At 45.9% G+C, this 57,671-nt stretch carries 51 protein-coding genes (1 of these 51 only partly in view); 24 read left to right on the top strand and 27 right to left on the bottom strand.

Annotated elements, in window-relative coordinates:
• The 4 genes from QUA62_RS14955 to groES all read right to left on the bottom strand — a co-directional run.
• Positions 1-214: the 5' portion of a hypothetical protein gene (locus QUA62_RS14955; protein WP_333405030.1), read on the bottom strand. The gene continues 113 nt to the left of window position 1, outside the view; 214 of the gene's 327 nt are visible here — the first part of the coding sequence; it begins with the start codon at positions 212-214; its stop codon lies off the left edge, out of view.
• A 138-nt stretch (positions 215-352) separates the two neighbouring features.
• Positions 353-1,333, bottom strand: coding sequence for a hypothetical protein (locus QUA62_RS14950; RefSeq protein WP_333405028.1), 981 nt, complete (start codon positions 1,331-1,333; stop codon positions 353-355).
• A gap of 140 nt (positions 1,334-1,473) precedes the next feature.
• Positions 1,474-3,117 (bottom strand): chaperonin GroEL, encoded by a 1,644-nt coding sequence (groL, locus tag QUA62_RS14945; RefSeq protein ID WP_190663847.1) that lies wholly within the window; start codon positions 3,115-3,117, stop codon positions 1,474-1,476.
• A gap of 138 nt (positions 3,118-3,255) precedes the next feature.
• Entirely contained in the window at positions 3,256-3,567 is a 312-nt protein-coding gene (groES, locus tag QUA62_RS14940; protein WP_333100012.1) for a co-chaperone GroES, read from the bottom strand.
• A gap of 264 nt (positions 3,568-3,831) precedes the next feature.
• On the opposite strand from groES, the gene QUA62_RS14935 reads away from it, so the two are divergent.
• The 7 genes from QUA62_RS14935 to QUA62_RS14905 all read left to right on the top strand — a co-directional run bounded on the left by QUA62_RS14935 (position 3,832) and on the right by QUA62_RS14905 (position 10,003).
• Positions 3,832-4,257 (top strand): ferredoxin, encoded by a 426-nt coding sequence (locus QUA62_RS14935; RefSeq protein WP_333405026.1) that lies wholly within the window; start codon positions 3,832-3,834, stop codon positions 4,255-4,257.
• A gap of 646 nt (positions 4,258-4,903) precedes the next feature.
• Positions 4,904-5,554 carry a response regulator transcription factor gene (locus QUA62_RS14930; RefSeq protein WP_333038438.1) on the top strand — a complete coding sequence of 217 codons (651 nt, stop codon included), beginning with the start codon at positions 4,904-4,906 and terminating at the stop codon, positions 5,552-5,554.
• 336 nt (positions 5,555-5,890) lie between these two features.
• Positions 5,891-6,412 carry a LabA-like NYN domain-containing protein gene (locus QUA62_RS14925; RefSeq protein WP_006633075.1) on the top strand — a complete coding sequence of 174 codons (522 nt, stop codon included), beginning with the start codon at positions 5,891-5,893 and terminating at the stop codon, positions 6,410-6,412.
• Positions 6,413-6,605: 193 nt separating this feature from the next.
• Entirely contained in the window at positions 6,606-8,246 is a 1,641-nt protein-coding gene (locus tag QUA62_RS14920; RefSeq protein WP_333405024.1) for a 2-isopropylmalate synthase, read from the top strand.
• A gap of 143 nt (positions 8,247-8,389) precedes the next feature.
• The gene (locus tag QUA62_RS14915; protein WP_333405022.1) at positions 8,390-9,190 is read left to right on the top strand and encodes a class I SAM-dependent methyltransferase; all 801 of its coding nucleotides are present in this window, start codon (positions 8,390-8,392) and stop codon (positions 9,188-9,190) included.
• Between the two features lie 46 nt (positions 9,191-9,236).
• Positions 9,237-9,542, top strand: coding sequence for an antitoxin family protein (locus QUA62_RS14910; protein WP_333405020.1), 306 nt, complete (start codon positions 9,237-9,239; stop codon positions 9,540-9,542).
• Positions 9,536-10,003 carry a type II toxin-antitoxin system VapC family toxin gene (locus QUA62_RS14905; protein WP_333405018.1) on the top strand — a complete coding sequence of 156 codons (468 nt, stop codon included), beginning with the start codon at positions 9,536-9,538 and terminating at the stop codon, positions 10,001-10,003. The genes QUA62_RS14910 and QUA62_RS14905 overlap by 7 nt, the downstream gene beginning before the upstream one ends.
• An 89-nt stretch (positions 10,004-10,092) precedes the next feature.
• Here QUA62_RS14905 and hisC read toward each other — a convergent pair whose 3' ends face one another.
• The 4 genes from hisC to QUA62_RS14885 form a co-directional block, all read right to left on the bottom strand.
• On the bottom strand, positions 10,093-11,139 hold the full coding sequence (gene hisC / locus QUA62_RS14900) for a histidinol-phosphate transaminase (RefSeq protein ID WP_333405016.1): 1,047 nt from the start codon (positions 11,137-11,139) through the stop codon (positions 10,093-10,095).
• Positions 11,140-11,212: 73 nt separating this feature from the next.
• Positions 11,213-11,926 (bottom strand): glycerophosphodiester phosphodiesterase family protein, encoded by a 714-nt coding sequence (locus tag QUA62_RS14895; RefSeq protein ID WP_333405014.1) that lies wholly within the window; start codon positions 11,924-11,926, stop codon positions 11,213-11,215.
• Positions 11,923-12,777: an alpha/beta hydrolase gene (locus QUA62_RS14890; RefSeq protein WP_333405012.1), complete on the bottom strand. Its 855-nt coding sequence runs from the start codon at positions 12,775-12,777 to the stop codon at positions 11,923-11,925. Before QUA62_RS14890 ends, QUA62_RS14895 begins: the two co-directional genes overlap by 4 nt.
• A 178-nt stretch (positions 12,778-12,955) precedes the next feature.
• Positions 12,956-14,239, bottom strand: coding sequence for an esterase-like activity of phytase family protein (locus QUA62_RS14885; protein ID WP_333405010.1), 1,284 nt, complete (start codon positions 14,237-14,239; stop codon positions 12,956-12,958).
• A 33-nt stretch (positions 14,240-14,272) separates the two neighbouring features.
• On the opposite strand from QUA62_RS14885, the gene QUA62_RS14880 reads away from it, so the two are divergent.
• On the top strand, positions 14,273-15,595 hold the full coding sequence (locus QUA62_RS14880; protein WP_333405008.1) for a tetratricopeptide repeat protein: 1,323 nt from the start codon (positions 14,273-14,275) through the stop codon (positions 15,593-15,595).
• Between the two features lie 70 nt (positions 15,596-15,665).
• Here QUA62_RS14880 and QUA62_RS14875 read toward each other — a convergent pair whose 3' ends face one another.
• Both QUA62_RS14875 and QUA62_RS14870 read right to left on the bottom strand, forming a co-directional pair.
• Positions 15,666-16,187 carry a GNAT family N-acetyltransferase gene (locus QUA62_RS14875; protein WP_333405006.1) on the bottom strand — a complete coding sequence of 174 codons (522 nt, stop codon included), beginning with the start codon at positions 16,185-16,187 and terminating at the stop codon, positions 15,666-15,668.
• A gap of 52 nt (positions 16,188-16,239) precedes the next feature.
• Positions 16,240-16,779 (bottom strand): GNAT family N-acetyltransferase, encoded by a 540-nt coding sequence (locus QUA62_RS14870; RefSeq protein ID WP_333405004.1) that lies wholly within the window; start codon positions 16,777-16,779, stop codon positions 16,240-16,242.
• Positions 16,780-17,224: 445 nt separating this feature from the next.
• Here QUA62_RS14870 and QUA62_RS14865 point away from each other — a divergent pair, with 445 nt between their 5' ends.
• The gene (locus QUA62_RS14865) at positions 17,225-19,276 is read left to right on the top strand and encodes an ABC transporter ATP-binding protein (protein ID WP_333405002.1); all 2,052 of its coding nucleotides are present in this window, start codon (positions 17,225-17,227) and stop codon (positions 19,274-19,276) included.
• 126 nt (positions 19,277-19,402) lie between these two features.
• Here QUA62_RS14865 and QUA62_RS14860 read toward each other — a convergent pair whose 3' ends face one another.
• The 5 genes from QUA62_RS14860 to QUA62_RS14840 all read right to left on the bottom strand — a co-directional run bounded on the left by QUA62_RS14860 (position 19,403) and on the right by QUA62_RS14840 (position 24,023).
• The gene (locus QUA62_RS14860; RefSeq protein WP_006633087.1) at positions 19,403-19,621 is read right to left on the bottom strand and encodes a hypothetical protein; all 219 of its coding nucleotides are present in this window, start codon (positions 19,619-19,621) and stop codon (positions 19,403-19,405) included.
• Between the two features lie 144 nt (positions 19,622-19,765).
• Positions 19,766-20,983: a DNA double-strand break repair nuclease NurA gene (locus tag QUA62_RS14855; RefSeq protein ID WP_333405000.1), complete on the bottom strand. Its 1,218-nt coding sequence runs from the start codon at positions 20,981-20,983 to the stop codon at positions 19,766-19,768.
• A 410-nt stretch (positions 20,984-21,393) separates the two neighbouring features.
• On the bottom strand, positions 21,394-22,188 hold the full coding sequence (locus tag QUA62_RS14850; RefSeq protein ID WP_333285999.1) for an HAD hydrolase-like protein: 795 nt from the start codon (positions 22,186-22,188) through the stop codon (positions 21,394-21,396).
• A 218-nt stretch (positions 22,189-22,406) separates the two neighbouring features.
• Positions 22,407-23,141, bottom strand: a complete 735-nt coding sequence (locus tag QUA62_RS14845) for a DUF928 domain-containing protein (protein ID WP_333404998.1) — start codon at positions 23,139-23,141, stop codon at positions 22,407-22,409.
• 141 nt (positions 23,142-23,282) lie between these two features.
• Positions 23,283-24,023 carry a DUF928 domain-containing protein gene (locus QUA62_RS14840; RefSeq protein ID WP_333404996.1) on the bottom strand — a complete coding sequence of 247 codons (741 nt, stop codon included), beginning with the start codon at positions 24,021-24,023 and terminating at the stop codon, positions 23,283-23,285.
• 575 nt (positions 24,024-24,598) lie between these two features.
• Between QUA62_RS14840 and iscB the strand changes: the two genes are divergently transcribed.
• The 5 genes from iscB (at position 24,599) to malQ (ending at position 30,899) form a co-directional block, all read left to right on the top strand.
• The gene (iscB, locus tag QUA62_RS14835; RefSeq protein ID WP_333404994.1) at positions 24,599-25,885 is read left to right on the top strand and encodes an RNA-guided endonuclease IscB; all 1,287 of its coding nucleotides are present in this window, start codon (positions 24,599-24,601) and stop codon (positions 25,883-25,885) included.
• Positions 25,886-25,972: 87 nt separating this feature from the next.
• The gene (locus QUA62_RS14830; protein ID WP_333404992.1) at positions 25,973-27,760 is read left to right on the top strand and encodes a CHASE2 domain-containing protein; all 1,788 of its coding nucleotides are present in this window, start codon (positions 25,973-25,975) and stop codon (positions 27,758-27,760) included.
• Between the two features lie 74 nt (positions 27,761-27,834).
• Entirely contained in the window at positions 27,835-28,593 is a 759-nt protein-coding gene (locus QUA62_RS14825) for a MinD/ParA family ATP-binding protein (RefSeq protein WP_190659384.1), read from the top strand.
• Positions 28,594-28,800: 207 nt separating this feature from the next.
• Complete coding sequence (locus tag QUA62_RS14820) at positions 28,801-28,926, top strand: photosystem II protein Y (RefSeq protein WP_006633094.1); 126 nt, start codon at positions 28,801-28,803, stop codon at positions 28,924-28,926.
• Positions 28,927-29,390: 464 nt separating this feature from the next.
• Positions 29,391-30,899, top strand: coding sequence for a 4-alpha-glucanotransferase (gene malQ, locus QUA62_RS14815; protein ID WP_333404990.1), 1,509 nt, complete (start codon positions 29,391-29,393; stop codon positions 30,897-30,899).
• A gap of 137 nt (positions 30,900-31,036) precedes the next feature.
• On the opposite strand, the gene QUA62_RS14810 is transcribed toward malQ, so the two are convergent.
• Positions 31,037-31,921, bottom strand: coding sequence for a RodZ domain-containing protein (locus QUA62_RS14810; RefSeq protein WP_333404988.1), 885 nt, complete (start codon positions 31,919-31,921; stop codon positions 31,037-31,039).
• A complete protein-coding gene (locus QUA62_RS14805) occupies positions 31,918-32,712 on the bottom strand; it encodes a pseudouridine synthase (protein ID WP_333286035.1) in 795 nt (264 codons plus the stop codon). The genes QUA62_RS14810 and QUA62_RS14805 overlap by 4 nt, the downstream gene beginning before the upstream one ends.
• 618 nt (positions 32,713-33,330) lie before the next feature.
• Between QUA62_RS14805 and QUA62_RS14800 the strand changes: the two genes are divergently transcribed.
• The gene (locus QUA62_RS14800; protein ID WP_333404986.1) at positions 33,331-34,122 is read left to right on the top strand and encodes a DUF2993 domain-containing protein; all 792 of its coding nucleotides are present in this window, start codon (positions 33,331-33,333) and stop codon (positions 34,120-34,122) included.
• 131 nt (positions 34,123-34,253) lie between these two features.
• Here QUA62_RS14800 and QUA62_RS14795 read toward each other — a convergent pair whose 3' ends face one another.
• The 3 genes from QUA62_RS14795 to QUA62_RS14785 form a co-directional block, all read right to left on the bottom strand.
• On the bottom strand, positions 34,254-35,171 hold the full coding sequence (locus tag QUA62_RS14795; RefSeq protein ID WP_333404985.1) for a phosphatidate cytidylyltransferase: 918 nt from the start codon (positions 35,169-35,171) through the stop codon (positions 34,254-34,256).
• 478 nt (positions 35,172-35,649) lie between these two features.
• Positions 35,650-36,243: a precorrin-6Y C5,15-methyltransferase subunit CbiT gene (gene cbiT / locus QUA62_RS14790; protein ID WP_190659397.1), complete on the bottom strand. Its 594-nt coding sequence runs from the start codon at positions 36,241-36,243 to the stop codon at positions 35,650-35,652.
• Between the two features lie 95 nt (positions 36,244-36,338).
• Positions 36,339-37,901 carry an aminotransferase class I/II-fold pyridoxal phosphate-dependent enzyme gene (locus QUA62_RS14785; RefSeq protein WP_333404983.1) on the bottom strand — a complete coding sequence of 521 codons (1,563 nt, stop codon included), beginning with the start codon at positions 37,899-37,901 and terminating at the stop codon, positions 36,339-36,341.
• Between the two features lie 358 nt (positions 37,902-38,259).
• On the opposite strand from QUA62_RS14785, the gene QUA62_RS14780 reads away from it, so the two are divergent.
• Positions 38,260-38,508 (top strand): gamma-aminobutyric acid A receptor, epsilon-like protein, encoded by a 249-nt coding sequence (locus tag QUA62_RS14780; protein WP_333404981.1) that lies wholly within the window; start codon positions 38,260-38,262, stop codon positions 38,506-38,508.
• 144 nt (positions 38,509-38,652) lie between these two features.
• On the opposite strand, the gene QUA62_RS14775 is transcribed toward QUA62_RS14780, so the two are convergent.
• Complete coding sequence (locus QUA62_RS14775) at positions 38,653-39,012, bottom strand: hypothetical protein (RefSeq protein ID WP_333404979.1); 360 nt, start codon at positions 39,010-39,012, stop codon at positions 38,653-38,655.
• Between the two features lie 121 nt (positions 39,013-39,133).
• Here QUA62_RS14775 and ychF point away from each other — a divergent pair, with 121 nt between their 5' ends.
• Together ychF and QUA62_RS14765 are read left to right on the top strand one after the other, a co-directional pair.
• On the top strand, positions 39,134-40,225 hold the full coding sequence (gene ychF, locus QUA62_RS14770) for a redox-regulated ATPase YchF (protein WP_333404977.1): 1,092 nt from the start codon (positions 39,134-39,136) through the stop codon (positions 40,223-40,225).
• 21 nt (positions 40,226-40,246) lie between these two features.
• A complete protein-coding gene (locus tag QUA62_RS14765) occupies positions 40,247-40,612 on the top strand; it encodes a phage holin family protein (protein ID WP_333404975.1) in 366 nt (121 codons plus the stop codon).
• 150 nt (positions 40,613-40,762) lie between these two features.
• Here the strand turns inward: QUA62_RS14765 and QUA62_RS14760 are convergent, their stop codons facing one another.
• The 3 genes from QUA62_RS14760 to QUA62_RS14750 form a co-directional block, all read right to left on the bottom strand.
• A complete protein-coding gene (locus QUA62_RS14760) occupies positions 40,763-41,194 on the bottom strand; it encodes an NUDIX domain-containing protein (protein WP_333404973.1) in 432 nt (143 codons plus the stop codon).
• Positions 41,195-41,413: 219 nt separating this feature from the next.
• The gene (locus QUA62_RS14755; RefSeq protein ID WP_333404971.1) at positions 41,414-41,869 is read right to left on the bottom strand and encodes a DUF3531 family protein; all 456 of its coding nucleotides are present in this window, start codon (positions 41,867-41,869) and stop codon (positions 41,414-41,416) included.
• 126 nt (positions 41,870-41,995) lie between these two features.
• Positions 41,996-43,012 carry a Sll0314/Alr1548 family TPR repeat-containing protein gene (locus QUA62_RS14750; protein WP_333404969.1) on the bottom strand — a complete coding sequence of 339 codons (1,017 nt, stop codon included), beginning with the start codon at positions 43,010-43,012 and terminating at the stop codon, positions 41,996-41,998.
• Between the two features lie 374 nt (positions 43,013-43,386).
• On the opposite strand from QUA62_RS14750, the gene QUA62_RS14745 reads away from it, so the two are divergent.
• The 3 genes from QUA62_RS14745 (at position 43,387) to QUA62_RS14735 (ending at position 45,712) form a co-directional block, all read left to right on the top strand.
• Entirely contained in the window at positions 43,387-44,052 is a 666-nt protein-coding gene (locus tag QUA62_RS14745) for an ABC transporter ATP-binding protein (protein WP_006633111.1), read from the top strand.
• A 102-nt stretch (positions 44,053-44,154) separates the two neighbouring features.
• On the top strand, positions 44,155-44,901 hold the full coding sequence (gene rsmG, locus QUA62_RS14740; RefSeq protein ID WP_333404967.1) for a 16S rRNA (guanine(527)-N(7))-methyltransferase RsmG: 747 nt from the start codon (positions 44,155-44,157) through the stop codon (positions 44,899-44,901).
• Positions 44,902-44,926: 25 nt separating this feature from the next.
• Positions 44,927-45,712 carry an SDR family oxidoreductase gene (locus QUA62_RS14735; RefSeq protein WP_333404965.1) on the top strand — a complete coding sequence of 262 codons (786 nt, stop codon included), beginning with the start codon at positions 44,927-44,929 and terminating at the stop codon, positions 45,710-45,712.
• A 181-nt stretch (positions 45,713-45,893) separates the two neighbouring features.
• Here the strand turns inward: QUA62_RS14735 and QUA62_RS14730 are convergent, their stop codons facing one another.
• Positions 45,894-46,649, bottom strand: a complete 756-nt coding sequence (locus QUA62_RS14730; protein ID WP_333404963.1) for a Fe-Mn family superoxide dismutase — start codon at positions 46,647-46,649, stop codon at positions 45,894-45,896.
• A gap of 214 nt (positions 46,650-46,863) precedes the next feature.
• The gene (locus tag QUA62_RS14725) at positions 46,864-48,048 is read right to left on the bottom strand and encodes an aldo/keto reductase (protein WP_445301667.1); all 1,185 of its coding nucleotides are present in this window, start codon (positions 48,046-48,048) and stop codon (positions 46,864-46,866) included.
• On the opposite strand from QUA62_RS14725, the gene QUA62_RS14720 reads away from it, so the two are divergent.
• Positions 48,008-48,160, top strand: coding sequence for a hypothetical protein (locus QUA62_RS14720; RefSeq protein WP_333405080.1), 153 nt, complete (start codon positions 48,008-48,010; stop codon positions 48,158-48,160). The two genes, QUA62_RS14725 and QUA62_RS14720, sit on opposite strands and share 41 nt — an antisense overlap.
• Before the next feature lie 274 nt (positions 48,161-48,434).
• On the opposite strand, the gene rpiA is transcribed toward QUA62_RS14720, so the two are convergent.
• Positions 48,435-49,151 (bottom strand): ribose-5-phosphate isomerase RpiA, encoded by a 717-nt coding sequence (rpiA, locus tag QUA62_RS14715; protein WP_333404961.1) that lies wholly within the window; start codon positions 49,149-49,151, stop codon positions 48,435-48,437.
• Between the two features lie 39 nt (positions 49,152-49,190).
• Here rpiA and QUA62_RS14710 point away from each other — a divergent pair, with 39 nt between their 5' ends.
• Positions 49,191-53,642, top strand: coding sequence for a tetratricopeptide repeat protein (locus QUA62_RS14710; protein WP_333404959.1), 4,452 nt, complete (start codon positions 49,191-49,193; stop codon positions 53,640-53,642).
• 457 nt (positions 53,643-54,099) lie between these two features.
• Positions 54,100-57,671 (top strand): choice-of-anchor Y domain-containing protein (locus QUA62_RS14705; protein WP_333404957.1); only part of this gene is annotated, 3,572 nt, incomplete at its 3' end.

Below are 57,671 nucleotides of genomic sequence, written 5' to 3'. Positions count from 1 at the left end.
CTTCTTCATAAGCGATCTTTTCCCGTCCAGTATTCTGAGCTAAACTTGTCGTCATGTCTGCAAGGAGAAGCTCTAAAAATTTAATATCATTCCCTATATCGGCAGCCTCATCCTCATCTACATCTTCAATTACCTGCAAACGTTCTTGATAGGCATTAATTTGATGTTCAATGGCTTCTATAATAAACCTTAAATCTTTAAATGATAGATTCATGTTAGCTTACTATCCTATAAATCACCTCTACAGGTAGTATGAGGGAGCGATTTCAGAGTCATCGTCAGAGGTACGTTCGGCACGAATCTCGTCCATAATTTCCTGAAAATCTGGATCGTCTTTAAACACACCCGCAAATTATTGCATCCAGGCGGGTTCTGAAGCTTGAATCGGGACTTCCCAGGAAAGAGTTTCAATATGCTTAAGTCTTTCTAAAAATGTGGTTTGAATTTTGGTAATTGCTTCTTCTCGACTTGCTGCTTCAACTCGACATTGCGGAAACTCAAAAATAGAAGCAGAAACCTTTCCTGAAGAGAGGGTTTCTAACAGGAGTGTTACTTTCAATTGGCTAGATGGTTGGGATTGCAATACATTTAAGCTTGTTAACCTATTGACATTCGCTTTAGGGATTTTATTAATTTCGCAGTACATATTACATTGCTGCACCAACTCTGATTTAACAGCGCAAAACTCCTTGCACACTATGAAAATTCTGCAAGCATCTCCAAATGCTGAATGAGGTTTCATCTCATTTTTATACTTTAATGGCAATTTATAGTTAAAATTCTTTGATCCAAAGCATTTATTTTTAGCATAAAATCCGATAATTAACGATATTTTCTCAAGAGAGAAGAGATAGCCTATCTCCTTTTCAATAACAAGTTGTATGTCAATAACTTGAATATTCGATATATTGACTTTTGCCATTTTCAAAATCTTGATATCCTCCCTCCCACCAAAAAATACAATCTGGTCAACTTGATGTATCTTAAACAGGTTGTGAATGTATTCGCGTAATTCATCTAGGCATTGCGAGCGTAGCTTTCTTGCTATAACTTGATCAGACTTTTCTAACCGATAGCTCGGATCGAATACTTTCTGATACTCTCCTCTTTTAAGGTTTGCCACTCTTTCCGAAAATCCAACAGTTTTACCAATGTCATTGATAATATTTTTCCTGATAACAAGGAATACATCATAGGATAATTTTTTACTCTCAAATAAAAGCTGATGGCGCTCTACATCATATATCACGGCACCAATTTCTGTAGGAAAATAGTTTCCTCTAAAAGAACCATAAATTGGCCCAAACTCCAAATCTAAAAATAGAGTATTCATCTACCTGCTACTTGCTAACTAGCTCAATTTTTTAATCCTACTATAATTGTGCAACGCCAAAGCACTTCCCAAATATAACAAACAGGGCGGGCCCTAAAGCCCGCCCCATCAAACTAGCTATTAGTAATCAAACGATCGACTTAGTAATCGAAGTCGCCGCCGCCCATGCCGCCGCCAGCGCCAGCAGCAGCAGCGCCATCCTTCGGTTCAGGCTTGTCAACGACGATACACTCGGTTGTCAGCACCATGCCAGCAATAGATGCTGCATTTTGCAGAGCAGAACGAGTCACCTTCGCAGGGTCAACGATACCAGCTTCAAACATATCGACAAACTCATTTGTCGCTGCGTTGAAACCGACGTTAAACGGCTTTTCTTTGACGCGCTCAGCAATCACAGCGCCATTCAAACCAGCATTTTCAGCAATCCGCTTCAGAGGAGCAGCCAAAGCCCGTGCCACAATCAAAGCACCGGTCAATTCTTCGCCAGTCAGACTGCCATTAGCCCACTCTTCCAATTGAGGAGTCAGGTGAGCCAAAGTTGTACCGCCACCAGGAACAATTCCTTCTTCGACAGCAGCTTTAGTTGCGTTGATCGCATCTTCAAGACGCAGTTTGCGATCCTTCATTTCTGTTTCGGTAGCCGCGCCAACTTTGATGACTGCGACGCCGCCAGCCAATTTGGCCAAACGTTCTTGCAGCTTCTCTTTGTCGTAGGAAGATTCGGTTTCGTCCATTTGACGGCGAATTTGTTCGCAGCGGGACTTGACGGCAGCTTCGTTACCTTCGGCAACAATTGTGGTGCTGTCTTTGGTGATGGTGATGCGGCGGGCTTTGCCGATCATGTCGAGCTTGGTGTTTTCCAGTTTCAAACCGGCATCTTCGGTGATTAGTTGACCGCCGGTCAATACGGCGATATCTTCTAACATGGCTTTGCGTCGATCGCCAAAACCAGGTGCTTTAACAGCAGTGACGTTCAACACACCGCGCAGTTTGTTGACAACGAGGGTAGCTAGAGCTTCTTTCTCAATGTCTTCTGCAATGATCAACAGCGGGCGGCCGGAACGAGCTACTTGTTCGAGCACGGGTACTAAATCTTGTACCAGAGCAATTTTCTTGTCTGTCAGCAAGATGAAAGGTTCTTCTAGAATCGCTTCCATCCGTTCGGTGTCGGTGACGAAGTAGGGAGAAATGTAGCCTTTGTCGAAGCGCATCCCTTCGGTGATTTCCAATTCGGTGGTCATAGACTTCCCTTCTTCCAGGGAAATCACGCCTTCTTTGCCCACCTTGTCCATTGCGTTAGCAATCATTTGGCCGACTTCATCGTCGTTACCAGCAGAAATGGAGCCGACTTGAGCGATGGCTTTGGAATCTTCTACTTGTTTGGCGTGTTCGGCAATTTTTTCTACCAAAAACGTGGTTGCTTTGTCAACACCGCGCTTGAGGGCGATCGCATTTGCGCCGGCTGCTACGTTACGCAGACCTTCTTTGACCATTGCGTGAGCCAAAACGGTAGCAGTTGTGGTACCGTCGCCTGCTGCGTCGTTGGTTTTGGAAGCTGCTTGACGGATCAGGGCAACGCCTGTATTTTCTACGTGGTCTTCTAGTTCGATTTCTTTGGCGATGGTAACACCGTCATTGACGATCTGAGGAGCTCCGAATTTCTTTTCGAGAACCACGTTACGACCTTTGGGGCCGAGGGTTACGGCCACTGCTTCGGCCAGAATGTCCATACCGCGTTCGAGGGCGCGACGTGCATTTTCGTTGTAGATGATACGCTTAGCCATAGTTTTTGGGGATGAGAGGGTTTTAGATTTTGGATTGGGGATGATGGATTTTAGTCATTTGTCCCGTGTCATTAGTTGTTTGGCGGCGTTCGCTTTAAACTAATGACTGATGACTAAGGACTGATGACTAATGATTAATTAGTTAACGATCGCCAGAATGTCTTTTTCTGCAAGCAAGACGTATTCGTCTGTGCCGAGTTTGATGTCGGTGCCGGCGTACTTCGAGTAGAGAACTTTGTCGCCGACTTTGACTTCCATTTCAGTGCGAGTGCCGTCGTCATTGCGCTTGCCAGGGCCCACTGCCGCGACTTCGCCTACTTGGGGCTTTTCTTTCGCTGTGTCGGGCAGAAGGATGCCGCCGGCGGTTTTTTCTTCGCTAGCGCTTACTTTTACGAACACGCGCTCGCCTAACGGTTTAACGGTAGAAACACTCAGTGATACTGCTGCCATAAATAAATCTCCAGATTACAGATTGTCGTGAGTCAGTCGTCAGGGGTCACGATGAAAGCAACAGCGGACTACTTACAACTGACATATTAGCACTCTCGACTCCTGAGTGCTAATTTAGCTTTAGTCAGGGTCGATCGCAACTTAGTTGTCAGTACGGGTTCCCGAACCGACCATGAGTGGGCGCTCCGGAGAGGGGGAAGCGGGAGTGGGGGCTGTGGTGATGACTTTCGATCGCTAACCAATTACTGTTGACGAATGAATAAAATGCTTGAAAATAACGATGAATCTTGCAGCCAAGGCTTGAGCGCTTGCGTCCAAAGCCTGGGAATCGCTCAAATCGAGCGACATATTTTTATCTGTGCTGACCAAACCGTGCCCAAGTGCTGCGATCGGCAAACGAGTCTGGAGGCGTGGAATTACTTAAAAAAACGCTTGCAAGAATTGGGGTTGGACAAGCCAAGTGCCGATCGGCCAACCTGCGTCTTTCGCACGAAAGCCAATTGCCTGCGAGTATGCGCGTCTGGCCCGATTATGGTAGTCTATCCAGACGGAGTGTGGTATCGCGACGTTACTCCACCCGTCATTGAGAGAATTATTCAGGAACATCTCCTAAACTCAAAGGTAGTTCAAGAATACGCTTTCTTGACTCATCCTTTGCCTGCGCCTCGTGAGGCGGAGCCAAACATTTAAGTGTAGCGCTGTTTAAAGTACAGGGTTATAGGTAAAGTGTTAAATTTAAGGTTAAGGGTGAGAATTTGAGACAGTTTGGCGTCCGGGCGATCGCACCTGCTACAGTTCAATAAAACTGTAGGTAGGTGATTGTCTTCGTGCAGCTTCCCGTGTTCCTTGTGTTTCTCAAAAGGTACAGTAAAAAAAATCGATCGGAGGAACTGTGAAATTTTGTGCAAAAATTTCTCAGTGGCAGACACTAAGCAGGTTGCCAAACTACACTAGAAGCAGTTAAATACGTAAGTAGGGAGTCTGCTTAAATTTCTCTATATCAGAAGTATCATTTAAAACCGGGGCATTAACCTGAAATTGAACCGATCGAGATTAAATATTTAACTTGGGCTCTGTTAGGGAGTCTGCAATCAATCAAGGCTGATCTTGATAGGGCGATCGTGAATTACAGGTTTGGGCTGCATTCCAGGTCGTAAGACACTCACGAACAGCCCTCAATTATAGGTTGGAAAGCGGTAATACCCGCCCCGCTTTCCCTCACCGCCATCGCTTCAGCCGACCGTCGTCCTCCACTCCCAGCCTGGTGGCGGGGGACTGACGGAAAAAACAGAAGTGAAAACAAGGAAGCGTGCGGGATACTTTAGCGGGAATAAACATGACAAAGGACAATAATTCAGGAGAGCAAAAACGGCTGATGCTGGTTGACGACGACCCCAACTTGATCTTGCTGGTCAAGGACTACTTGGAGTTTCGGGGTTACAACGTCATTACAGCAGAAAACGGCAGAGACGCTCTGGAAAAACTAGAACAAGAAGTTCCCGACTTGATTATCTGCGACGTGATGATGCCGGAAATGGACGGCTACACTTTAGTCAAACACATCAGAGAAGACCCTCGCACTAGCTGGATTCCGGTTCTTTTCTTGTCCGCAAAAGGTCAAAGTTCAGACCGAGTAAAAGGCTTGAGCACTGGGGCTGACGTTTATATAGTCAAGCCTTTTGAACCAGAAGAACTGGTAGCCCAAGTAGAATCTTCTCTGAAAGCAGCATCGCGCTTGATTCGCCACTCAAATCCCGGTATGGAGAGTGGCCCAAAAATTAAGGCGCGCCGCAATGTCGAATTGACTCCCACGGAGTTAAAGGTGGTACAGTTGCTAGCCCAGGGTATGGCAAACCGCCAGATCGCAGACGTGATGAATGTCAGCCAGCGGACTATCGAAAGCCACGTCAGCAATATGCTGGGCAAAACAGGTCTGCACAACCGGACAGAGTTAGCTCGCTGGGCTCTTGAAAGCAAAAAGGCTTGAGCGGAGGTACTCTGCGCTATGAAATCAGGGGAGCAAAATCTACTGCTATGCGCTTCGGTATGCCTGCTTGGCGGTAGGGCGGTACGGCGGTAGTTTAAAGGCGCCATTAACCTTGACACGGCAGCCGGTATTGAGTTACTAGGCGTATATTTTTTGAGGGCACCTCGCTCAAATGCAAGCAGGCTTAAAAGAACCCTCTGGCGGTAGAGCCGAAAATATGAAATACTGGGGAGATGGAGTTTTCTGAAGTTTAATCTATTGCCTCAGTTAGCTCCATGTTGCTAAAATGTGATATTTAGATTAACTTCTTTCTACAATTATTAGGTCTAAGTTTCTATGACAAACTTAATGAACCGCCTTTCTATTTTTGTGGACGGGAACAATATGTTCTACGCTCAACAAAAGAACGGCTGGTTTTTTGATCCTCGCAGGGTGCTCGAATATTTCAAAACTTCGCAGCCGAATGTCATCTTGATCAATGCTTTCTGGTATACGGGCCTGAAAGACCCCCAAGATCAAAGGGGATTTCGAGATGCTTTGATCAGTCTAGGTTACACGGTTCGCACTAAAATTCTTAAGGAATATTACGACGATGCTTCGGGCAGATATTCTCAAAAGGCTAATTTAGACATAGAAATTGTGGTGGATATGTTTAATACCGTGGATCAATACGACCAAGTTGTGCTGTTTAGCGGGGATGGGGATTTTGAGCGGGCGATCGAGCTGCTCCGCTCGAAAAATACTCATATTACTGTGGTATCAACCGAAGGAATGATTGCAAGAGAGTTAAGAAATGCTACAGATAGGTATATAGACCTAAATGAAATTAGGGAACATATCGAGAAAATGGATTATTAGTCAGTAGTTATTAGTCATTAGTCATTAGTTATTAGTCATTAGTCATTAGTCATTAGTCAGCAGTCATTAGTCAGTAGTTATGGGTTAGGGGTTATTAATTATTCGTTATTGGCGCGAGACAGGGGACTGGTGACTGGAGGCTAAAATCCAGAAAAACGGACAAGTAAAAATCAGGAAAACACTTTTTAGAGCTATGAAAACTCAACCAAGTCAAGACCGGATTATTATTTTCGATACGACTTTGCGGGACGGAGAACAATCTCCGGGTGCATCTCTGAATGTTGATGAAAAGCTGACGATCGCTCGCCAGTTAGCGAGATTGGGCGTGGATGTGATTGAAGCGGGTTTCCCTTTCACCAGCACGGGAGATTTTGAGGCAGTCCAAAAAATAGCCCGATCGGTTGGCACGGAAGATGGGCCGACAATTTGCGGTTTAGCACGGGCGAGAAAGCAGGATATTAAAACAGCAGCAGAGGCTCTGAAACCAGCAGTAAATTCGCGAATTCATACGTTTCTGGCTACGTCTGATATTCACTTGGAGTATAAGCTGAAAAAGACGCGGGCTGAGGTTCTGGAAATTGTGCCGGAAATGGTGGCTTACGCTAAGTCTTTTGTGGATGATGTGGAGTTTTCGCCGGAAGATGCTTGTCGATCGGAACCGGAGTTTTTGTATCAGGTTCTAGAACGGGCGATCGCAGCCGGTGCGACTACTGTTAATATTCCCGATACTGTAGGCTACACGACTCCGAGCGAATTTGGGGCTTTGATTCGGGGAATTAAGGAAAATGTGCCGAATATCGATCGCGCAATTATTTCGGTGCACGGTCACAATGACTTAGGATTGGCTGTTGCTAACTTTTTGGAAGCTGTGAAAAATGGCGCCAGACAGTTAGAATGCACGATTAACGGGATTGGGGAACGGGCGGGAAATGCGGCTCTGGAAGAGTTGGTAATGGCGCTTTACGTGCGGCGTCAATATTATAATCCGTTCTTGGGCCGGCCTGCGGATTCTGAGGAACCGCTGACAAATATTGACTCGCGCCAAATTTACAAAACGTCGCGGTTGGTTTCCAACTTGACGGGGATGTTGGTGCAGCCAAATAAGGCGATTGTCGGGGCAAATGCTTTCGCTCACGAGTCGGGAATTCACCAAGACGGGGTGCTGAAAAATAAGCTGACATACGAGATTATGGATGCTGAGTCGATCGGCTTAACCGAAAATCAAATTGTTTTGGGGAAATTGTCGGGCCGCCACGCATTTCACACTCGCTTGAAAGAGTTGGGTTTTGAAATGGCCGACGATGAGCTAAATAAGGCTTTTGTCAAGTTCAAAGATTTAGCCGACAAGAAAAAAGAGATTACTGATTGGGATTTAGAGGCGATCGCCAACAACGAAGTGCACCAAGCACCGGAACTGTTCCGGTTAGAATTGGTGCAAGTTTCCTGCGGTGACAAATCGCGGCCGACCGCAACCGTCACAGTGCGGAATCCGGCGGGGGAAGAATTGACCGATGCTGCGATCGGCACTGGGCCTGTGGATGCGATTTACAGGGCAATTAACCGAGTGGTAAACGTACCGAACGAGTTGATCGAGTTTTCTGTACAGTCGGTGACAGCAGGAATTGATGCGATCGGCGAAGTAACAATTCGCTTGCGCCACGAAGGCAAAGTATTTTCCGGTCACTCGGCAAATACCGACATTATCGTAGCCTCTGCAGAAGCTTACATCAGCGCTTTAAATCGGCTGTATCAGGCATTGCAGCATAGTGCTGAAAAATCCTCCGAAAAACCAACTCCGATCGGAAATCAAGTGGTTGTAGAAGCACAGCGCTAATAAATTTCTTGTCAGCCTTTTTTGTTGAAACAAACCGCAGACGAACCCTGATCGAAGCAGATAAATATCAATTGATCTGCGTTGTTCCGGGTTTATCTGCGGTTTAAAATTACTTTTTTTTACTAATAATCAACTCTTGAAAAATGCAAGACGAAACTTTAAAAAAAGAGCGGCAATTCCACGATGCTTGGGCATCGACGATCGATATTGACGGCATTCGAGTCAATGATTACTTTGAAGCTTGCACCGCCCCAGAAAATAGATTTATCGTCGAGCAAATGGGCGATATTACAGGCAAACGCCTGTTAGATTTAGGCTGCGGCGCGGGAGAAAATAGCGTTTATTTTGCTAAAAAAGGTGCGAATTGTGTGGCTGCGGACTATTCTCAGGGCATGGTAGAAGTTGCTCTAAAATTGGCTGAGAAAAACGGCGTCAAAATAGAGGGCTGCACAGTAAATGCAATGGCTATGGATTTCCCCGACAACAGTTTTGATATTGTTTACGCTTCTAATTTGTTGCACCATTTGCCGGAACCAGAAAAGGCAATTCGCGAAATGCACCGCGTGCTGAAGCCTGGGGGTAAAGCTTGTTTTTGGGACCCGATGAAGCACAATCCGGTGATTAATGTTTACCGCAGGATGGCTACTGAGGTGCGGACTGAGGATGAAACTCCTTTGGATATTAATATTGTGAATTTTGTCAAGTCTTTGTTTTCCGAGACGGCTTACGATACGTTTTGGCTGACATCGCTGTGGATTTTTTTGCGTTTTTATTTGATTGAAAAAGTGCATCCCAATGAGGAGCGTTATTGGAAAAAGATTATCATTGAACAAGAGAGACTGAAACCGGAATACTCTCGGTTAGAAGGGTTGGATGGGTTTTTGAAAAAGTGGCCTTTGATGAAGCGCTTGGCTTGGAATTTGGCTGTGGTGGCAACGAAGTAATTAAAAGAAGTACAATAAGTCAAAGCATTTAATTAAGAGGCTAATTATGCCAGAAACTATTACTGCTATCTACGAAAACGGGGTTTTTCGTCCCATGAGTCCTTTGTCATTGAATGATGGGGAAACTGTGCAAATCACAATTGTAGCGGAAGTTTCGCCGGAAGAAGTCAATGGCGATCGCGAAAAGGCGATTAAGTTGATGGATGTACGAAAATTGATGGGTTTGCCAACAAAACAGTTTAAGCTAGATGCAGCGGCAGAACAAAAGCGGCGCGAACTGTTTGAAAAACTCAAGGGAAGAGTGGGGAAACCTCTTTCTGAAATCGTTATTGACGATCGCGGCCCGTGGTAAATGCCTATTTCTTAGACACCAGCGCTTTGGTTAAACGGTATGTGCCTGAATTGGGAAGTAATTGGATTCAATCCATTACTGTTCCTGCAGCAGGTAACTTTCTCGCGATTTCTCAGATTACTTGGGTGGAGGTATGCAGCGCTTTTTCACGCCGTCAACGAGAGGGTACTCTATCTGTCGATGAGGTTGACCAACTTATGGGAGATTTTCGCACGGATTTTGAAAACCAGTATGAAGTTGTTGAAGTTGATCGCACTTTGATAGAAACAGCGGGCGCACTGGTGATGCAAAACCCACTGCGGGCTTATGATGCTGTGCAATTAGCGGCTGCTTTGCGCGTTCAATCTACTCTCGTTTCCGTGCCAGATACTCAACTGGTTTTTGTTTCGGCGGACAATCGATTGCTGAATATGGCTCATTCAGAAGGGTTGGCTATTGATAATCCTAATAATTATTCGTAATCAAGTTGTGTGTAGTCAGGAATGCAAGTCTTCATACAAATCAGAGGACTAAAGTCATCACTAGAAACTAATTTTAGTGCGATCGTTATTTAGAGGATTTCTTTCAAAGTTTTAACTAATATGTGATTTTGTTCCTCCGTACCTATACTAATCCGCAATTTGTCTTCTAATCGTGGCTGATTGAAGTATCGAATCAATATTCCCTGTACTTTCAGTGTTTGATAAATTCTTTCTGCATCGCCGTTTGGTGGCCTAACTAACAAAAAGTTGGTTTGCGAGGGCCAAACGTCAAAGCCTAATTCCTTGAAGCTAACGGCTAGTTTTGCTCTGGAAGCCTTAATCTTTTCGGCGTTGGCTATTTTGTGGTCTTGATCTGCGATCGCAGCCGCCCCCACTGCATAGGCTAAAGCATCCACATTATAACTGTCTTTGATTTTATTTAATTCTGCCAGCAGCACCGGATTTGCTATGCCAAAACCCAGCCTCAATCCTGCCAGGGAATAACCTTTTGAAAGCGTCCTCAAAACTATAACATTACTGTACTTTTTTGTCAAGTTTAAAGCATTTTCTTCGGCGAAATCTACATAAGCTTCGTCGATCACAAGAATGCCCGATAACTCTTTAGCCAGTTTCTCCAAATCTGCAACAGATATGGCTGTTCCCGATGGACTGTTTGGCGAAGCTATAAATGTCACTGCACCCTGGGCTGCTATTAGCAAATCGACGGGTAACTTGTAGTCGTCGGGATAAGGAACTTCAACAAATTCTGCATCTTGAATTTCTGCCAAAGTGCGGTACAATACATAGGTTGGCGCGGGACAAACAATCTGTTTCCCTGATTCGCCCACAGCGCGAACTATCAAGTTTAATAAATCGTCGCTGCCGTTACCTACAACAATCCAATCGTCAGCAACTCCCAAAACTTGACTAGCAGCAATGCGGAAACTTTTGCCAGTTGGATCGGGATAGCGCCGCAGCATTTCTCCGTCTATTTCCTGAAGCACTTTTAAGGCTTTGGGAGAAGGCGGATAGGGATTTTCATTAGAATTTAGTTTAATAATTTTTGTGCCTAGCGGTGGCTGTTCCCCCGGCACATAGCCAGACATTTCGTGGATGCTTGTGCGAAAGTAATTCATCTATTAATTGAGTTTTGTGGAACGGGCATCTTGCCCGTTCTTGATAATGGTGCAAGATATCAAGTTAAACAAATTATATCAAACAATTAGTGACTACCCGCGTTATACCCAAATCAATTAACTTTTGCATATCTGCTCGATCGTCCACCGTCCAGGCCACAATGTCAACTCCCTGACTCCGGCTTTCTTGAATTAGTGCGGGGTTTTCCAGCAACACGCGATACTGGCTGCTAATCAAATTATCCTGATGCGCCACCGCTTGAGCAAATTGAGTTTTGTACGCTTCTAGATTAGCAACAATGTGTCCGATCGCCAAATCGCCAGATAGTCGCCGCACTTGTTCGAGAAATCCAGCGTTAAAGGAGGTAATAACGCATTTGTGTTGGATTTCTTCGCCCTTCAAAGTATTGACAAAATCCGCTACATCTGGGTCAGACCACTGGCAGTGAGGTTTGACATCAAAGTAAAGAAATTTGTCAACCTTTTGGAGTATGGTTAATGCGGCTTTTAAAGTAGGAATTTTTTCTTGTGAAAATTCCTCGCTAAACCATTTTCCCGCACTAAGTGTTTGCAATTCAGCCAGAGTTTTTTCCCTAACTTGGCCAGAAACTCCAGTGATTCTATCTAATGTTGCGTCGTGAAAAATCACTGGTACGTTGTCGGCGGATAGCTGGATGTCAAATTCGATCGAATGAGCTCCACGGGCGATCGCCAGTTCAAAAGCTGCTAAAGTATTCTCGGGGGCGATCGCCGAAAATCCCCGATGTGCGATAATTTCTACATTCACTGTCTTGCACCCTCTAAAAAATCTGCCACAGTTTGATTAAAAGTTTCTGGTTGAGTCAAAAAAGACCAGTGATTCCCGGGTACTTTTGCAACGGTAAGATTTTTTAAGTATCTCTTGTATGGCTGCATTTGCCAAGCCATGCGATTTACGCCTTTTTCCGGCTGTACAAACAAAGTCGGTATCTCAATATTTTCAATTAAACCGGCAACTTTCATCACTTCGGCAAATATCTGATTTCTGGCTGCAATCGCAAATTTACTGCCCCAAGTTCCGTCTGATTTTTGTTCGATTTGGTGTTGGAATACCATTTGCTGCACCTCACTCCAATCTGCGTATTCTCCCGATTGTTTTGCTGCTGCTTCTGCTTGGGCTAAAGTCGCAAACGGGCCCACACATTTGAGACAGTCTAATTTTCGGTAAACAATTGGCAGGGTGAGTTTCATCGCGGCGGGCAGTTTGGTGATGAAGATGGGGTCTACTAAAATCATACTGCAAAAGCGATCGGGATTTTGCCTCGCCCAAATCGCTGCTAGTTTTCCCGTCCAAGAATGTCCTAAAATGTGTGCGTCAGACCAGTTGATATGTGCCATCAAAGCTTCTAAATCTGCGATCGCACTTTCAAAAGTATAATCTGTTTTCGGTTTGCTAGTCTCTCCGTGACCGCGCATATCTGGCGCTACAATATGATAGCGGTTTGAGAAATAATTGCCCAAGTTACTCCAGACACACGCACTATCTGCTAAACCGTGTAACAGCAGCAAACGCGGGACTTTTGTTTTCCCTGTTTCTGGCTTCCATTCTAGGTATGAAAGTTCGATTTCTGGCAGGTGCAAAGTGTTCCGACTTGGCATGATTTGGGGATTTTATAGTTGGAGAAATTTGATTTAACTTTTTTATGAACAGGCAAGATGCCTGTTCCACAAAGAGTGAATTTTATGGTACGGTTTTCCTCAATAAGCTTTCCTGCCTGTTTCACAAACAATAAATATTTTTGTGGGGTGGGGTGGGCTTCTCGCCCGCCCTTATGACCTAACCTTGACCCTTCAAGCTAAATAAAAGAAACTGAGTTTTCTGCGCTTCATCAAAATTGTCGTCACTGACCAAAACTACACTTTTACTGCCATCTGGCAACTGCGGCCCGAGGGTCATTCCCTCTAAATTGTACAGCGGAATTCCGAGTTCGCTTAAGTCTAGCAGCAACTTTTTCTTAACAGGTTCGACCATTGTCACTTGCCCTTTAAAACTCTGGATTCTCGAAGTATCTGTAGCCGCCCCAAGCGCTACTTGATAAATCCTAGCACTGTATCCCGACAGCCCAAAAGAACGTTCTAAACTCAGAATCTGACCACCGCCGACAGTTACTAATTCTGTTAAACCGTTCAAAATAGTCATGGGAACTTGGTCGAGAGGGTAAAGATTTTCTGAGACTAATTGCGGCGTTTTATCGACGATAATATAATGTAAAAGACGGAGTTTACTTGCCTGTTCCGGGTCTAAATCTTGCATTAACGGCGCTTCCGTAGCTGCGAACAAACGAAACGGATCGAGACCGCCCGGACTAAAGGTTTCTGGGTCGATGGTTAAAGATTCAAAACCTAAATTGTCCACCACTCCTTGCTTCTGTTTTTCATCGCTGGCATCGGGAATATAGCGCTTTGGTATCGGCAATTTTCCCCGCATTTGCCCTGTTTTGAGGTCGAATTCTCCAAGAAAAGGAGGGATGCCAACATGAGTAACACCTTCGTTGGCGACAAATACTGAATTGCGGGGAGAAAGGGCGATGCCTTCGGGATTGATGGAACCCCAAGAGAAGGTTTCACCCTCTGCTTTTTTGAGGGATGTAACGCCTTCAACGGTAACTTTTTTCAGGCGAATATTTGCTGGATCGCTTGATGTGAGGTCGAGTCTGAGACTGTAAAATCTCGCTTCTCCGTTTTCGCTGGGGTCGTCGGAAAGAGCGTAAAAGCGATAAGCTTTGGAATTGACTGCGCTAATACCTTTGGGGTCATAGGTAATTCCTGACAAACCGCCGACTGGTGCTCCTTCAAAATTCATTTTTGGCAATTGGTACTCGCCCAAAAATTCTAGGGACTTTTCTGGAAAAGAGCGGTCTCTAGCAACTGCGGGAGGGGGGGCGCAAGCTGTGCAAACAGTTAAAAGAATTAGGGCTAGACTCAATAAGCGTAAAATACGTTGGCGAAGCCCTCGAAGAGGATCGCCCAGCGTCTTTAAATCCTCATAATTGCTCAGTGCGGTAGTTTTTATTTTGTTGCTCTTGTTGAACAGTTTGCTTTTGTGCCATCTTTGTGACATAATTTATACCGTTTTGTAGATATGCAAAACTTGATGTTTCCAGAAGAGATGCCGAATCGCGGCAACCAAATTTTGAGAATGAGAAGTTCTGTGCCAATTGGGTGCTTGCTTTTCTTGTGGCTGTGTGCTGGTTCTATTGCTAGCGCCCAAACTAATCCACCAGGCCTCGATCAATTTTCCCCTAATCCTCTAGAAATTACCACACCCGATCCCCTAGCTCCCGCTAACGAATCTTTGAGCAGCACTCAGCGGGACGAACTGACAGCGGCTTTGGAGCAGTTAAACTTAGAAGCAGCGGCTAAACAGCAAGCTGGAGATGGGGCTGGTGCTTTTGAAATTTGGTTCCGAGAATTGCGGCTGCGTAGGTATCTCGGGCCGGCCGCGGAAATTGCTGCTTTGAGTCGGGTGGGAAGCGTTGCTTGGAGTAACGGTAAAAACCTCGAACTACAGCTTATTACCAAACGGTTGCAAGCAATTCAAAAAGAAGTCAAATCCCAAGTACCACTTAATACTGAGTTGCTCCCCGCCTTTGCTGCTGCTTTTCAGCAGGTGCGCGCTAAAGGCCCGACTGTAGAAGTTTACCAACAAATTCTCGAAAATGCCCGCCAAAACGAAGATATATTGGCTGAAGGTCAGATTTTGAAGGCGATCGGGCTCATTCACATCAATTGGTTGAGTTACGATAAAGCTGCTCCCGTCTATGAGGAATTGGCAACTTTAATTCAGGAAAACCGCGCTTTATTTGCTGCTAATTCTGCTGTGCCAACTTCTGCTGTAGTTGCGGGAAACGGCGCGCCGCCGCAGCCTGTAACTCCTCCAACAGAGGTAGATACTCTCAGACAGTTGGCTTACGTTTACCAGCAGTCGAAACAACCCCTAAAGGCGATCGCAGCCAGAGAAAAACTAGCATCGGTGTATCTTAACTTACAAAACCCGAGTGCTATACCACCGATCAAAATTGCGATCGCCAGCGATTATCAAACCATAGGCCAAATCAATTTAGCAGCTCAATACTATCAGGAAGCATACAATTTAGCAGTCCCCATTCAACAGTATGCCCAAGCTAGCGAAGCTTTGGATAAATTAGCATTGCTTTACCGAGCGCAAAAACAGTGGGAGCAGACTTTGCGGATTTATCAAATGCAGTTGCTGTTAGAAGAGCGGGCTGACAATTTCTATGGATTGATGAACACTTACGACAATATCGGTCAAGTTTATCAAGAGATGAAGGCTTACGATAAAGCTTTGGAATCCTATCAAAAAGGGTTGGACGTGGCTAAAAGATTGGGACACAGACAAGAGTATTTTGCTAAAAAAATTCAAAAAGTTAACAAGCAATTGCAAAGGACTTCGTAGTTGTCAGCCGGCAATAATGACAAATTGCAATGTGAGTAATTTAAAAGTAGTAAGGTGTGCAATGCACACCCTACGAAGATACTTGGGACTGGTAAGTTTCTCGCGAAAGAGAATAATATACTACATCAGTTTCGTAATAATGAGCATTTTTTTCATATTTCATGCCAACTTTTTGTATCACCCGCTGGGAGGCGATATTTTCTGGGCGGGCGATCGCAACTATTCTCTCCAACTTTAATATTTGAAATCCATAGTTGAGACTAGCAAAAGATGCTTCTGTCGCCAATCCTTGATTCCAATAAACTTTGTCGAGGGTATAGCCTAGCTCAACTTCCGGTGTCTTGTCCAGAAAACATAGTCCGCAGCGACCAATCATTTTACCGTCTATTTTATGTACTACAGCCCACATCCCGAAGTTGTTTTCTTCCCAACGTTTGAGCATGGTATAAATAGCGATTTCTGTTGCTTCTCTAGTTCTAACTCCTGAGAGGTATTTCATTATTTCCGGATCGCTGTAGATGCGGTACAGATCGTCTAAGTCGTCTGGCGTAAATTGTCTCAGATACAATCGGGCTGTCTCTATCTCTTGCATGATTAATATAATTTTTACCACTAGATTATGATACCAGTTTTGATAAGTCTTGCTACAAACATTTTGGTTGGGTTTCCTTCCAAATAAAATATGAGAGTCTTGCGATCGAATAATATACTCGATCGCGATCGGGAGCGTCAAAGTTATACTGGTATTTCATCCCCATTTTTTCCATTACCCGCCGCGAGGCGATGTTTTCGGCATCTGCAACTGCGATAATTTTTTCTAAATTCAATACTTCAAATCCGTACTTGATGCTGGCCGCTGCAACTTCCGATGCTAAACCTTTCCCCCAATACGCTTTTGCTAACACGTAACCGACTTCTACTTCAGGTGTTTTGCTTAAAAATCGAAGCCCCCCGTCGCCGATTAACTGGTTGTTTTGTTTATTGACAACAGCCCACAAACCGAAAGCGTGTTTTTCCCAATCAGCAATTATCTGAAATAAGTCTGCTGCTGTTTCTTCTCTATTTCTGACGCCTTCGCTCAGATACTTCATCACTTCTGAATCGCTGTAGATGCGGTACAGCTCATCTAAGTCGTCGGGCGTAAATTGTCTCAGATACAATCGGGCTGTCTCTATCTCTTGCATAATTTATCAGTAAAAAGTCTAATACACTTTCCTTGGCGCAACGGTGAAATGTAAAATCAATTTCTTCAAGGCAGTGAAGTGCATTTTGAAAACCCAGCATTTGACTAGCAAATAAAACCAGTGGCGAACTCTATGTCTAAAGGCATAAAGTGGCAAGGAGCGGGTATCCGGTGTTGTAATAAATATGGGCGACTGAGTGCTGTCGGGTTCGATAATTTGCTGGCTCTGTAGAAGATTTCCTAATTTAACTGACTCTATTTGCTACAATTGTTAGCTGGATATATTGTACAGCTTTGTTGATCAAAGCTGAGCGAACTGATATCGCCCGCCCGCCCTACAAGCCGCGCAGCGAAAAAAAAGCTCGATATCCTCAGCAAAAGCCGCCGAATTTAGCTGCATAATAGCTTTTGCAATCTCAAATCTAAAATCTCAAATCTAAAATCGGATGACAATTTCCTCACCAGTAGCAGACACCAAAAACAAATCCGGCCAGGAAACAGACTGGCGGTTATTTCTGAGGTTGGCATCTTATGCAACCCGCAGCAAACGCTTGCTGATTATTTCGATCGCACTATTAGTACCGCTAGCAGTCTCAGGAGCAATTCAACCCATTCTCATCGGACAGGCAATTTCGGTAATTCGCTCGGAACCTACCTACGAATTCTTGCGAGGATTGTCGCTATCTGCTGCATTGAATATTTTGGCTATTTTGCTGATGCTAACTATAACACTTAGATTAGCACTGCAATCACTTCAAGGCTATTTAGTCACGAAAGTAGGGCAAATAATTACTACAGATATTAGAAATGATTTGTTCGCCCACGTCACATCGCTAGCAGTGAGATTTTTCGATCGCACTCCTGTCGGTAAATTGATGACTCGCCTCACCAGCGATGTAGAAGCTTTGGGAGAGGTTTTCTCTTCAGGAGCGATCGGCATTGTCAGCGATTTATTTTCAATTTTAGTAATTGCCATTTTCATGTTTACCATGCAGTGGCAACTAGCTTTAATGTTGGTGCTGATGATGATACCAATTACCGCAGTCATAATTTATTTTCAGTACCAATATCGCATAGCAAATTACAATACCAGAGAAGAACTTTCCGAACTCAACGCCCAACTGCAAGAAAACCTGACGGGTATTGGTGTAGTGCAGCTATTCCGCCGCGAAAGATTCAACTCAGAATTATTTCGCGTCACCAATAAACGCTACATTAAAGCAGTTGACAAAACTATATTTTACGACTCAGCCGTATCTGCGACATTAGAATGGATTGCTTTAGTGGCGATCGCAGCCGTTTTGTGGATGGGTGGTCAAAGGGTTTTAGCCGGTAATCTTAATTTCGGTACTCTCTCGGCCTTTATTTTATTTGCTCAGCGTCTCTTCGATCCGCTGCGGCAATTTGCAGAGAAATTCACTGCAATTCAAGCAGGATTTACCGCCGTCGAACGGATTAGCGATATTCTCAACGAACCGATCGAAATTAAAGATCCAACTAGCGGGAAGAAGGAAGAAGGAAGAGGGAAGAAGGAAGAAGGAAGAGGGAAGAGGGAAGAAGGAAGAAGGGCAGGTTATTCACCGTTGTTGATAACTGGACATCCAGAGGCAACTGCTTACAACTTGTCTCCGTTCGATCGAGAATTGGCAGATAATCATCAAAATGGAGCAAGTTCAGAATATCGTTTATTGCCTAACAATCCCCAATCCCCCCCCGTCAACCCCACCTTACTAAGGGGGGGAGAAAATGCCAAATCGCAGAATTCTGAATCGGGAGAAATCCAATTTGACAACGTGTGGTTTGCTTACAAAAAAGACGAATATGTCCTGCAAAACCTCAATTTCACCATCAAATCCGGCGAAAAAGTAGCATTAGTTGGCCCCACCGGTGCAGGCAAAAGTTCGATTATCCGTCTCCTGTGCCGCCTTTACGAACCTAGCCGAGGACGGATTCTGGTGAATCATGTCGATATTCGGGATTTGCCTCAAGCAGAGTTACGCAGGCACATTGGCGTAATTATCCAAGATGGCTTTCTATTTGCTGGTGATGTGAAGAGCAATATCAGCCTGGGAGAAAGTTACTCGATTGAGGAAATTCAAGCAGCAGCAGAAAAGACAAATGTTGCCCGTTTAATCGAACAGTTGCCTCAAGGCTATGATACGCAATTGCGAGAACGGGGGACGAATCTTTCGGGGGGACAAAAGCAATTATTAGCGTTTGCTCGCGCCGCCATTCGCAATCCCAGTATTTTAGTTCTAGACGAGGCAACTGCTAGTTTGGATGTGGGGACGGAAGCTTTAATTCAAGAAGCTCTAGAGCGTTTGATGGCGGACAGAACGGCGATAATTATTGCCCACAGGCTCTCGACAATCCGAAATGTCGATCGCATTTTAGTGCTCAAACGCGGGCAGTTAGTAGAATCTGGCAGCCACGAAGAGTTGTTGCAGCTAGAAGGGTTGTATGCCAGTTTGTACAAGTTGCAAATGCTGGGAAGTTAATATCGGAAGGAAGAAGGAAGGAAGAGGGAAGAAGGAAGAAGGAAAATTTTCCGAATCACCCTATACCCGGCTTCTGGAAGAAGTCGGGTATTTAAAAGAATCAAAAATCACAAATCACAAATTGGCTCACTTGCCCGAAATCATTTTCCCCAGGGTTTCCGGCAAGTGAATTATATGTTGGAAAAGCTGATTTGGGCCGATACCAAACAATAACTGCATCGTCAGCACAATTGCTGCTAAACCAATCGCTGTCCCGATGCTGGCTTTCAACACTTTAAACGCCCAATTAAAGACTAGCCAAGATACAAGTAACGAAGCAATTAAGATAATTAGTTCTATTGGCATATAACATTTTTAACTCTATTTAAAGTCTACATAAATTACGTATCAATACCAGAGAAACCGGGTTTTTTATCTGTGTTAAAGCCCGGGATGCAGTATTGCCGTAAAAACCCGGTTCCTACGTCAAGGACTACTCTACTTATTACTTTAAGCAATACTGCCGCGCTTCCGTGTTTCCTTATAAGAAATTCCGACATTTTTTAAGCCGGCTTTAATCATTTGCTGCTCTAACAAAGCGAAAAAGCGACTTCGATCGCCCCCCGTGACTACCGCTTGATTGTGAGCTTCTGCTAGCGTCACCGGATACCCGCCGCCTTTGTGTACTTGAGCCAGCATCATTCCTAATGCTAAATCTAGCTGTGCTGTATCTTGTGCTACCCATTCCGGCACTTCTATTCTAGCAATTTCTGTGCCCACGTGAACGTAACAGAAATAGACGGAATTAAGACCGTACAAATCTAAAATTCGAGCTTGAGATTTCCACAAAGGACTTCTTTGTCCCGGTGACAGGATTGTTGCCCACAATATGGCATCCCGCAAAGGTTCAAATTCTTGACAAGGTGCTTTTTCGGCGAAAGAAATTGTCGCGGCAAATCCGACGTTCGGACAATTTGTCATGCAGTCTGGTACTTCGTGGGTGCAAGCTTCAAACCGCAAAAAAGATAAGCTTTCGCTGCTGCGAGAAGCGCTTAAGTATCCTAACAGCGGAATTCCTGCTAAACGCAACTTGTCCCAAGCTTCTAAAATTGGCAGCAAAATTTGATCGCGCGCTTCGCTGGGTAACTGTTCCAAAAACCAATAAATCAGGGAACCGTCTACCATTGCTAAAGCTGGCGCGGGCAATTTATTGTCGTTAACTTTTGCCCAATTGCAGCCCATTTCTGCTAAAGCAATTGCTTCGGAAACTGCTCGCCGGTATCCCATCCATTCTTCGGTTCTAATTCCCCACTGCCGCGAACCGTACAAGTCTTCGGGTTTGTAGAAAACTTCGGGTACGCTGTCTAAAACTGGGTGGCGGCTTTGTCCGTAGTGCAGCATGACTGTGCCGACGTTTAGCAGGTAGCAGTAGGCTATTTCGTGATGGTTGGGGGAAATTTGCGAGCCGTCTGTGGCAAAGACTGTGTGAGCGGCGGGGGGTGCGGTGATGTAGCTGCGATCGTCTAAGGGCTCGATCGGCGTGGCAGCATTGAATAAAGTGCGATCGCGCCAATTCTCTTGCAATTCCACCAATTTTTCCTGTTCCGCTGCAGCCTTTACCAGCAAATTCTGAGCCACTTCCAAACGCTGGCGAGCGGCCTGAGCTTCCACATTCAAATGTTGGCTCATTCCCTGCATTGCCTTGGCTGCTTTAGTTAAATCGAGCATGGGTTTTAAGTCTCAATATTAGAAAACTTTCAAGCTGAGAAATTATCAAAACACTTTTCAATTTTTTGGTTCCGAAGCTTGTTTTTTTGTCAGACAGGCGGTTTGAGCGACTAAAACACTTCGTGTGCGCCCCCATAAATAGTAAAATAACCTGGTTTTTGAGGTCAAGATTACCTGCAATAGTCTATGAAAAAAAACATTTTTTTTTTCGATAGCCTTGCTTTTTTGAGGAGTTTCTACTATATTTATCTTATAATCGGATGGTGGCAAAAATAATATTTTTGCCACCATCCGATTATATTAAAATACCATGTCTGCGCCGCAAAAGTCAACAAAAAAGATGTAAAATTTTGGGATTTTTTTTGACTTTGAAAAGCGAAAAAACATCACAAGTCTAAACAAATCTAACATCAACATTCGAGCGGCAGCCAATCGGCCAAATCTCCGGCAAACTGCGACAGAGAAAGCAATTGAACTGGTGGATTTTGAGCCACAGATTCCCGTTCTGGCAAAGTATTGTAACCCCAATCAGCCAAAAATAACCTTACCTGAGATAAATCCGGCTGCTGCTTCACCGACAGCAAAGTTTTTAACCTATCTTCCACAAACCAAATAGTCGAATCTTTGCCAGACGCAGCCAAAAATTCCCGCAAAATTTGGTGCTTAGGCTTGTTGTATTCCTTGCCAAAAATCAACTCTGACGGCATTTGTACGCCTGCTAGCTGCAAAAGTTCCCGCACAAAACGGCCTTCCTTTGTAGTGACGATCGCCACTTTCACCGAACTCTCCTGCAACGAGTGCAAGCGATCGGCAACCCCTGGATAAAAGCGGTGCAAAGACAGCCACCCAGCTAAATCCTCAGCAATCCAATTATCGCGCAATCCGTCTAACATAGCACCGACCGACTGCGCTTTTAAATTATTTTCGGTCAACAAATACGGTACTATATTGGGCCAATCTAGCAAAATTTGCTCTGGGGAAATTCCTGTCAGTAGTGCGCGGATCAGCAGCGGCATTTCCCAACCTGTTTCGATGGCGGGCCGCACTCGGTAAAAACTCAAAGCTAAATCTGGATCTGGCACTGTTTCGACTGGTTTCCAGATTTGACAGTAGGTACGCCAAGCGGTTTGGAAATATTCGATTAGTCCGTCACAAATCACACCGTCAAAATCAAGAGCTAGAATTGTCGGAAAATTATTAGCCATCAGTGAATCGATTTTAGATTTTAGATTTTGGATTTTGGATTGAAGAATTGAAGAAAGCGACCTCACGGATAAATCCTGGGACTGGTTATCGGATACTATTTTGTGGTTGTGCCAGGATAAAGACGGGGGCTTGTACCCTGGCTGCTTTCGGTCACTGGATTGAAGAATTAAAGAATTGACTATGCAAAAACTCAGCAATGATTGGTGAACAGTCGTTATTAAAAAGACTGAACTACCGGTTGAGCGGCAATCGATTCTAGTCCTTGGGACTGCAACAATTGCGTCCACTCGGTCGTCAGCCGCGAATCATCGGGTGCGAGGCGCCGCATTTGGGCTAGAGTAGCAAGAGTTTCATACCAAATCCCATTTTTAGCATAAGCAATCACCTTAGCCATAGGGTCGGGATTTGCCAAATCGCTCTTGAGAGTTGCCTGCGGTTCAATTCGCTGCATCCATCCTTTAACAATATAATCTCCGGAACGCTCCAGAGGATCGCAAGCTAGTGCAAACGACCACACATATCGCTTACCAACCTCAATATTTTTTGTCTTGCCTTTCTCAGAAAGGCTAACTCCCACAATTCCGGCTTTGTCATTTTTGATAGTAGTTTCGTAGACTACTTCGGATTCATCTTCATTTAGCAAAACAAACTCTACTTGAGCTGCGGGTTGAGAAACATATACAAAAAATGTTGGCGATTCGGTTAGTGTTAAACCAATATTGCTTTCAGGTATTAAGGGAGTAATGGATAGACCTTCCCGCAACTGACAGCCTCGATGCGTCCCCCCTTGCCGGTTGTCGGGGGCTGTTACATCGGGAGGTTTGAAATTAACATTCTGACTCAGCAGAATGGGTGCAGGCACAGCCTGCATCGGTGTAAGCAAACTCGGGAGAGTAACGGCGATCGCCAATACAGTCATCGCCAGTCCAGTAAAATATATAAAACGTTTCATTTTTCCACCAACTTGTATAAATATTTATAGACCGCATCTCTAATGTTAACCCGGAGTTTTAGCCCCGGGCGCGATCGACTAAATCGGTCAATTTTCACATCGCCATGGGAAGACCGACCAAACTTCAAGAAATATCGAGATTTAAAGAGGCCCAACCAGCGGTTGAGCTGCAACTGATTCCAGTCCTTGGGACTGCAACAATTGGGTCCACTTTGCTGTCAGCCTCGCATCCCCCGGTTTCTGGCGCCGCATTTGGGCTAAAGTAGCGAGAGTTTCGTACCAAATCCCATTTTGAGCATAAACGTTGAGCCTGGTCATCGGGTCGGGATTTGCCAAATCACTCTTGAGAGTTGCCTCGGGTTCAATTCGCTGCACGAACCCTTTAACAACTACATCCGCCGATCGGTCTTCGGGGTCGCAAACCATCGAAAACGACCATACGTATCGCTTGCCAACTTCAAGGGATTTGTTGTTGTCCACGCTAGCAGGAATACGAACTCCAACAATCCCGGATTTGTCAACTTTAAAGGTTTTTTCGTAGACCACTTTGTCCTCCTTTTCGTTGAGCAAAGTAAACTCTATTTCGGGTGAGGTGTTAGGAATATAGACAAAAATTGTGGGAGAATCTGTTAGGGTTAAACCGATATTAGTTGGAGGCACTAAAGGAGTAATAGATAAACCCGCTGGACAAAGCTTGCTGCCGCGATGTGTCCCTCCTTGTCGGTTGGCGGGGGCTGTTACGTTGGGAGGCTTGAAATTAACATTTTGACTCAGCAGAAGCGGCTGGGATTGTGCGCGCATCGGTGCAAGTGAACTGGGTAGGGTAGCTGCGATCGCAGATACGGCGACCGCAAGTTTAGCCCGATGTAGAAAACCTTTCATTTTGTTGTACCTTTCACTATAATTGCAAACACAGGCATTCGCTGATGGCGACAAATATTTTTGAGTTGCTAGTCGAGGGCGCAGATACACAATTTAAACCTTGACATATCATCAATAACATTAATTAATTCGGGCGGCAAGTCGATTCTCTGTCGCAAACATCAGCTTGCCTAGATCGCAAGTATCATTGTATACATTTGCTCGCCACGTACTGTAAATTTTTGTAACAAAGCGGTCGGAGTTTCCGAGTGTTCTAAGATGGAGGAAGTCTCCAGCAGGCGGGCAATGTGAAACAACTGCTGTTCCAGAAACGAGTCAAACTTTTATGCTCGGATAGTAAGCAACCCCGGTCTAAAGACACGAGGCTTCAGCAAACAAACTGAAGCCGTGCTTACCAGCCTAAGTTTTAATTAACTCCGTTTCGGGGGTTACGACACCAGTGGATGCGTAGCTAGTCTCCTGCTCTGTCGTTTGCAGTTAAACAGTTTTAAGGTCACTGAAACAGTGCTGCAAACCTAACAAGCCCTCAAAACTTTGGCGAAGCTAACATTACGAGAAATCGAAGAGACACAACAATGTCTATCCTAAAACCCAACTACGTCTTTGTTCTAGATACCAAACACAAACAACTAACACCATGCAAACCATCATTAGCACGTAAACTGTTAAAGGTTGGTAAAGCTAAAGTTTTCAGGATGTACCCTTTCACAATAATTTTGAGGAAGGAGGTAGCTGACGATCCGCCAGCCACGATCTTAAAAATTGACCCCGGTTCAAAAGTTACTGGATTAGCTATACTTTTAGGTTCTGATCTAATTTGGGTAGCTGAATTAACCCATCGCGGTCAAGCAATTAAGGCATCGCTAGATTCACGTCGTTCCCTACGGCGCGGTCGCAGAAGTCGGCACACAAGGTATCGTCAAGCGAGATTTCTAAACCGGACACGTCCCAAAGGTTGGTTGGCTCCTAGCCTTCGACACCGTGTAGAAACAACTTTAACTTGGGTCAAAAGATTATCAAGACTTGCACCAGTCAGAACAATCTTTCAAGAATTAGTCAGATTCGATCTAGAGCAGATAGAAAATCCAGAGATTTCAGGTGTCGAGTACCAGCAGGGTGTATTAGCTGGTTACGAAGTCCGTGAGTATCTACTCAATAAATGGGACAGACGATGCGCTTATTGTAGTGCAGAAAACGTACCGCTACAGGTCGAGCATATTCAGCCTAGAGCATCGGGGGGAACTAACAGGGTATCTAATTTGTGTTTAGCTTGTGAGCCTTGCAATACCAAGAAAGGTACTCAGGATATCAAGATATTCCTAGCAAAAAAAACTGATATTTTGAAGAAAATCTTGGCACAAGCCAAGCGCCCATTAAAAGATGCCTCTGCTGTCAATTCAACTCGATGGACATTGTTTAATCGCCTAAAAGAAACAGGTAAAGTAATTGCCACGGGTTCAGGTGGGTTAACCAAATTCAACCGCATACGGTTGGAATTACCAAAAACCCACTTCTTTGATGCTGCTTGCGTTGGTGATACGCCCTCTATTTCTGTACTAACAAATCAGCCCCTAAACATCAAAGCGACGGGGCATGGTTCAAGGCAGATGTGTCGCACAGATAAGTTTGGGCTTCCTTCTCGGTATGTTCCTAGATTCAAGTTTGTCAAGGGTTTCCAGACAGGCGACATTGTAAAAGCCGTTGTTACTTCGGGCAAGAAGGTTGGAACTTATACAGGTAGGGTCGCTGTTCGCTCATCTGGTAGTTTTAATGTGTCAGCAGTCCAGGGATTAATTCAAGGAATCAATCACAAATATTGTTTTTCTATTCATCAAAAGGATGGGTATAACTATGGATTTTAAGAGTATTGACGGGACACTCAAGTACCCCGTGTCCCTTTTCCTGCCACGGCTAAAGCCACTGGGTTTCCAATCTACCGTGAGGTTTCTATGAGTAAAATATCTAACAAAATTCGATTGGCAGCGGCTCAATTGAGTCAACTGTATAAACCATCACTAGCATTGGCTAAGTCTGTATTAATTGCCAGCGCGGCAGTAACATTATCCTTGATGGGCGCCAGACAGCTAGGAATACTCGAACCAATAGAATTAAGCGCTTACGACCAAATGGTGAGGTGGCGTCCCGATGAAAAGCCAGACTCGCGTTTGCTAGTTGTGGGGATTACCGAAGCAGACATTCAGAAACTGAAACAGTGGCCGATATCCGATCGCAAAATAGCTGAAATATTACAAAAACTAGAAAAAATGCAGCCGGCAGTCATCGGTTTAGATGTACTGCGAGACGTACCTTTAGGAGACGGGCGCCAGGAATTAACTAAAATTTTACAAAAAAGCGATCGCATTATCGGGGTATGTTTAGTTACCGACGGAAGCCCGGACAATCCTGGTTCTCCGCCTGCGCCGGGGCTGGCAGAAAACCGGGTGGGATTTGCAGATTTCGGAGTCGATGCGGGTGGCATACTCCGCAAGGCTTTATTATTTATGAAACCACCGACAATTGAGGGCAAATCCTCGGTAGACAAACATCTTTGCAATGACGACTCTCAAGTTTTAGCTTCATTCAACCTCCAGATAGCACTCCACTACCTGCAAGGGCAAAAAATTTCTCCCGAAATGGCACCAGATCAATCTTTATGGCTGGGAAAAACCCAATTAAAACAACTAGCAAGCAATGACGGAGGATACACAAATACCGAGGTCAGGGGATATCAAATATTAATTAACTATCGTTCCAGGCGGCAAGTTGCCAACCAAGTCAGAATTACGGATGTTTTAGAGGGGAAAGTTGACCCAAATTTAGTTAAAGATAAAATAGTGCTCATCGGTTATACCACAGAAACCGTTAAAGATTTCTTTTATACTCCTTACAGTGGGCGACAGAAAAGCAACCAATTCATGCCTGGTATCGTGGCACACGCACAAGTAGTCAGCCAAATTTTGAGTGCAGTTTTAGACAACAGACCGATGTTATGGTTTTGGCCGGAATGGGCAGAAATCCTGTGGATTTCGGGATGGTCAATTGTCGGAGGAACGTTGGCATCGCGGATGGCTCACCCAGCGAAATTGACAGTGACATTCGGAGCACTGCTGTCCGGGTGTTGCGCCATCGGCTTTGGGATTTTTCTGTTGGGAGGGTGGGTGCCTGTGGCAGCGCCAGCCTTAGCATTAATCTTAACTGGCGGTAGCATTGTATCAGCAGAGAGATTTAATAAAGCCGGATACGGGAAAGCAATTAGCGATCGAGTAAAACAAGTCTTCAAAATCGAAATAGACCAAGCCAAAAAAGAACAGCAAGTCGCAGAAATCACAGAATCTGATTTCTTTAAAGAATTGCAGCAAAAGAAAGATAAACTGAGAATTAGCAAACAAGAAACCTCTGAAAAAGTACCTTCGGAACCCCAAGAAATAACAGCAAGTACCCCAGAGCTTCCCAAGGCCGAAAGTCAGACAGACGAATACCTAGCTCAGTTGCAGGAAAAAGCCAAACAGCAGAAGCAGCGCGCCCCCGTGACTGAATCGGAAAGCGGCTCTCAAACGGGTGCGATCGATGCGGGCGGCGGTGCTAGTTCAGCCGAAACCAAACCGGATGACGAGTTCAGCGATTTGCAAGCCAAAGCCAAACAGATGCGGCAGCGCAGGGGCGCACAAAAGAGCATAAAAGATGAAAAAATTGATAGTTTAACTGACAAGGAGGATTTGGGGGGCAAGGAAGAATGACAGACAACTCGCCTGCATCATCGAGAATTGCATCATAATGGGTTCTCGCAGTTTCTTACCCTCATACGCAGATCATGTCCAAAATCATCTCTGTCCACTCTTACCGGGGCGGAACTGGCAAATCGAACACGACAGCAAACCTGGCATCTATTATCGCTCGCGACGGAAATCGGGTCGCCATTGTGGACACAGACATTCAATCACCGGGGATTCACGTGCTGTTCGGTTTCAGCGAGAGCAACATGGATCACTGCCTGAACGATTACCTGTGGGGCCGGTGTCCGATCGCGGATACGGCCTACAATGTGAGTTCGCTGCTGCCAAAATTAACCAGTAACGGCAACCTTTACCTGATTCCTTCGAGCATTAAAGCAGGGGAGATAGCGCGAGTTTTGCGGGAAGGCTACGATGTGGGACTGCTTACCGACGGCTTTCAAGAACTGATCGAGGTTTTGAACTTAGACTACCTGTTTATAGACACGCACCCGGGGCTCAACGAAGAAACCCTCCTCAGCATCACCATTTCCGACATCCTGCTGCTGATTCTGCGTCCGGATCAGCAAGATTTTCAGGGAACGGCTGTCACGGTAGATGTGGCCCGCAAATTAGAAGTTCCCAAGATTTTGATGACGATCAATAAAGCCCCAGAATCCCTGGATTTCGAGGATTTGAAGCAGCAAGTAGAGAGTATTTACAACATCCCAGTGGCAGGGGTACTGCCCCACAGCGACCAGATGATGCTGCTCGCCAGCAAGGGAGTGTTTGCGCTGCACTTCCCTAACGACCCTCTAACAAAGGTTGTGGAAGGGATTGCGAAACACATTGTGAGATAATTTGTGCAGCGAATGTCGATCGCCCGCCCAGGAGTTTCACTTTCGCTCTCAATTCTTGCGGAGCGATGTCCTCCTGCGTATCCGGCTGCTAGCGGCGGAGGAACTTTTAAAGCCGACAATATTTGGTTAAAGAGTCAGGAGAATGGCGACAAAATGAGATACAAATAGATTATGAGAATTTGTTAAAAAACTTTAGGAGGAGAACTCATGGATTTTGACTTCCGCATACTAATAGTATTGATGCCCGTATTGTTGGCGGGCGGCTGGGCTGCCTACAACATCGGCAGTATAGCTCTCAAACAAGTGCAGAAATTTTTGAACAAGCAAGCTTAAACTCAGCCTCTTTTCAGGTAATTCCTCAGCCGACTGTTTTTTGAGATACAAAAACAGCCGGCTGATTTGTGCATTGGCTCTGCTTAAGTGATGGCTGATTTGTGGCGGGCAATTTACCACTGCAGAGAGATGGGGCGAAAAGAAAAGAGAAGTTAAATTTAAAAATTAAGCAGAAACCGGGTGCGCTCAAGCAAAATACTTTGTTCCAGCAAACGATCCTGGGTAAAAAAACCTAGCTGTGAAAGCAGGGCGATCGCGTAACTCCGGATTGTAATGTTTTGAACTCTAGTCATAACTCCTGAGTAGACTCCAATAAAAATATTTGGTAAGCACGTTATCGCAGAAAATATGAGACAATCACAAAAGTATTTGCCCTGACAATCGCCCTAAAAACTGCGAAGTTTAACGGGTAGGGAAGATAGGTCAAATTGTCAATGTTATATTCCTATATCTTTAGATAGATTATGCTTTTTCCCCGATCGAGCGGCATACTACTCCACCCCACATCCTTTCCCAGTCGATTTGGCATTGGGGACATGGGAATAGAAGCATATCGCTTTATTGACTTTTTAGTAGAGAGCGACCAGCAATACTGGCAGCTATTGCCGCTGGGCCCCACAGGATACGGCAATTCTCCTTATTCGTGCTATTCAGCAATGGCGGGAAATCCCCTGCTAATTAACCCAGAACTGCTGCGGGACGAGCAATTGCTCGCAGATGAAGACTTTGCTAATTTGCCAGAATTCCCGCTGGATTATGTAGACTTCGAGCGGGCGATCGCCGTGAAAGTGCCTTTGCTCAAAAAAGCTTGCGAAAACTTCAAAGCCAAAGCATCCCCGATCCAGCAAAAAGAATTCTCAGGTTTTTGCGAAAGCAAAGAGAATTGGCTGGAAGATTACGCCTTATTTATGGCACTAAAAGATCACTTTGGCGGTGTTAGCTGGAACAATTGGGAACCAGAAATTGCCCGTCGAGAACCACAGTCCCTAGAGAAGTGGCGCCAGCAGCTAAATGCTGAGATTTATTACTACAAATACGTCCAGTTTGAGTTTTTTCGCCAGTGGACGGAGTTGAAAAGCTATGCTAATATGCGGGACATTAAAATTATTGGGGATATTCCGATTTATGTAGCTCACGACAGCGCGGATGTATGGTCTCATCCAGAAATATTTTGCTTGGATGAAGCCACCGGAGAAGCAGCTTTAATGGCGGGAGTTCCCCCGGATTACTTCAGCAGTACAGGTCAATTGTGGGGCAACCCCGTCTACAATTGGGAGAAGTTGCAAGCAAATAATTTTGAGTGGTGGGTGCAGCGTTTTGAAGCGATTTTATCTTATGTAGACGTGACTCGGATCGACCACTTTCGAGGATTTGAGGCTTACTGGGCGGTGAAGCGCGGACAAGAAACTGCTATGTACGGAGAGTGGATTAAAGCGCCGGGAACAGCTTTGTTGGATGTAATTAATGAGAAGTTTGGCAACTTGCCGATTATCGCTGAGGATTTAGGGGTAATTACTCCTGAAGTGGAAGCTTTGCGCGATCGGTTCGAGTTTCCGGGAATGAAGATTTTGCAGTTTGCTTTCGGCGCTGGATCCGAGGATCCTTTTTGGCCTTTCAATTACGATCGCAACTGCGTAGTCTACACCGGCACTCACGACAACGACACTACTGTCGGATGGTTCAATCAACTCCAAGACTACCAAAGAGAGGAAGTTTATCGTTATTTGGGCTGCATCGATCCCCAAGGAATTCACTGGTCTTTAATCCGCATGGGTTGGATGTCGGTAGCTAATATGGCAATTGTGCCGTATCAAGACTTGTTGGGTTTGGATACAGACGCGCGGATGAATTTTCCTGGGAAAGCAGAGGGAAATTGGGGCTGGCGGTATCGACCTGAAGCTTTGAATTGGGAAGTGCGCGATCGGCTCAAAACCATGACTTACATCTCCGGGCGCGCTCCTAATAAAAATTGATAGTGGAGAAGGGGCAGTTGGTAATGGGTAAGGGGTAAGGGCTAAGAAGTCAATAAAGACGGACATTCTAATTAAAAGCTGTGGACTGCCAGCTATTACCTATTCCCGATTACCCCTTAACAATTACCAATTAACACTTACCCTTCATTCTTTGGCGGTGCTGAAGGCTTGAGTTCGTTTGCTTTAAAAACAACTTCTTTGGCGACTCCAGGAGCTCCGAGTTGTTCGGCTTGTCCGTTATTAACAGCAACCATTACCCCACCAGCGTTACCTGCTACTACTACCAATTGCTTTTGAGCCCCCCAGGTGCGAACAGTCCCTGAAGGCAAAGTTCCCTCAAACTCTGTTTTACCATCGACTTCAACCTGCATCCACGATTCTGCTTTAAAAGTGACGTTAACCATCACTGGTTTATTGCCAGATTTATCTAAACTTTGACCTGTTCTTACTGCTTCGACAGCCTCGTAACTATCCGGTTTCTGATTTTGTGAGGCTCTCGATGCCTCAGCAGCTAAACGGGCTTGTTCTTGCTGCCCAAGCGCTAGTTCTTCGGCTCCCGCACCGTTTTTTGCGGTAACAGAACCGCTCATCAACTGAGATAAGACATTGACCGAACAGATAATTAGAAATGTGTAAAAGAGGTAGAGGTGCATCGGCCGCAACTGAGGCCCATCTTGCCAGGATAGCTTGGTTCTCGATCGGGGCGCCGGTTCGATCGGAAAAAATTCGGCAAACTGAGTTCCGTCCAAGCCCATTGCTTCAGCGTAGCGCTTGATCAAACCCTGAGTGTAGACGGGTTCGGGAAGTTGGTCTAGTTGACCGTCCTCGATTGCTTGTAGCAGATTCCGCCGAATCATTGTTACCACGGCTACTTTGTCCAAACAAATCGACTGCTGTTCGCGGTACTGACGGAGTTGAGTTCCAATTTCCGCTAGCTTCTTCTTCTGAGCTGTTTCTGGCTCTTGGGAGTGCAGTTTCTGCTTAGTTGTTTTGAAGAATAAAAACAATAAATTCTTTGTCATATGCTGTGCTCCTGGGAATTTACTGGCACGCTTATTGATGTTAGGTTGACTAGATTCCATAAATAAATAATTTCCGCATCTTCTAGGGGTCGGCAGCAGCCTGGTGGCAATATTGGCGAACCGGGCCGCTGCAATTGAATCGGGCCAATGGCTGTGCGGTGCAGGCGCACCACGGGATATCCCAACAGCTCGGCTGTGCGCCGAATCTGGCGGTTTCTGCCTTCTGATAGAATGACTTCTAACAGAGTTTCGTCAAGCGCGCGATCGATAACTTTAACTTTCGCGGGCAAAGTTTTTCTGCCGGACAAGATGATGCCCTGACGCCACGTTTGTAGTATGCGTTCCGGGGGATCGCCCCGTACCCACACCTGATAAGTTTTGGCGATCGAGTGACGCGGGTGGGTCAAACAAAATGTCAGCTTACCATCATTGGTAAGCAAGAGGGCGCCGGTGGAATCTGCATCTAAGCGTCCTACGGGGTGGATGCCTTGACCGGAGCGCAGTTGGGGTGGCAGCAAGTCGAGAACTTTCGATCGGGCCCTGGGATCGCTGCAAGTAGAAACTACGCCTGCCGGTTTGTTGAGCAACAGATAGACCTTTGCGGGTCGATCCGTTGGTTTCACCGGGACTCCATCGACTTGGATGAGATCGCGATCGGGATTCGCTTTTTCTCCTAAGCGAACAATATTGCCATTAACTCGGACTCGTCCAGCTACAATCATCTGTTCTGCAAGACGGCGAGAGGCAATGCCCCACTGGGCGAGGATTTTTTGCAGCCTTTCATCAGACATGACGGGAGTGTGGAAATCCCCAACGAGCCAACGGTGGGGAGGAAACACGACACGGTTAATTGATTAACCGTACTAGCAATGCTCAATTCCTGCTTGGGAATAAATTATAATGCTGACCAATTATTACAGGACGCCCGCCAAGAGTGCAGATTGTCCTTGTGCCCGGTGCAGATTGTCCTGATGGCATTACCCTGAATGCTGTGCAAAAACTACGAGGAAAAGACTCGCGGCAGGCACAGGTTTGCACCGTTGGTTTGCGGCCGGTTTGAAAGGTTTGGGTCTGACCCGACCATAAACCAACACTACCATAAATCCCGTACTCCTGGTTAAATTTATACGCTCGATCGCGAATTTTTCAGCGGGATCGCACAACTCGTGAATTACCCCAATATCCCAAGGGGGAAAAGGTGAGAATTTTTCTGCTTCTGGCGTTGCCGAGCCCAGGTTTCTGCTTGGTTTTGGAGTTAATCGGACTTGTGTTCATCAACCCGGTTTCTAAGGAAAATCAGAGGTTGACAGCGGTCTATCTGTGCAGAAACCGGGTTTTTGAGGCCGGATGTCCAAGTTCTAGTTAAATTTCTGTGCTTGAATATTAAGGTTTATATTCTGAAATTGTTTATGACTGTCGATCGAAACTCTCTTCAATTTGACAATAAAGATGGCGCTGCTGGCTCTGGTGGGACTGTTAATCTCGGCGAGGAGCCGAGGAAACCTTCGCCGAGTCAAGGCAGCCGGATCGCGAGCGCGGTTCTGTCTCCGGCGGTGCAGTTGTGGCTGCGATCGCAAGTTCAGCAGGTGGATGAGTTGAAGGTGAAAATTGAGGGGAGCGATCGACAAATCTTCCGCGGTGCGATCCCCAAAGTAACGGCTGCTGCTAGCGGTGCTGTGTATAAAGGACTACACCTAACTGAAGTTGCCATAGAGGGCTGTGGCATTCGCATCAACCTCGGTCAAGCTCTTAAAGGCCAACCCCTGCGCCTCCTGGAATCCGTTCCCGTGACAGGCGTTTTGAGGCTTCGTCAGGCGGATTTGAATGCGTCACTGAAAGCGCCTTTGCTTGCTGATGCTTTGAGCGAATTTTTGCTGCCTATGCTGCCGCTGACAGATAGCGAAAAGTTGCTGAAGTTGAAAAATTCGCAAATTGTAATTGAGGCGGGTGTGTTGACGCTTTCGGCGACAATTTTGCGCGCTGGCGGTAGGCAAATTCCTTTTGTATTGCGGACTGGTTTGCGGATAGCCAGCGGTCGCGAATTGATGTTTGAAGAACCAGAAATCGAAATGGATGGAGAATTAAAGAGCACTGATTTCAATGGTTTTAAAATTGATTTTGGGCCGGAAGTTGAGATTGAAGAGTTGATTTTGAGTCCGGGGGAGATTGTTTGTCGGGGAGGAATTAGAGTTTTGCCTTAGAGGGGAAGAGCAACGGGAAGGGGGAAGAAGTTTTGAGTGCGTGAGAGGGCTTTCGGTGCGGATCGCAACGCTTACGTGACCCGCAACGCGGTCGGCCTTCCATGAGTTAAACACCAATTCGCAATTGGCAATTAGCGGGCGATGAGGTAAGAGTCGATCGCCGGCAACAGTAAAGTGACAAAATAGTAGACTAACGGTGCGGTAAAAACATAACTGTCGGTGCGATCGAGAATGCCGCCGTGACCGGGGATCAACTGTCCCGAATCCTTAACACCGGCGTCTCGCTTCATCATCGACTCAGTTAAATCTCCCAACAGGCTAGCAACGCCAATCAACAGACCAAAAGCAGCCCCAGTATACGGCCACCCCGGCCAGTTTAAATACCAAGACCCAGCGACGGCCACGGCGATGCTGCCGCAAACTCCAAATACGGCACCTTCAACAGTCTTTTTGGGGCTGATGTGGGACAGGCTAGTGCGGCCGAAGAATTTGCCCACAAAATAAGCCCCAATGTCAGCGGCCCAGATGCAGAGGAAAGCCAGCAGCAGCGAAGTTAATCCTAAAGATATATGGCTAGAAGTTGTCCAAGATGGCGGCGAGTAAATGTTAACCGGCAAATTGCTTGCTACTGCTTGCCCCAGTCCAGTTGTAGCAAGATTGGCTGGGTCGAGGCCGACTCGCAGCCGTATCCAATAGCTGGGCAAATAACCGCCGTAGAACAATCCTAAAATTGAGGAGGCAATATCGGCGATCGTCGATAATTTAGGTTGGAATAACAGGTAGAAACAGATTAAGGTTCCCGCTAAGGGGAACATGGCATCTACGAGTTCCGGTGCTAGGGCGGCAGTAATTAATAGCCCTTGACTGACAGCTAAGGTAGTTTTGGCAGCGGGTGCAATGCCTTTAGCCCTGGCTAATTGAAAATATTCCAATTGACCTAGGTAGACGATAACTCCAAAGCCGACGGTGAAGTACCATCCCCCCATAATAATCATTCCCAAAGCAAGGGCGATCGCAACTATTCCACTCAGGATACGAGACCAAGGCATAAAATGAATTTCTCTTGCAGACGGCGGTGGGTAATTCGATTTTAGATTTTAGATTTTAGATTTTAGATTTTAGATTCTAGATTTACTCCACAGATGAATCTGGGAGATTGAACTAGGGTCTAAAATTTTGGGTGGCTCACGACGATTGTCGGCGGCTTGTATCCGTTTTTGGGCGGTGTCATTCGACGCAAGGATGCAAGGATGTAAGGATTATTAGGGTACGTTTTCCTCCCTCACAGCCAAGCCCAATACCCAACTGGCGATGATCCAAAATCTCAACTCAGGGGGTCAATCCAGCTAGGGTCGCCCTTATTCTAAGTATGAAGGTTAATTGAACGTAAAAAAGGTTAAGAATTACATTTAGGAATGGGCATAGGGGCTAAAAGCATGGGACATGGGGCATTGGAGGCAGACCCTGGAAGGGGATTGGTAACAAATAACCAATAACAACTGTCAACTCTCAACTGTCAACTAACTTCTAATCGAGCTTTTCGCCGCTGAGAATAAATATGGGATTGACGGCGGCAAAGGTTTGACTGAGGCCGCGAGTCTCCAAGCGGTTGACGGCGGACTGGACTACTTCGATGTTGCGGACTTGTAACTCGGCGAAGCCTTCGGAAAGGGCGTAAAGATTTTCTAAATTCGAGGCTGTGGCGACCACTCTACCGTGGGGTTGCAAGTACCGCCAGACTTCTTGGAGAATGGCTTTAATGGGGCGACCTCCTTCGATGCAGACTCGGTGGGGGGGTTGGGGCAGGTTTTCCAGGCATTCCGGGGCACTGCCTTCTATGACTTCTACGTTGTCGAGCTCGAATCGATCGCAATTTCTGCGAATCAAGCTTGCTACTTCTTCGTCCCTTTCGACGGCAATAATCCGACCTTTGGGACACAGCAAACCTGTTTCTACGGCGATCGTACCAGTACCTGCACCGATGTCCCACACCACTGAATCTGCTTGCAGGCGCAGGTGGGAGATTAACAGCAGTCGGACTTCTCGCTTACTCATGGGAATTCCCGGTAAACGTTCAAATAAGTCATCCGGGATGCCTGGAGTGACGTAGGGCCAAAGCATAGTTATATTTTTGATTTTTGATTGAAGCAAGACGGCAGTTGGAACTCGTGGAAGAATTAGTAGAAATTCTGCCAATTTCCCCCAAGCCTTAATATTTACTGTCGCACAACCTTGAGAGTTTGGAGGTTTCTATCGCTACAACCTGTGATTTTGCCGCCGGCGGCAAGGATTTGTTGCAGGTAGTCAACGGCTGCTGGGGTAATGATTTCACCAGGCATCAAGACTGGTATCCCTGGGGGATAGGGACAGATGAGTTCGGCGCTGAGTCGATCGACTGCTTTGTCTGCTGGTACGGTTTCCGCTGGGAAAAAGAAGGCCTCGCGGGGGGAAAGGAGAGGGGGAGAGGGGGAGAGTGGGAGAGTGGGAGAGTGGGCAAATCTTCCATCGGACATCGGACTTCTTCTCTCGGACTTCTTCTTTCTTCCTTCTTCCTTCTTGCTGACATCTGTTACATCCGTTACAGAATCCGTTGCCGAACTTCCTTCTTCCTTCTTCCTTCTTGCTTCTAAAAAAGTACAAGCTTTAACTAAATTGTCAATATCTAATTCTGTATTTCCCAAGCTGATAATAAATGTTAGATGTTGGGGCATGGGAAGTTCTGCGGTAACGCCGAGTTGAGAGTGCAGAATTTCATCTGCTGCAAATCCTGTGATTCCTAAATCTGATACTTTTACTGTTAGCCTGGTGCGGTCTAATGCTGCAAAACCAGGTGTATTTAACGGTTCTAAAACAGATAAGCCTGGAATTTGACTGATGCGCGATCGCGCTTTTTCTGCTAGCTGTAAAGTTTGCGCCATTAACTCTTTGCCGTGGAGTGCGATTTGTTGGCGGGCTGCGTCTAGGGATGCTAATAGTATGTAACTCGGACTGGTAGATTGTACTAACTGCAATGCTCTATTTAATTTTTGGATATCTATGCGAGATCCCTTGACGTGCAGCATCGATGCTTGTGTCATTGCACCCAGGGTTTTGTGGATTGATTGTACTGTTAAATCGGCGCCGGCTGATAGTGCTGGTTCTGGCAAGTTTGGATGAAAGTTAAAGTGCGCGCCGTGGGCTTCGTCTACTAATAACGGTATGTTGTATTGATGGGTAATTTGGGCGATCGCCCGCAAATCCCCGCAGACGCCGTGATAGGTTGGGTAAACTATCATTACTGCTTTGGCGTCGGGATGTTGTTCTAATGCTGCGGCTGTGGCTTGTGGGGTGATGCTGTTGGCAATATCCCAATTCGGGTTGTACTCTGGACTGACAAAAATTGGAATTGCACCGGATAAAATCAAACCTGAAATCGCCGAGGTGTGGATATTTCGAGGCAAGATAATTTTATCGCCGGGGCTGCAAGTTGCTAAGATGGCGGCGATAATTCCGCAAGTTGAACCGTTAGCCAAAAACCGAGTTGAGTGGGCTCCAAAAGCTTCGGCGGCTAAGTCTTGAGCTTCGGCAATTGCACCTTCTGGGTTAAAGAGATTATCTAATTCCGGCAATTCCGGCAAATCCGATCGAAATACTGTCGCACCGAATAAGTCAATTAGGGGTTGAGAGATTCCTTGTCCGCCTTTGTGTCCGGGGGCATAAAATGGGGCGTGTGGCTGATTTGTGCGATCGCGCAAAGCATCTAATAGGGGAGTTTTTGTTTGAGAGTTTGCTGGTGACACGATTAATCTTGATTTCTGTATTTGATATCTAAGTAGAGCGATATGAAAAAACCATAATATCTTGTAGGGACGGGTTGATCGAGTACCTTTACTCTCAGGCAGTTTCTTGCTGTACTCACGCGCCCTCCCCATCTAATGTTTATTTGTAACCACTTACTTAGTTTAATGCCAAAGGTATAATTTTATGCTGACTTAATAATTAATTATAGCTATTTAGATAGATGTGTCCGCCGCAATATTGAGTTTAAAATTATGAGATAAAACAATACCACAACTCAGTTATTTTTGTTGAAAAATATAGCTAGAAGTGGCGAGCAAATGTTTTTGGAACATCTCTATTAGCGAGCATAACACTAACATGATTTTTCCCAACCCTAGTCCGTTTCCAGGCCCGCAGATTCCCGGTACCGAACCGGGACTGCCGACTATACCCGCATCGCCACCAGTGCCTGGCCCTGTACCCGAACCGATTCCCGGAATAGTACCGGAACCCGTACCTGCGCCAATTCCCCAGCCAATACCTGAACCGGTGCCGGAAACTGTACCCTCTCCGATTCCTCAGACAGTGCCGGAACCTATTCCTCAGACAATCCCTGAACCTGTTTAAATTATGTTTTAGTCGATCGCGAAATTTAAGATTGTTTGTGAGGTCGATCGCAAAAACCGGCTTTCTCCAAAGTCCCCAATATTTTTGTGGAATATCAGACTTGAAAAAACTCGGTTTTTGCCTAAATTATCGATTAACTACTTACTAATTACTGAAGTTGATCGACGGCGCTGTACAAAAGTTAATACCACGCAAATCAGACTGTGTGCCGTCAGAGTATGTGGCCCTGACATCAAAAACACAGCCCCCCGAGACATCACCCTCGTACTCAGCTGAATCCCATTCAAAAGGGAAAGTGCCCCGATCGGGAAGCGGACCGTCTAACAGGTTTTCTCCCCAAGGGTCGTCGGAACTACCCGAATGGAGGGCTGTCATCGTCTTGCCGCTGTTGTTAAGCACCGAAATTTTGTTCCTCTCAGCGAAAACGCTAGGTGCTGTCAGTGCTAACAGGGGCAGCGACAGCACCGCAGCGATCGTTACTTTGCCTAACCATCGGTTAACCATTGAGCCATCTACCTTAAGTTGTATATTTATTTAAGCTTAGCAGTGGAAGTTAGAAAGCACAAGTCAGATATATTGCTATTCCTTATGATATTTTGAAACAGTGATATGTTTCTAAATAGCTATGCTTACTGCCGGAATTGTCGGACTGCCTAATGTTGGCAAATCTACTTTGTTTAATGCTCTGGTTGCTAATGCCAAGGCGACTGCTGCTAATTTTCCTTTCTGTACGATCGAGCCAAATACGGGTATCGTGGCAGTGCCAGACGAACGGTTGAACGTGCTGAGCAATATTTCTAATTCCGCGCAAACTGTGCCGACGCGGATGGAGTTTGTGGATATTGCGGGTTTGGTGAAGGGGGCGAGTCAGGGGGAAGGACTGGGAAATCAGTTTTTGTCTCACATTCGGGCTGTAGATGCGATCGTCCACGTTGTCCGCTGTTTTGACAATGATGATATTATTCACGTTGCCGGTTCTGTCGATCCCCAGCGAGATATTGACATTATCAATCTCGAATTAATTCTAGCAGACTTAGCTCAAATTGAACGCCGACTCGATCGCACTCGCAAGCTGGCCCGCAACAATAAGGAAGCTCAGGCAGAAGTGGATGTACTCGAAAAATTAGTCGCAGTTTTGAATGCGGGGAAACCGGCGCGGCAGTACAATTTCACAGATGAAGAAGCTGAATTAGTTAAAGGTTTGGAATTACTGACCAACAAACCAATTATCTATGCTGCTAACGTATCTGATGACGATTTAGCAACGGGAAATAGCTATGTCGAACAAGTGCGGGAAGTAGCAGAAGCAGAAAATGCTAAGGTTGTCATTGTTTCGGCGCAAGTTGAGTCAGAATTGGTGGAGTTATCCGAGGAAGAACGAACGGATTTCCTAGAATCTCTGGGGGTAAAAGAAGGTGGCTTGAAATCTCTGATTCGAGCTACTTATGAATTATTGGGTTTGCGGACTTATTTTACTAGCGGCCCGAAGGAAACTCGCGCTTGGACAATTATCGCGGGAATGTTAGCACCGCAAGCTGCAGGGGTGATTCACTCGGATTTTGAACGGGGTTTCATCCGGGCCGAAACTGTGAGTTATGAAGATTTGGTTGCTACGGGCGCGATGAATGCGGCTAAGGAAAAAGGCTTAGTTCGCAGTGAAGGAAAAGAGTATGTTGTACAAGAGGGGGATGTGCTGTTGTTCCGATTTAATGTTTAGCTTTTTTAAGGAGATTGGCACATGGATATCGTTTCGCTGGCAAGTGTTTGGCTGGTTACTTCTGTGAGCTTTTTTATTATTTCCAAGTTGCCCATCGGGGTGGATATTGACAGTTTTGGAAAAGCGATGATTTCGGCAGCGGTTTTTGGATTGCTGAATGCCTTGGTGCGGCCGATTTTTTTGTTTTTTGGTTTTCCATTGCTGTTGGTAACTTTTGGCTTGTGGATAATTGTTATCAACGCTGCTATCTTTGGATTGGCGGCTTGGCTAGTCGAAGGGTTTCGCTTGCGGTGGGGAATTTGGAGTGCTTTGCTGGGGGCTATCGCCCTCGGTTTTATTAACTCTCTTCTCTATCAGGTGTTGAGTACGCTGCCTAGTGTAAGGTAGAGAAAGGTAACGCTCTGGGCGGAAGGAAGGGGCGGGTTTATTCATCCTGTTAGTTATCGCAAATATTTCAGGTGAAACCCCCCCTACGGCAAATATTTTAGCTTTAATTCCCCCATATCAGGTATTTGTTTTTTGGTATTGGTTGAGTTATTAGCCTTCGCAGTAGTCGATAAATTGCTCTGGAACGAGGCGCAATTCCCCCGATCGAAAGCGCTCGATCGCCATCCAAAGTGCGGTAAATACCCCCTCTCCGTCTGCAAAGGCTAGACTCTCCAATTGATAAAATTGGGGATCGACAAATTCGCACTGATAGAGTTGTATTAGTTCGTGTCCGGCTTCGCCATTAAAAATAAAAAAATTTTCCAAACAAGCCAAATATTTGATATTTGTTAACTCGGCTTTAATTTCTTCTTGAAACTCTCTTTGCAAAGCGTCGATGCTGTGTTCTCCGAATTCTATGCCACCGCCCAAAGCTCGGTAAAATGTGTCTTGTTTGACAGGATCTTCGCATTCTGACACGAAAATGCGATCGCCCGATCGAATTAATCCTAAAACAATTACGCGAATTGTACCTTTTTGCATAAATTAGTTATCAGTCATCAGTCATGACGCATCAACACCAAAACAAAAGAAACCGGGTTCCGACTTCGCCCAACCAGCAGGTTTTTTGCCGTTGATGCGGGCTGTAACGAAGTATGATGCAAAAAACCCGGTTAATGACTACCCGTGCGTAAGCCCTATATTAGCCAGAAATCATCACTCATTATTCGTGTATCCGTGTCATCCGTGTGGGGCCAACGTTTAATTATCATCGCTGGCAAAACCCTCTCTCCTGCTTCTATTTTCAATGGGCCAGTCTGTATTTTCCCCGCCAATAATGAGTTTTTCAATGGTTACGAATTCTTTGCTTAGTTGCTGGAAAACATTAATCAAAACATCGAGGCCCATTGCATCGCTAGTGCCCAAATCAAACCAGCAGCGAGCCCAAGAACCTTGATACTCCATTTCTCCCATATTGTGCATCAAAGCCATCATGCTTTGGTCTGCTAGATTAACATCGTAATTCATATCACTGATGTCTAATCCTTCATCTTGAACTTGCAAATTTTCCGCATTAAATCCTCCGAGTTTTCCCAAGAAAAACCAAGAGTCAAACACTTCTTCAACATACTGTTTTTCACCGTTTGAAGGCACGTTGCTGAACTTCAGCCAAATCCAGAGGTCAAAGGGGTTAAACTCGCGAAACTCTACTTGCATCAATTTTATCAAAGAAAGGGAATGGAATTGCAGGAATGGGATTGCGGGAGAGAGGAAAAGTGGGAGAGAGGGAGAAGGAGAATTTTTCTCCTGACTCCTGACTTCTGACTTCCCCTCTGACTCTTTTTAAAGTGGTGGTAAGGCTGTCGGCCCCCAGACTCCATCTGCATCTCTAATTTTATCGCGCATGGGGTCGCAGGCACGAGATTTGCTGTCGAGACGGTTACGGGTTCTGCACTGCTGAAAGAAGATTTCGGCTACTAAACTGCGGGGCAGTTGATCTGGTTTTGCTAAGGCGGCGTCGAAGTTTTTTCCGGCTTCCTCAAGTAAGGTTTTGTTGCTGTCTTTCCCCTGGGATTGGGAAAACAAGATTTGTCCCTTTAGATAGAGAACTTCTGGATTATTTGGCGTTTCTGCTAAGGATTTGTTGGCAAATTCTAAAGCGCGATCGTACTTTTTCAAGTCTCGATAGCCGACTGCCACGCCACGATAAGCTAAGTAGCGGGGAGAGGCTTTTTGTTCGAGTCTTTGAATTGCTTCGTTGGGGTTGGAAAAGGGTAGGTTTGTGGCTAGCATTAAGTCCATGTAGCCTTTAATCAGGTTGAGTTCGGGGTCATTGGGAGCTATTTTGTCGGCGGCCTCTAGGTATTGAAATACTACTCGCAATTTACTCACAGCTTGGGGCGCGCCTTTTGCTGTTCCTTCTTTGGCTATAATGTTCGCCCCTTCTAGAAAGTGGCCGGCTGCTGTGTAAATGTTACCGCGCAATGGATTAGTCTTCGTCAAATTTTCGCCGACTTCGCGGGTTTTTTGCGCGTAGGAATTCATCGAGTTGAAGTCTTTTTCGATGTATGATAGCGAGGCTGCCATCGCATAGGCTAGCGGTTCGTTTGGTTCGGCGGATAGTGCTTGTTGAACTTGAGTTTTTGCTTGTTTGTAGTTTCCTTGCTGAAACATTGTTTTGAAAGCGGTTTCGGTATTGGGCCCGATCGCCTGCGGGTTGCTTGTGCGAAAGGGATCGCCCGCTAATGCGGAGTTAATGCAGATGCTGAGGGCGATCGCGAGTGCGAAAGGGATCGCCCGCACTGTCTGTTTAGAACTTAACATTTGCTTGCCAAGCGATGCTAAAGGGGTTTTCGTCATCGTCAATTCTCTGAGTGGAATATACTGTAAACTAGAAACAAGAGAGTTAAATTCTCAAACTCTCGGGCCGCGACCAAAAAAAGAGTGAAATTTGCTTGATTTTTTGTGGTTGTTGAGGTATATTTTAATAATGGAAGTGTGACTTGTATAATATATTAAAGAACAGATTCCCATTATTAAAATATACCATGAAAAAACAGAAAAATCCAACACCCATCCTGAAAAAAAAGGAAATTTTTGTAAAGATTTATGTAAAATAATTGTGTGCGATCGGCCCAAGCTAGAAACAAATCGCTGAGGCTGGATAATTTATCCGTGTATCCTTGTCAAAATTCCTGTAGTGCCTTCCTTCTCCCCAATTACCAATTGCGTTAATGCTTTATCTAAAAAACTTAGTATATCATCCTACCGCCTGTCCGAATCCTATTCTGAAAAATATTAACTTAGAACTGCCCTCGCAGCAAATGGGGCTGATTGTGGGTCGCAGCGGTTCAGGCAAAAGTACGCTATTAGAAATATTAGCAGGCTTAGCAGAAAAAACTAGCGGCGACATCCGTTGGCGGGAACAAGAATTAACACCGGAACACTTGCAACAGTTAGGAGGGTTAGTGTTTCAGTTTCCAGAAAGGCATTTTTGCGGAGGCACAATTTTAGAAGAATTGCGGTTGGGGCATCCTGAATTGGGACAAGAACAAATTAACTCAGCAATGGCAGAAGTGGGACTCGGACATTTGCCGCTGCGCGCTTCCCCCCACGCTTTGAGCGGCGGACAACAGCGGAGGGTAGCCCTGGCGGTGCAGCTAATTCGGCAGCCGCATTTGCTACTTTTGGACGAACCGACGGCGGGTTTGGATTGGTCGATGCGACGGCAGTTGGTAAGCTTGTTGAGTAAGTTGAAAAGTCACTGGACTTTGTTGATTGTTACTCACGATGCTAGCGATTTGTTGAGTGTAGCCGATAAATTTTGGACTTTAGACCACGGGGATTTGCTGGAGGTCGATCGGGCTAAATTAGAAGCTAAGGAAACGAGTTGCGTTTGATTATTCTGGCGTTCCCAATGGTTTCCCGGCGAAGAGAATTCGCGTCTAGACAAACGAAGTCCGCCTACGCGGACAGAAAGAAAAAAGTGAGAATAGAACTAGATGATAAATGAAATTAAAATATCTGTGTTGCCCCAGATGAACGAGTTGTGGCAAAAAACGCTGAATTGGCAGCCGGATGAGTCGCAGCAACAACTATTTCAGCGACTTTATGAGTTAATTGTTGAGGGAAATCGCTCCTTAAATTTAACTCGAATTACTGAGCCGATGGAGTTTTGGGAAAAACATTTGTGGGATTCTCTGCGGGGAATTGCAAGACTGCTGCCAGCTAATCACAATTCGGCGGAAAATCCAGAATTGGCCGCCGAGTCGGTGCAGAAAGCGATTGATATCGGGACAGGAGGGGGTTTTCCGGGTCTGCCGATCGCGATCGCCCGGCCGCAACTATCAGTTACTTTGCTCGATTCTACGCGCAAAAAAATTGATTTCTTGGAAACAGTTTTGCCGTCTTTAGGGATAGAAAATGCGGCGACTTTGTTGGGCAGAGCCGATGAAATTGCCCGAGTGCCACAGCACAAACAAGCTTATGATTTAGCAGTTCTCCGAGCAGTGGGAGCCGCTCCTCTCTGCGCTAAATGCGCGCTGCCTCTGCTGAAAAATGGCGGTTTGGCTGTACTTTACCGTGGGAATTGGACAGTGGAGGAAGAAACCGAGTTGCAAAGGGCGATCGAGCATTTGGGCGGTAAAATTGAGTCAGTCGAAGCATTCACAACGCCGACGAGTCAGGGGGCGCGGCACTGCGTTTACTTGCGGAAAGTTGTACAGCAGTTCGAGCGTCCCGTGCGCTAGCTATAGCCGTTTTTCAATACTAACTATGCTTGCCAATAAGATTGCACTTGTCACAGGTAGCTCGAAAGGAATTGGTGCTGGCATCGCCCTTGAATTAGCCAAATCGGGTGCAGATATTTGTGTCAACTATTGCGATTCTCCAACATCTGCACTCGAAGTAGTCAACCAGATTCACTCTGTCGGCCGTCGCGCTATCGCGATTCAAGCAGATGTCTCACAGCGCGACCAAGTGGAAAGGATGGTCGATACCTGCGAGCAAGAACTCGGTCAAATCGATATTCTAGTAACAAATGCGATCGCCAGCGTCCGAAACACCTTGCTGGAAACTAAATTTGAGGATTTACAGCGAACACTAGAAATAGGGGTGTATGGTGTGTTTCACATCTGTCAAATAGTCGCCCGCCGTATGGTGGAAAGGAAGGCCCAAGGCTCGATTATCCATATCTCATCCCCGCACGCTCATTTTCCCTATAAAGGTGCTATTGACTACAACACCACCAAAGCAGCCTGTCATCACCTCGTTCTTTCTATGGCGAATGAACTGATGTGGCACAAAATTCGGGTCAACATCCTAGAGCCTGGGTGGACTGATACTCCGGGTGAGCGACGCTGGTATAGCGACGAATTGCTTGAGTCGTTCAGCAACAGAATGCCTCTGGGCCGGATGGGATTCCCGGAAGACTTAGGCAAAGCAGCAGTTTTCCTGGCATCTGATGCGGCTGGCTACATCACGGGCAGCGTGTTAAAGGTAGATGGTGGACTGTACATTGAGGGTAGCCCGAGTTTGACAGCAGAACCTCAAGATAAGTAGGTAGGCGGCATTAAACGAACCATCTAACAGTATGGAAACAGGGCTAAGTCAGCCACGCTTAAGGCTCAGGATATTTTACAATCGTTTACTTACTTAATTGCGTTTTACAGCGCCTACCTACTTAAAACCGAGTTTGTTGTTGGGCTGTTTGCGCTCGATCGCAACAACAAACTTTGTGGAACTAGGCGCTCGCCTTTTCGTAGCGCTTGTTAATTTCTGCCCAATTAACAACATTCCACCAAGCTTTTAAGTAGTCGGCGCGAAGGTTTTGATATTTGAGATAATAAGCGTGTTCCCAAACATCGTTACCCATAATTGGATAGTTGCCATCTATCAAAGGAGTGTCTTGATTTGCCGTAGTTGTAATCTCCAGTTTGCCAGCTTTATTGCGAACTAGCCAAACCCAACCGCTGCCAAAACGCTTAGTGCCGGCATCATTAAATTTTGCTTTAAAATCGTCCACACTGCCGAAAGTTTGCTTAATTGCTGTTGCAATTGCCCCTGTGGGTTCGCCGCCGCCGTTGGGACTCATGATTTCCCAAAACATACTGTGATTTAGGTGTCCGCCGCCATTGTTACGCACGGTTGTGCGAATATCTTCCGGCACTTTGCTCAAATCTCGCAGCATATTTTCAGCACTCATATTTTTGAGTTGCGGGTATTTGCTGACAGCATCGTTGAGGTTTTTAACGTAGGCGGCGTGGTGTTTGTCGTGGTGAAATTGCATTGTCCGCGCATCGATGTGCGGTTCTAAAGCATTGTATTCGTAAGGCAAAGGCGGCAGTGTAAAAGGCCCGGGGGTTTGGGCTATTTTTGGGCTTTCTGCCACTGGACTTACTTGCGATACATTATTTCCTGACGCTTGGCAAGCACCTGCGGTAATAGCTCCGACGGTGGTTGTCAGCAAATACAAGAAATCTCGGCGTTTAAGAGTCATAAAAAGTACCTAAGTGAATTATTAACTGTTTTATCTCAGATTAAAGCAAAATGGGAGTGAGTTGATAAAAAAAGTTGTATCGCCCGAATGGATGAGACGGATGGGCGATGGTTGTGAGAGTTTCTCAAGTATAGGCTAATTGTGTGCGCGTAACTAACTCACGTGCTCCGGTTCACTAATCCGGTTTCTGTCTCGAAACCGGGTTTTTTTTGGATTATTCTTGGGACAAGCGCTGGATGGCTTCGCCTCCAAAAAGCCGATCGGCTGCTTGAAGAATACCGGGAATTTTAGCAGCGTGGGGACTGTGGGCTAGACAGCGGCGCAAGTCTAATTCATCGAGGCGATCGGCTTTTTGGCCGGGGAACCAGTGGCCCGCATTACCTAAAAGGTTGTAGCGCATCTTGCAATAGTCGATCGTATCGTAAGCCTGCGCCAAATTCCACAGCCACAAAATCACATAAATATTAATACCTCCGGGAGTATTTTCTATAGTTGGTAAACCCACGTGCCAAGTCTTAAACCAATCTTCTCCTAATTTATCAATAGCTGCTTTTTCTAACTTTTCTAATATCGGCGGCAAAATTTCATCGGCTCTATCTAACAATTCTAAAACTTTGAGATGCTCATTAAAATCTTCAGGTTTCGCTGCGCCCAAACTCAAAGTGTGTACTTGCGGATGCGACAAACAAAACAAATCATTAAACACCATCGGACTCAGCGGATAGCACAAGTCTACCAATTTTTGCGGCGGGCTGTAAAGTTGACCGCCTTTATCGGAAGGACTGATAATAAAAACGCCCATATCGTGACGTTTAGCAGCTTCAATAGCCGGCCAATTACTTTGATTGATGTAGTACCAGTGCAAGTTAAGATAATCAAATTGATTAGTTTCAATTGTTTTGACAATCACATCCGTCGGGCCGTGAGTTGAGAAACCAATAAACCTAACTTTGCCTTCTGCTTGCAACTTTCTCGCCACATCCACGCAGCCGCCCGGACGCATAGAATCCTCTAGCAATTCCCACGTATTAATGCCGTGTAGCGACAGTAAATCAACGTATTCCAATTGCAAATAAGCTAAGGATTTATCAAATTCTTCGCGAAACTCTTGGGAGTTCGGTTTGGGATTAACTTTCGTTTGCACTATCAACTTTTCGCGGGGAAAGTTTGGAAAAAACCACCCCAATTGCATCTCGGAAGTGCCGTAACCGCGAGCAGTTTCTATGTGATTGATGCCGCATTCAATCGAGTAGCTAATCGTCGCTTCTAGATTTTGTTGATTGTCTGGTGGAATTTCATTGGCTGGCACGTCTTGCCATTTGTACTGATATCTCATGCCACCGCACGAAAAAACGGGCATGGATAATTCTGTGCGACCGAATCTGCGATATTGCATCATCATAATCAAAGTCAAAGCTATAGCAGAAGGAAGAAGGAAGTTCGGCAACGGATTCTGTAACGGATGTAACGGATGTAACGGATGTCAGGAAGTTCGGCAACGGATTCTGTAACGGATGTAACGGATGTCAGGAAGCAGGAAGAAGGAAGCAGGAAGATCTAACAATCCCAAGGGTTTCACTGATTAAGAACTTCTTAATAGTCTTGGCGGTTGCTATAGGGTAAGAAACCTTGTTTTTGGTATTTTTGCCGGTTGTAACTGCCATATTGCAGCATTCTCCTGAACAGGCAAGATGCCTGTTCCACAAAGAGTTTTTGCAGCATTCTCCTGAACAGGCAAGATGCCTGTTCCACAAAGAGTTTTTGACCACCAGTGGGCTGTTTTGACTATTTAGAAATCTCCCGTACTACTGGTTTGCCGTCTTGGATTTCGCCGACTAAAACCAAATCTGTACAGTCTACAAACAAACCATTTTCTAACACACCGGGAATGTTATTCAAGGTTTTTTCCATTTCTCCGGGGTTGGCAATGTCATCAAATTTGACATCGATTACCATATTACCTTGATCGGTAATTACTGGGCCTGCTTTTTTCACGCCCATGCGGAGTTCGGGTTTGCCGCCCAATTTTTCAATGGCGCGCATCACTGGTGTTAATGCCATCGGTATAACTTCGATGGGTACGCGAAAAGTTGAACCCAATTTATCTACGATTTTGGAACTGTCAACTACTACAATAAACTGAGCTGCGAGGTAATCGACTACTTTTTCGCGGGTGTGGGCTGCGCCACCACCTTTAATTAAGTTGAGGTGGGGATCTACTTCATCAGCGCCATCAATAGCCACATCAATTCTGTCAATTTCATCTAGTGTTGTCAGCGGGACTCCGTACTGTTTGGCTAACACTTCTGATTGAAAAGATGTCGGCACTCCCTTGATATCTTTGAGTTCACCTGATTTTATGCGATCGCCCAATGCTTGAATAGTATAAGCTGTAGTTGACCCGGTGCCGAGTCCGACAATCATACCAGATTGTACGCGATCGGCAGCAGCAAAGCCGACTTGCTGTTTCATCAATTTTACGGGATCTTGTTCTGTGGTCATTTTCGGTACTCCTCAATAGTTTTAAAATTATACCATTTAATGAAAATCGGATTTCTTGATACTTATACTTGGGATTACAACATTGAAACTCCTTACCGCGAACCTTTGGGCGGCACTCAGTCGGCTATTTGTTACTTAGCCGAGGCGTTGGCTGCACAGGGAAACGAGGTATTTTTGCTCAACAATACTTCCGAGCCGGGGATGTCGCGCGGCGTTGATTGCAGGCGGCGCGTGGGGGACAAATCTAATTTAGAATTGCTGCGATCGCTCGATTTTTTAGTTATAGTCAATATACTCGGAAAAGCGCTGGAAGTTAAGCCGCTTTTGGGGGAACAAACTCAATTAATTTTGTGGATTCATAACGAACCGGGCTTTGTATTCCTCGAAAATTTTAAAAATGAGCGAGAAATCAATGCTTGCGATGCCTTTGTATTTGTCAGCGACTGGCAGCGCGAGCAATTTCATCGGCGCTTTGGGATTGACTCCAATCGCAGTTGTGTTTTAAGAAATGCGATCGCACCTTGTTTTGCTAACATTTTCGCCGATAATATTTCTATCCTCTCTCATAAATCTCGACCGCCCATTCTAGCTTACACCAGCACTCCATTTCGCGGACTCGATATTTTGTTAAAAGTCTTTCCCGAAATTCGTCAAGCTGTCCCGGGAACCAGATTAAAAGTATTTTCAAGCATGAAAGTACACCAAATAGACGACAATGATAACAAGCTTTTTTTCGGTCAACTTTACCGCCAGTGTCAGGAAACAGAAGGCGTCGAGTACATCGGTTCCGTACCGCAACCCGAACTCGTCCGGCAACTGCGTTCAGTCGCGGTTTTAGCTTACCCGAATACCTATTTAGAAACCTCATCTATTGCCGTGATGGAGGCAATGGCGAGCGGTTGCCGGATTGTGACGAGTGAATTGGCAGCTTTGCCGGAAACAACTGCTGGATTTGCCCGTCTAGTTTCAATGTCAGGGGTGGAAAATTTTGCATCGATAACTAATTGGAAGCGGGCGGGTAAGCCAGATTGGGAGGGATATACAAGGCGGTTTTTAGAGGCGATAGTCGGAGTTTTAAATGAGGGCACGGGTGCGGGTGGCGCAACTGCTGAAAATCCTCTGAGACAGCAGGTAGAATATATAAATCGAGGGTGTACTTGGTCTGTGCGATCCCGAGAGTGGGTAGAATGGTTGAATATTATTAGTGTAAAACCTGTAAGAGTGGCAGAGCAAATGATAACGGAGTCGTTGGTGGATTCAGAAGCAGCTCAAGCATATTTTGTAAAGGGAAATCGGCTGAAAGATGCAGGTGATCTCGGTGGCGCTATCGAGAATTATCAGAAAGCTTTAGAGTTGAATCCAGGAGATGCGGAAGTTCATAAAAAGTTGGCGGAAGTTTATGTTTTGCAAGGAGAATTTGAAAAGGCGATCGCCTCTTGCAATCTCGCGATTAAATTTAAACCTGATTTTGCTGCAGCTTACTTGACAATGGGCAATGCCCAGCACGCTCAAGGCCAACTGGAAATGGCAATTCAAGCTTACTTGCAAGCTTTAGAAATTCAGCCAAAATTTGCCGAAGCTAGCGCGAATCTCGGCAGTATGTATTACAAGTTAGGGCAATTGGAAGAGGCGGCAACTTCTTACCAAAAAGCTCTTGCGATTAATCCTAAATTGTCTGCGGTTAATATGATGTTGGGCAGCGTTTGGCAGCAGCAAGGAAAGTTAGATGCAGCCATTGCTTGCTATCAAAAAGTGCTGCAACAGCAACCGGGAGATGCCAGCGCTGCTGAGAAACTATCGAGTTTGCTCGCACAAAAAGAGCGGGAAACTACCGACAGCAATTTTATCGAATTAGAAACAGAATCAGGGGAATCGCAACCAGTATCTGTGAACAAAGATGAAGGCTACGGCTTGCAGCCTTCGAGCATCAATTTGCCACCAGCGCCCACCACTGAGACTTTAAATACTCCCTTTACAAACCCTGCCGAACTTTCCGAACAAGTTACGTCGCTCAATGTTCCAGATAGCGGACAAGTTGCCAATTTTCAAGAAGTAGAACCCTACAAAAAACTCGCCGAAAACTTTTTAGTTCAAGGTAAAATTAAAGACGCGATCGCAGCGTGTCAGCAAGCGATAAAAATTCGACCGGATTTCATCCATGCTTACGTCACTTTAGGCAATGCTTTGCAAGCAGAAGGCAAAAATGAAGCTGCGATTCGATCGTATTCTCAAGCCCTAGAATTGCGGCCAAACTTTGCGGAAGTGCGCGCCAATATCGGCAGTATGTATTTCAAAATGGGGCGTTTGGAAGAAGCGATCGCCCATTACCAGCAAGCGATTGCCCTCAATCCAGATTTAGCGGGCGCTCACTGGAATTTAGGGAAAGTATATCAGAAACACGGCAACATCCAAGCAGCGATCGCCTGTTTTAAAAGAACATCCGAACTCAACCCGCAGCTAGTCGGTGCAGACTTCCACTTTAACTTAGGTAATCGACTTTTCAGCCAAGGAAAGCGCGACGAAGCCATCGAATGCTACGAAAAAGCGATCGCCATTAAACCGGATTGGGCCGAAGCTTACGGTAACATCGGTAGCGTGCGATCGCAACAAGGCAATCTCGACGCCGCCATCGCTTACTATCAGAAAGCTGTAGCTTTAAAGCCGCAATTAGAAGTTTTGCACTTCAATATAGCCAATTCTTTTTTACAGCAAAACAAGTACGACGAAGCAATTACTAATTACCGAAATACTCTGAAAATCAAGCCCGATTGGCCGGAAGTTCACGCTAACCTCGGCAGTTGTTTTTCCATGCAGGGGCGGCTAGAAGAAGCTTTAGCCAGCTATCAGCAAGCCCTGGCATTAAAACCGGATTGGGCAGAGGTTTACTGCCGCATGGGACACATTCAGAAACAAGATAAGCCGTTGGAGGCGATCGCCAATTTTGAAAAAGCGATTCAATGCAACCCCAAATATAGCGAAGCCTACCAACAATTGTGCGACTTGCTAAGCCATTCCACCAACCTCGCCGGAGCCCGCAGCGTAGCCGACAAATACTGCGAAAACTGCGGCGAAAATGCCCTAGTCATGTCAGCTACAGCCTATGTCTTTTCGTACCTGCAATCAGGTGTCAGCAAACAGGCAATTCAGAAACTCGAAGAAATCGAAAACCTCTGCTACGAAAAGATCGAAAGTTTTAGCGTAATGGAACTAAAACTCCTCTACGAAATCTTCTTGTTTGCAGTTTCTCACCTGCGAGACAATCGCGAAAAAAATGCCAGTTTCTACAGACTCATTGCCAAAGAATACTACCAAAAAGCCGTTCCGCAGCGCCAGCAAGTTAACAGAAGCAACCTAGCCAATTACCGAACAAAAGAACAGCGTCCTTTAAAAATCGGCTTCCTTTCCAAACACTTCCGCCGCCACTCGGTAGGCTGGTGCAGCGAAGCTTTAATTCGCGAATTAAGCCACATCACCCCCCACGTTCACCTTTACGTCACCGGCAAACTCCACCGAGATGAAGTTACGCAGCGGTTTGAAGAAATGGCGGGCAAGTTTTACTGGCCTAAAAAATATCCAAACGGCTTTGCTGACGGCGGTGAAATCTTCGCTGAAGTAGCGCAAGACAACTTGGATGTTTTGATAGACTTAGACTCTATGACAGTGCCAACAAATGTCGAAGTGCTGTATCAATATCCTGCGGGGATTTGCGTGTCTTGGCTGGGATTCGACGCCCCCTACATTTCAGATAATCACTACTTTCTCTGCGACGAACACACTCATCCCCCTGGTGTGGAAAAAAATTACTTAGAACAGTTAGTAAGATTGCCTGTTTGTTCCGTAGCAATTGGCGCACTGCAAAGCATTCCTGTGAATCGAGAGGCGATTAGAAATGCTCTGGGAATTGGCTTGGATCAAATGACTTATCTGTGCGTTGCGCCAGGGAGAAAAACCAATCCCGAAATGGTACGAGCTCAAGTTACAATTCTTAAGGAAGTACCAGATAGTGTGTTAATCCGCAAAGGTCAAGGCGACCCCGATGTTATTCACAGCACTTACCGCCAAGAATGCGAAATTCAGGGAGTAGATTTTGGTCGGATTAAGTTTATAGGACAAACCAGAAGTGAAGAAGAACACCGGGCTATTTATTATGTAGCCGACGTGCTTTTAGATTCCTATCCTTACAACGGCGGGACTCACAATTTAGAGGCTTTGTGGGCGAATTTGCCAGTGGTAACTCGATCCGGCGACCAATATCTTTCGCGCATGGGTTACGCTTTTCTGAAAAGTGCAAATCTTGATGTTGGTGCAGCGTGGAGTTGGGAGGAATACACGCAGTGGGGAGTTAAGTTTGGCGGCGATGCTGGTTTCAGAAATGCGGTGAAAGAGCATTTAATAAAATCTAAACAGCCAGAACATCTCGCACCTTTGTGGAATCCTAAAAAGTTGGCTGAGGATATGTATGAGGTGTTTCAAAAACTGTTAGCTAAATAGGTGGCGCATTGGGCATTGGGCATTGGGCATTGGGCATTGGGCATTGGGCATTGGCATAGCAATCCCTCATCATTTGTGAACTCCTTTCTTACTCTCTTCTCTTCCTCTGTGCCCTCTGCGCCCTCTGCGGTTCAATAAAAAAAGAGATCTCAGGTAGAGAAAAGCGATTTCTGGATATTTTTACCCAACGCCCAGTAAAGTTTTGTAAAAAAATCCGTGGAAATGCCTAAAAATTCTGCGCCGAGTCTGATAGATAAATAGCTGATTCATAGTACCGCGATCGCACTAACTTTATGCCAGTTAGGGCGATCGTTTTTTCGTGGGGCAGGAATTATCCAAAAGTTAAAGATTGCGTAAATTTTTTGACAGCAGGTACAAAAACGGTGACACTCATCAGTAAAATTGCTAGGCTTTTACATTATAAAATTTAACAAAATCATCTACCTTTAGATACATCATGCCCAATATTACCCTCTACGACGCGATTACCAACCTTCCAGCCGGAACGCCCCGCGGCATAGGCACGCCCAGCGGCACCGCCCTTGCTTACGGACAGATACCCTTACCTTCGACAACTCCACCTTTTGTTCCTTCTCTGGCTGCGGGTGCGTTTACGCCAAACACAACGGGCATCAATACTGCCACTATCTACACTCCCAATAGCCCTGCTGGCTATGCGGGTTACACCAATTACAATCCCACATCGCTGCTTCCGGGTCAGACTCCAGCGATCTTGCCGCCTTTCACCGCCCCCACATTAGACCGCACCGCTGGTTATACGATATCTTTTAATGCAGCAATTCCGGCAGAAACTAGCAACCCCAACGGCGCGGGTTTTAGCGTCACAGCTATTAGCAGCGACGGCTTAAACGGTTTAGAATTGGGTTTTAAAAATGGCAGAATATTCGGTCAGTCAGAAAATTTTGTTGAGTCGGAAACAGTTAATTTTAATACCGCTGCCAATAACAATTATGTCCTGAAAGTACAAGGCACTAATTACCAACTTTTTGCAAATTATTCCGCTGATCCCATTTTAACAGGGCCGCTGCGTCAAATCCAGTTTAACCCAGGACAAAGCCAGCCTCCCTTAACTTTCAATCCTTACAGATTGCCGAGTTTCCTATTTTTTGGCGACAATACTGACCAGGGAAGCGCTACATTTCGTTTGGGCAGGATAGCTGTTAATGATTTGCCTGTTGCTAGTCCCGATAGTGCGATCACGACTGTTGGTACGAAGGCAAAAATTAATGTGCTGACTAATGATACTGGTGGCACAAAGGCACTGAAAGTACAGAGTATTACCCAACCAACGGGCGGCACTGTTACTGTTGATGACTGGATTTATGCAGGAGGAAATTTCAGCAATATCGGGGGGCAGTCGCGCAATTTTATTGCCCGGTTGTACGGCAGCGACGGCACGGCAGATCCTACTTTTAACCCCAATGCGAATAGTACAGTCGCAGCGATCGCGATCGATGCAAATGGCAACCCAGTAGTAGGTGGCTATTTCACCAATATCGGTGGGCAGCCGCGCAATTATATTGCTCGGTTGAACAGCAGCAACGGCACCGTAGATCCTACTTTCAACCCCAGTGCGAATAATTCTGTCAGGAAGATCGCGATCGATGCTAACGGCAACCCAGTAGTAGGGGGTGATTTCACCAATATCGGCGGGCAGCCCCGTAACGGAATAGCCCGGTTGAACAGCAGCGACGGTATGGCAGATCCTACTTTTAACCCCAATGCGAATAATTTTGTCAGCGCGATCGCGATCGATGCGAACGGCAACCCAGTAGTAGGGGGCTTGTTCACCAATATCGGCGGGCAGCCGCGCAATTATATTGCTCGGTTGAACAGCAGCAACGGCACGGCAGATCCTACTTTTAACCCCAATGCGGAGAGTAGTGTCGAGGCGATCGCGATCGATGCTAATAACAACCCAGTAGTAGCGGGCGGTTTCACCAATATTGGCGGGCAGCCACGCAACTATATTGCCCGGTTGAACAGCAGCAACGGCACGGCCGATCCTATTTTCAACCCCAGTGCGAATAATCCTGTCAGGAAGATCGCGATCGATGCTAACAACAACCCAGTAGTAGGCGGCCAATTCAGCACTATCGGCGGGCAGCCACGCAACTATATTGCCCGGTTGAACAGCAGCGACGGCACGGCAGATCCTACTTTTAACCCCAATGCGGATGTTTATGTCTATGCGATCGAGATCGATTCTAATAACAACCCAGTAGTAGGCGGCAGTTTCAGCAATATAGGCGGGCAACCCCGCAACAGAATTGCCCGGTTGAACAGCAGCGACGGCACGGCAGACGCTACTTTCAACCCCAATGCGGATGTTCATCTCTATGAGATCGCGATCGACCCCAAACGCAGCATTGTCTACACTCCTAACCCCACTTTCAACGGCCTCGACACCTTCTCCTACACAACTACCGACGGTTACAGTACCTCAACAGCACAAGTCAGCGTCCTCGTCAACAATTCCCCAGTTATAGACAGTTCCGGCACGCCTAATTTAACAGCAATTAACGCCAACGAAACCAACAACAGCGGCACATTAATATCTGCTATTATCGGCAGCAGCATCACCGACCCCAACGACGCCATTTCCCAGCGTCCGAGAGGCATCGCCCTCACAAATTTAGATACTACAAACGGCAGTTGGCAGTATACGACAGACGGCGCTACTTGGAATAATATGACTACTGTTCTTACCGCTGCCACTGCACTGTTGTTAGCAGCAGACGCGACAACTCGCCTCCGTTTTGTTCCCAATAGCAACTACACCGGAACAGTTACTAACGGCATTACTTTCAATGCTTGGGATACAATCACCGGCACTAACGGCAGCACGGCAAATGTGACAGGGGACTTAGAAACTAATGGCGTTTCTAGTCCTTTTAGTACAGCCAGCGAAACAGCCAGCATTACAGTTAGTCCATTACCTGTTATTACTAATATCACATCAACTCAGGCAGATGGAACCTACGCGATCGGTGCAACAATTCCCATTACCCTCACATTCAGTCAACCAGTTACTGTTACAGGTACGCCGCAGCTTACCTTAGCCACAGGCGGTACAGGTACTGTCATTAATTATGCCAGCGGCAGCGGCAGCAATACTCTGACATTTAATTACACAGTAACAGCCGGCAATAGCAGTCTCGACTTAGACTATACCTCGACAACTGCCTTATCTCTCAACGGCGGTACTATTAAGAATTTGACTAATGCTGATGCTGTCTTGACTTTGCCGAATCCGGGTGCAGCTAATTCCTTGGGTCAAAATAAGGCAATAGTAATTGATGGCATTGCGCCCACTGTCAATCCGACGACTATTGCTGATATTACGGTGGCGGGGGGAACCACTCAAGCTTTTACTGTTACTTTTAACGATAATAGTGCGATCGATGTTACAACTCTAGACAGTTCTGACTTTTTAATCAATTGGTCGGGCGGTGGTATTCCTGTTAACTTTGTCAGTGTTGATACTAATACTAATGGCTTGGCGCGGACAGCTACTTATTCATTTACTCCGCCTGGGGGAAGTTGGGATATTGCAGATAATAATCCAACTTACAGTATTAATCTGCAAGGTAATCAAGTTAAAGATACTGCTGGGAATCCTGTAGATGCTACGAGTTTAGGAACTTTCAGCGTTAATATTACCGCGCCAACTCCGACGCCAACTCCGACGCCCACTCCAACGGAAACTCCAACTCCAACGCCAACTCCAACGCCAACTCCGACTCCGACTCCGACCCCGACGCCCACTCCAACGGAAACTCCGACGCCCACTCCAACGGGAACCCCGACTCCGACTCCAACGGAAACTCCGACTCCGACGGAAACGGGAACACCAACTCCGACTCCAACGGGAACACCAACTCCGACTCCGACTCCAACGGAAACGCCGACTCCGACTCCAACGGAAACGCCGACTCCGACTCCAACGGAAACTCCGACTCCGACGGAAACGGGAACACCAACTCCGACTCCAACGGGAACACCAAC

The sequence above is a fragment of the Microcoleus sp. MON1_C1 genome (genome assembly GCF_036701945.1).
Lineage (GTDB): Bacteria > Cyanobacteriota > Cyanobacteriia > Cyanobacteriales > Microcoleaceae > Microcoleus.
The sequence above is the reverse complement of the archived record's forward strand: the minus strand, read 5'-3'. Positions and strand labels throughout refer to the sequence as shown.

Bases quoted from the DNA above. Each gene is read 5' to 3' on its own strand.
- QUA62_RS14910 (WP_333405020.1), top strand. From the start codon at position 9,237: ATGCCAGAAACTATTACTGCTATCTACGAAAACGGGGTTTTTCGTCCC.
- QUA62_RS14820 (WP_006633094.1), top strand. From the start codon at position 28,801: ATGGATTTTGACTTCCGCATACTAATAGTATTGATGCCCGTATTGTTG.
- QUA62_RS14825 (WP_190659384.1), top strand. From the start codon at position 27,835: ATGTCCAAAATCATCTCTGTCCACTCTTACCGGGGCGGAACTGGCAAA.
- QUA62_RS14930 (WP_333038438.1), top strand. From the start codon at position 4,904: ATGACAAAGGACAATAATTCAGGAGAGCAAAAACGGCTGATGCTGGTT.
- QUA62_RS14795 (WP_333404985.1), bottom strand. From the start codon at position 35,171: ATGCCTTGGTCTCGTATCCTGAGTGGAATAGTTGCGATCGCCCTTGCT.
- QUA62_RS14840 (WP_333404996.1), bottom strand. From the start codon at position 24,023: ATGAAAGGTTTTCTACATCGGGCTAAACTTGCGGTCGCCGTATCTGCG.
- QUA62_RS14750 (WP_333404969.1), bottom strand. From the start codon at position 43,012: ATGACGAAAACCCCTTTAGCATCGCTTGGCAAGCAAATGTTAAGTTCT.
- QUA62_RS14915 (WP_333405022.1), top strand. From the start codon at position 8,390: ATGCAAGACGAAACTTTAAAAAAAGAGCGGCAATTCCACGATGCTTGG.
- QUA62_RS14890 (WP_333405012.1), bottom strand. From the start codon at position 12,777: ATGCCAAGTCGGAACACTTTGCACCTGCCAGAAATCGAACTTTCATAC.
- QUA62_RS14760 (WP_333404973.1), bottom strand. From the start codon at position 41,194: ATGCAAAAAGGTACAATTCGCGTAATTGTTTTAGGATTAATTCGATCG.
- QUA62_RS14725 (WP_445301667.1), bottom strand. From the start codon at position 48,048: ATGATGCAATATCGCAGATTCGGTCGCACAGAATTATCCATGCCCGTT.
- QUA62_RS14850 (WP_333285999.1), bottom strand. From the start codon at position 22,188: ATGGCTAATAATTTTCCGACAATTCTAGCTCTTGATTTTGACGGTGTG.
- QUA62_RS14720 (WP_333405080.1), top strand. From the start codon at position 48,008: ATGGATAATTCTGTGCGACCGAATCTGCGATATTGCATCATCATAATC.
- QUA62_RS14730 (WP_333404963.1), bottom strand. From the start codon at position 46,649: ATGACTCTTAAACGCCGAGATTTCTTGTATTTGCTGACAACCACCGTC.
- groL (WP_190663847.1), bottom strand. From the start codon at position 3,117: ATGGCTAAGCGTATCATCTACAACGAAAATGCACGTCGCGCCCTCGAA.
- QUA62_RS14860 (WP_006633087.1), bottom strand. From the start codon at position 19,621: ATGCCAATAGAACTAATTATCTTAATTGCTTCGTTACTTGTATCTTGG.
- QUA62_RS14805 (WP_333286035.1), bottom strand. From the start codon at position 32,712: ATGTCTGATGAAAGGCTGCAAAAAATCCTCGCCCAGTGGGGCATTGCC.
- QUA62_RS14735 (WP_333404965.1), top strand. From the start codon at position 44,927: ATGCTTGCCAATAAGATTGCACTTGTCACAGGTAGCTCGAAAGGAATT.
- QUA62_RS14830 (WP_333404992.1), top strand. From the start codon at position 25,973: ATGAGTAAAATATCTAACAAAATTCGATTGGCAGCGGCTCAATTGAGT.
- ychF (WP_333404977.1), top strand. From the start codon at position 39,134: ATGCTTACTGCCGGAATTGTCGGACTGCCTAATGTTGGCAAATCTACT.
- QUA62_RS14920 (WP_333405024.1), top strand. From the start codon at position 6,606: ATGAAAACTCAACCAAGTCAAGACCGGATTATTATTTTCGATACGACT.
- QUA62_RS14885 (WP_333405010.1), bottom strand. From the start codon at position 14,239: ATGTCACAAAGATGGCACAAAAGCAAACTGTTCAACAAGAGCAACAAA.
- QUA62_RS14810 (WP_333404988.1), bottom strand. From the start codon at position 31,921: ATGACAAAGAATTTATTGTTTTTATTCTTCAAAACAACTAAGCAGAAA.
- QUA62_RS14865 (WP_333405002.1), top strand. From the start codon at position 17,225: ATGACAATTTCCTCACCAGTAGCAGACACCAAAAACAAATCCGGCCAG.
- rsmG (WP_333404967.1), top strand. From the start codon at position 44,155: ATGATAAATGAAATTAAAATATCTGTGTTGCCCCAGATGAACGAGTTG.
- QUA62_RS14870 (WP_333405004.1), bottom strand. From the start codon at position 16,779: ATGCAAGAGATAGAGACAGCCCGATTGTATCTGAGACAATTTACGCCC.
- rpiA (WP_333404961.1), bottom strand. From the start codon at position 49,151: ATGACCACAGAACAAGATCCCGTAAAATTGATGAAACAGCAAGTCGGC.
- QUA62_RS14775 (WP_333404979.1), bottom strand. From the start codon at position 39,012: ATGGTTAACCGATGGTTAGGCAAAGTAACGATCGCTGCGGTGCTGTCG.
- QUA62_RS14710 (WP_333404959.1), top strand. From the start codon at position 49,191: ATGAAAATCGGATTTCTTGATACTTATACTTGGGATTACAACATTGAA.
- iscB (WP_333404994.1), top strand. From the start codon at position 24,599: ATGTCTATCCTAAAACCCAACTACGTCTTTGTTCTAGATACCAAACAC.
- cbiT (WP_190659397.1), bottom strand. From the start codon at position 36,243: ATGCTTTGGCCCTACGTCACTCCAGGCATCCCGGATGACTTATTTGAA.
- QUA62_RS14880 (WP_333405008.1), top strand. From the start codon at position 14,273: ATGTTTCCAGAAGAGATGCCGAATCGCGGCAACCAAATTTTGAGAATG.
- QUA62_RS14925 (WP_006633075.1), top strand. From the start codon at position 5,891: ATGACAAACTTAATGAACCGCCTTTCTATTTTTGTGGACGGGAACAAT.
- QUA62_RS14765 (WP_333404975.1), top strand. From the start codon at position 40,247: ATGGATATCGTTTCGCTGGCAAGTGTTTGGCTGGTTACTTCTGTGAGC.
- malQ (WP_333404990.1), top strand. From the start codon at position 29,391: ATGCTTTTTCCCCGATCGAGCGGCATACTACTCCACCCCACATCCTTT.
- QUA62_RS14935 (WP_333405026.1), top strand. From the start codon at position 3,832: ATGCTTGAAAATAACGATGAATCTTGCAGCCAAGGCTTGAGCGCTTGC.
- hisC (WP_333405016.1), bottom strand. From the start codon at position 11,139: ATGAATTACTTTCGCACAAGCATCCACGAAATGTCTGGCTATGTGCCG.
- QUA62_RS14950 (WP_333405028.1), bottom strand. From the start codon at position 1,333: ATGAATACTCTATTTTTAGATTTGGAGTTTGGGCCAATTTATGGTTCT.
- QUA62_RS14845 (WP_333404998.1), bottom strand. From the start codon at position 23,141: ATGAAACGTTTTATATATTTTACTGGACTGGCGATGACTGTATTGGCG.
- QUA62_RS14800 (WP_333404986.1), top strand. From the start codon at position 33,331: ATGACTGTCGATCGAAACTCTCTTCAATTTGACAATAAAGATGGCGCT.
- QUA62_RS14755 (WP_333404971.1), bottom strand. From the start codon at position 41,869: ATGCAAGTAGAGTTTCGCGAGTTTAACCCCTTTGACCTCTGGATTTGG.
- QUA62_RS14855 (WP_333405000.1), bottom strand. From the start codon at position 20,983: ATGCTCGATTTAACTAAAGCAGCCAAGGCAATGCAGGGAATGAGCCAA.
- QUA62_RS14745 (WP_006633111.1), top strand. From the start codon at position 43,387: ATGCTTTATCTAAAAAACTTAGTATATCATCCTACCGCCTGTCCGAAT.
- QUA62_RS14780 (WP_333404981.1), top strand. From the start codon at position 38,260: ATGATTTTTCCCAACCCTAGTCCGTTTCCAGGCCCGCAGATTCCCGGT.
- groES (WP_333100012.1), bottom strand. From the start codon at position 3,567: ATGGCAGCAGTATCACTGAGTGTTTCTACCGTTAAACCGTTAGGCGAG.
- QUA62_RS14875 (WP_333405006.1), bottom strand. From the start codon at position 16,187: ATGCAAGAGATAGAGACAGCCCGATTGTATCTGAGACAATTTACGCCA.